Genomic DNA, 45,662 nt, shown 5'->3' on the forward strand with positions numbered 1-45,662 from the left:
GGGCGGCTGCCCGCGCCCCGCGGGCGCGGGGCCTGGGCCGCGCGGCGCAGCTGCGCGAGGCCGGGCTCTCCAAGCTGCGCCACCTCGTCGGCGAGCAGCTTGAAGCCCTCGTCCTGCTGCTGCACGGTCGCCCTGACCGCCAGCAGCGCGCCTTTCTCCACGAGGCTCCGGCTTCGCGCCCACACCTCGGGGAACAGCACAACCTCGGCGCGTTCGATCTGGTCCTCCAGCTCCATAAACGCCATCGGCTTGCCTTTCTTGGTCGTGATCGCTTTCACGGACACAACCATGCCGCCGACCACCGTCCGGCTCTCATCCGGCGCTTCGGACAGGTCCATCAGCTTGTCCACTCCCTCTTCAGCGAGCAGGTCCTCATAATCATCCAGCGGGTGGCCGGACAAATACAGTCCCAGCAGCTCGCGCTCCAGCCCCAGCTGCTCGGCTGCGGTCATGCGAGGCACATCTGGGTAAGGAATCTCCCAGTTAACCGTTTCGACGAAGTCAAAGAACTGGATCTGCAGATCCTCGCGCTCCTTGCGCCATTTGACTGCAGCTTCCACCGCCTCGTCCAGCATCGCGAGCAGCTGCGCCCGGTGTCCGGGCAGACTGTCGAACGCGCCGCCCTGAATCAGCGATTCAATGACGCGCTTGTTGCAGACACGCAGATCAACGCGGCGGCAGAAATCGAGCAGGCTCTCAAACGGCTTCTTCTCCCGTTCGCGGATGATGCTCTCCATCGCCTGTGTTCCGACGTTCTTGATGGCAGCGAGGCCGAACCGGATAACGCCGGGAGCCGGGGCCGGCAATCCTTCCGGAGCCCATGCTCCTGCTTCTGCTTCTGCTTCTGCTTCTGCTCCTTCTCCTTTTGCTCTTTCTCCTCCGGCCGGACCTGCCTCACGCCGCGGCGTAAACAAGATCCCGCTGTCATTGACGTCCGGAGGCAGCACCTTAATTCCCATCCGCCGGCATTCCACTATATATTCCGCAACCTTCCGGTGGCTGCCCATCACCGCTGTCAGCATGGAAGCCATGAATTCTACCGGATAATGGGCTTTCAGGTAAGCTGTCTGGAACGCAAGCACGCCGTAAGCAGCCGCATGCGCCCGCGGGAAGCCATAGTCGGCAAACCTTACGATCATGTCATAAACGGCGTTGGCATCCTGGTCGTTGTAGCCCTGCTTCAGGCTGCCGGCCACAAAATGGCCGCGCTCCTTGTCCAGCACCTCCCGCTTCTTCTTGGAAACGGCTCTGCGGAGAAGATCGGCTTCACCGAGCGAGAACCCCGCCATGCTGGAGGCAATCTTCATAATCTGCTCCTGGTAGACAATGATCCCGTAGGTGTCTTCCAGAATCGGCTTCAGATCCGGATGCGGATATTCCACCGCGAGCTGGCCGTGCTTGCCGCCTATATACTTTGGAATAAAGTCCATTGGACCCGGACGGTAAAGCGCAACAACGGAGATAATATCTTCGAAATGAGAGGGCCTCAGCTCCTTCAGCACCCGGCGGATCCCGGACGATTCCAGCTGGAAGATCCCTGTTGTCTCCCCCTTGGACAGCATGGCATAGGTCAAGGGGTCATCATCCGGAATGATGCGGAAATCCGGCGCTGCGCCTTCAAGGCTTGCAATCCAGTTCATACATCTTTCGATGATGGACAAGGTGCGCAGGCCGAGAAAGTCCATCTTCAGCAGTCCAATTGATTCCAAGTTCTCCATGGAATATTGGGTCAGCGCAGCCACCTCGCTGCCCTCCTGCAGCGGCACCGCATCGGTAAGCGGGTCCCGGGAGATCACAACGCCTGCGGCATGCGTCGAGGCGTGGCGCGGCATGCCTTCAACTTTAACCGCAGTATCCAGCAGCTCGCGGACGCGCGGAGACTCCTCGTACAAGGCTTTAAGTTCCTGGCTTTCCTTCAGCGCCCTTTCCAGCGTGATGCCCAGATGGGAGGGAATCAGCTTGGCGACCTTGTCCACCTCGCCAAACGGCACATTCAATGCCCGCCCCACATCGCGGACAGCCGCTTTGGCCGCCATCGTACCAAACGTAATGATCTGCGCCACATGCTCGGAGCCGTACTTGCCGGCGACATAAGCGATCACCTCGTCCCGGCGCTCATCGCTGAAGTCGATATCGATATCGGGCATGGTAACCCGCTCGGGATTGAGAAACCGTTCAAACAGCAGATGATACTTCATCGGGTCAACATCGGTGATATGCAGCGTATAAGCCACAAGACTGCCCGCAGAGGAGCCCCGCCCCGGGCCTGTCACAATGCCCTGGCTGTGGGCAAAGGCAATAAAGTCCCAGACAATCAGGAAATAATCCGAGAACCCCATGCTCTCAATAACCTTCAGCTCATAAGACAGCCGCTCTTCCAGCTCCGTCCGCCGGGTCTCATCGTGCCAGCGTTCAAGCTGGCTGTAGCGCTCCTCCAGCCCTTTGCGGCACAGCTGCTCCAGATAACCGGCTGCGCTCAGCCTGGCCGGCAGCGGGCGGTATTCCGGCAGGATGGAGCGGCCAAACTCCAGCTCCAGATTGCACTTGCCGGCAATGACCGCCGTATTGGCAGCGGCTTCCGCCCACTGCGGGAACAGAACCGACATTTCCTGCTGGCTCTTGAAGTAAAGCTGATCGGTCGGGATCCGGAACCGCTCCTCGTCGTCGACGGTTTTTCCCGTACCGATACAGATCAGCACGTCCTGCACATCGGCATCCTGCCGCTGAAGATAATGCACATCGTTGGTCGCGACCAGCTGCACGCCAGTCTCTCTGGCGAGCTCAACCAGCAGCGGATTCACCTTCTTCTGTTCGGGAAGCCCGTGATCCTGCAGCTCGATATAGAAATCCTCCCCGAACACTTCCTTATAACGAAGCGCGGCCCGCTTTGCTTCTTCCCTGCGGCCGTGAAGCAGGTGCTGCGGCACCTCTCCGCCTAAGCAGGCGCTGAGCACAACGAGGCCTTCATGATGCTCCCTGAGCACCGCCCAGTCTATCCGCGGCTTATAATGGAAGCCTTCCAAATGACCGATGGAGCACAGCTTCATCAGATTCCGGTAGCCCTGCTCGTTCTTAGCCAGCAGAATCAGATGGTAAATCGGCTGATCCTTGCGGCTGCCTCTCTCTTTGCGGGAACCTGCCGTGAAATAGGCCTCCATCCCGATGATCGGCTTAATGCCTTTCGCTTTGCACAGCTTGTAAAATGGGACCGTTCCGTACATGACGCCATGATCGGTTAAGGCCAAAGCCCCCATGCCGAATTCCGCGGCCTGATTGACCAGATCCTCCAGCCTCGCCGCTCCGTCGAGCAGGCTGTATTCGCTGTGCACATGCAGATGCACAAATCCGCTGTCTGCCATCTATTTTCCCTCCCCGCCGCAGCACGAAGCCGCGGTAATTCTTGAACTTTATTATGAAAAACACGGGCGGACAACGCCCATGCGAATGGTCCCTGCCTGCCGTAAATAAGCACACCCGTTCTTATTAAAGATTTTATCATACATAGGCCGGGTTCGCCCATACAATGATATAAAATCAGCCCCGGACAAGCGGGCAGGAGAGGAGAACCACACCGTGAGCTCTTTTGTGACCAAAGCTATTCTGGACTTCTTTATCGCTTTCGGCATTGTGCTGGGAGGCGCAATGATCGGAGGCATCGGAGCCGTCGTCTCCCTCCAGCCCCCTACCCAGACGATGCTGGATATATCCGACCGGATCAAAATATGGGCGTTAGCCGCCGCCGTAGGCGGAACGATCGACCCGATGCGGGTGATCGAGAGCAATTTTTTTGATGGAAATTTATCGCCTGCCATCAAACAAATCTTATATCTGTTATTCGCCTTTCTGGGCGCGCATATGGGTTCGGAGCTTGTGAAATGGGTGTGCGGAGGGAGCCGGGGATAGCCGATGAGAGTACCTCAGTTTGAACGATTCCGCCCTTTCATGCAGCTGGCTGCCGTGTTTGCGCTCGGCATGCTGGCAGGAAGCGTCGTCTACAATTCCCTGTTCCACGCGGCTTATAACCGGATCTGGACGGAAAAAAAAGACCTGCAGATCGAATTGGAGCAAGCCAAAATCGACCTCCAGGCTATGAAGAAATACAGCAAAAGGCAAACCGCAATCAAGGAGATCAAAATTACGATTGAGGATCACGATCCCCCCTTCGATACCCTTGTTGTCAAGGAAATCACCCAAAAGCTGCAGACCGAGCTGAATGTGCTGAGGGGGCGGAATATGTACGATATAGACGGCGATGCCAAGATGGTGCGGATTCTGCTGAATCAGAAGAAATACGAGGTCCGCGACAAGGAATACAGCATCCAGATCAAAACGATGCTCGTCAGTGAAGGCGTGCTGCAGGTCTGGGTAGAGCTGAAAGTGATCGCGTCTTGATCCGGAAATCAGCCGTGATCAATGGATTGAAGGGTCATCACGGCTTTGGCCACGATGCCTTCCAGATAGCTCATCACGATCTCCAGCTTGCAGGTCCGGCGGCTGACCTCAAGCACCACGGGCGTAATGACAATCTGGTTCTCGATCTGCACCGGCCGGATGAAGTAGGTGGTCATATTATCCACCACATAACCGCTGCCGCTCATATCTTTGGCCGCCGCAAGTCCCGCCTGCGTCATCAGCGAGGATAATACCCCTTCGGAAATCGTTCCCAGGTTCGTCGCCATCTGCGGGGTAATAATGCCATGAAAGAACAGCTGGCCGTCTGCACTCCGCTCCTCGGCAAATCCGTTCCACATCAGCTGCTCGAAGGTTTCCCCCAGCTGAGGCTGATTCTGGGCGTCGCGCATCGCTTGAAGCACTTCCTTCCGGGTGACCGATGCAACCAGCTTCCTGTTGCGGTCCACAACAGGCAGAAAGTCGATGCCTTCCCAGACCATAATCTGCGCCGCCGAGGCCAGCGAGGTCTGCATCCCGGCAGTGACAGGATTGCGGGTCACCACCTTCTCGATCGACTGATCGGCTTCCGCCTCTTCAATATCCTTGCGGCTGACGATGCCGATGACCCTGTTCCAGTCATCTGTAACCGCAAACCGGGACAGGCCGGTTTCGGCGGCTAAACGCTCAAAATCAGCGACAGTGCTGGTTGTCTTCAGAAAGCTGACCTTTCTTTTGCCGGAAGTGACAATATCCTCAATCAGCATAATCTTCTTCTTGATAATCCGGTCGAAAATCGCCCTATTAATCATCGAAGCTACAGTAAAAGTATCATGCCTGGAAGAGATGATCGGCAGGTTCAGCTGATCGGCAAGCATCTTGACCTCCCGGCTGGTGCCAAATCCCCCGGTAATCAGCACGCCCGCCCCCTGCTCCAGGGCCAGAATATGAGCGTCCTCCCGGTTCCCGACGATCAGAAGGCTGCCTGCATCAATGTACCGGACCATGGCGTCAATCTTCATTGCGCCGATGACGTATTTGTGCAGAGCTTTTTCCAATCCTTCGCTGCCTCCGAGCACATGCCCCTCAACGATCTCCACCACATCGCCGAAAGAAAGCTGGTCGCTCAGATTGCGCGGCTTCTTCTCCACACGGACAGTTCCAATCCGCTCTTTCGTAATGACAATGCCCACCATTTCGGCTTCCTTCACCGCCCTGTAGGCTGTGCCCTCGCTGACCCCCAAATTCTTCGCCAGCTTGCGTACTGAAATTTTGGTGCCGATCTTTAAGCTTTCAATATATTGAAGCAGCTGCTCGTGCTTGGTAATAGATTCTTCATGTCCCTCCATCTGTTACCCCTCCGGATGCGAATCTGTACTAATCTGTATCTATTATATCATTATTGCCGATAACCGGAAACTAAACCCTTTCTATACGCAAAAAAACCTGCCTTCCTCCAGCGGATAAGCAGGTTTGTCTATTTGTCTGTCCTTCCGTCTTACATGGACAGCTTTCGTCTTACAATGGACGGCTTTCATCCTGCAACGAACGGCTTGTCTTGCGTTCCTTGGACCATTTCAGCTGCCACTCGCGCAGCTTGGCCTGGCGGATCCATTCCTGCTGCTTCTTGTTCTCCGTGTCTACACCCAGAATGAAGTGCAGATGGGCGCCGATTACCAGAAAAGCAAACAGCGCCCAGGCCGCCCCAAATAAGGATACCCAGCTGCTGCCTGACGAGAACGAAATCATCGGCAGTGCGTACAGCAGCATCCCCAGCGCGAACAGCATGTAAACGGCGTGCTTTAATTTTCCCCATATTGTCAACTCGAACACTCCTTCACCAGAAATCTATATTTCTAGTCTATGAAGCTCGCAGTCAAATATGAGAGATTTCCTGCAGATTTTCAGAAGAACTATTATTAAAGACCGCTGTTCCCATAGAGATGCTGCAGGCTGTCGGAAATAATCTGGTTCACGTCCTGGATAATGACGCTTAAACGGCGCTCCGCATCAAACAGACGGCGGATGTTCAGATTCAGGCTGAGCGTATCAAAGAGCTTCTCCATCTGCTCCATCTCCTCCTGGGAAGGCATGTCGCCGGACATCATGCGCTGCTGCACTTCCATCTGGCGGGTGCGGAAGTTCTCCAGCATCTGCTTGCTGTCGGGATCCGCTTCAACCAGCTTCATGGCAGCGTTAATTTCCTGTACTTCCTGGCTCTCCTTAAGCGCTTTGGCCAGCCCGTGCGCCTGATCATAAATGTTCATAATGTCAGCATCTCCTCTATTCACTTAGTCCATGGAATTATACCTTACCCCTGCCTTTGAAGCAAAAAGCCCCGGCAAATTCATCCCCAAGGCCAATCACCAAGGTAAAAACGTCCTCATATGATGAAATACATGCAACCATGCAGGTCGTGCCGGCAGTATAAAGTGACCAGCCTCAGGTTGGAAGGAGAACGTCAAATGCCCTCCATAAAACTACCTATAAAAATCATGAACCCGGGTACTCTCGGTGACAGCGACATTTTGATCGGGGCAGCAGCGGTAAAAAGGCTGAAGGTCCCCACTAACACCCCTATCCGGCTGCTGTTCGGCTCGTTCGAGCATTACGTCCGAGTAGTTCCGCTAAGCAAAGCAAGCAGTCTCCGCCTAAGCCCGGTTCTGGCCGCAAAGACAGGTGTTACCTCCCAGACAACGCTGCGAATGGGTTACTCGCCGAGCTCCAAAACCCTCCGTTTGGGACCGGTGATCGGGGTTCTTGTCAGCCGGGATTATCCCGGCAATGCTGAACGGCCCTTTGGCCAAATCACAGCTTTCTGCAAGGAGATGACCGATGCAGGCCGCAAGCAGGGAGCCTACGTATACTTCATTACTCCCCAAGGGATCGAGCAGGGCGTCTCCAGCATTCAAGGCTGGGCTTATGACAAAGGCTGGCGGACCTCGGAATTTCCGGTGGCCGATGTGTATTACAACCGTTTGACTTCAAGAAAGCTTGAGAACAGACCAAGCGTCCAGCATTTCATGCAGGAAGTGAAGAACCGCTACCGCAGTCATTTCTTCAATGAAAAATATCTCGATAAAACCGAAGTTTTCGACGCGCTTAAGCAGGATTCCCGCCTGCTCCGCTATCTGCCGGAATCCCACCAGCACCGCGGCCTGGCTACGCTGAAGAGCATGCTTGCCAAATATCCGGTCGTATTTCTGAAGCCGATCAAAGGCAGTCTGGGCAAAGGCATCATCCGGATCACCCGGATGCCTGGAGGCGCGTATTTGTCTCAAACCACCCAGGAATTCGGCATCCGCAAGCAAACCTATGAGAGCCTGAGCGCGCTGCATAATGCATTATCCGGAAAAATGAAGCAGACACGCTTCCAGATTCAGCAGGGTCTGCATTTAATCGAAATCGGCAAGCGCCCGGTCGATTTCCGGGCACTTGTACAGAAGAACCTGCAGGGCCAGTGGGCCGTCACCTCCGTCGTCGCCCGGATCGCCGGTTCCCAGCATTTCGTGTCTAACCTGGCCCGGGGCGGGTCCCTCTCAACAGTGAAAGAAGCGCTTGAGCGGTGCTCGCTGTCGGGAGCAGTCAAGCTGAAGGCCGGAGCAAGGCTGAACAAAGCCGCGCTTGAAATTGCCCAAGGCATGGATGACCGCTCCTCCGCCCATTTCGGCGAATTGGGCATTGATCTTGCGATGGACCAAACCGGCCGCATCTGGCTGCTGGAGGTCAACTCCAAGCCGTCCAAGAATGATAACACCCCGCTCACCGACAACAACAAAATCCGCCCTTCCGTACGGCGGCTTCTCGACTATTCCGCCTACCTGGCGGGCTATTAGTGACCGGATTGCGGCAAGGTCTTCCTGAGCGAAAGGAGTCTCTGTATGGAAATTTACCGCAGTCCTGTCCAAAGCCGGTCTGGAGGGAAAGAGACTTTAGGTACCTTGGGTATTCTGGTCTCCAAATCCGCCACCGGGCACCCCCCTTTCACCGAGGCGGGTTTTGCCAGAAGCCTGTGCCTGGCGGCCGCAGAGAAAGGGCTGACCGCTTTTGCATTCACGCCGGCTGCGGAGACAGATAACGAACAAATATCGGGATACGCCTTCCGGAACGGTGCATGGATCAGGCAGTGGTTCCCGCTGCCTGATCTTATATACGACCGCTGCTTTGCCTCCGGCAAAGCGAAGCTGGAGAAACAAGCGGCACTGGCCCGGCTTGCCGGGCAGCACCGCTTCCGCTGCCTGAGCCGGGGAACCGGAGGCAAATGGCTGGTTTATCAAATATTGAAGCAGCATACAGAAACCGCTGCCTTCCTGCCCGAAACCCGCCGCTACGAAGGCTTCGGCCGTTTGGATCAGCGGCTCAGCCGGTTTCCGGAAGGGATTTTTCTAAAGCCCCAGTTCGGCATGCAGGGCAAGCTTGCGATGCATCTCAAGAAGGATACAGCCGGGGGCAGCCCGGTTTACCATCTCACAGGCAGGGATGGGAGCAACTCGGTGTTTAACCGGAGATTCTCAGACAGCCGTGAGGCCAGAAATTATATTGAATCGCTTCGTCAAGGCCAGCCCTTCCTGGTCCAGCCCTTTCTGCAGCTGTTAACCACAAACGGGGAGCCGTTCGATATCCGTGTATTAGTCCAAAAGGACGGAAGCGGCCAATGGTCGGTGACCGGCATGGCTGCCCGTGTCGGCGCTGCCGGCTCGCTTACCTCCAATCTGCACGGCGGGGGCAGAGCCTTTCAGGCAGAAGCACTGCTGCAGCGCGAGCTGGGCAGCACCGCCGCCCGGACGGCTGCCGCGCTTATCCGCCGGCTATCTGCTGTCATTCCTGCTTGTCTGGAAGAAAGATTCGGAAGGCTGGCAGAGCTTGGCATTGACTTTGGAGTTGATGCTGAAGCGCGCGTCTGGATTCTGGAGGTCAACTCCAAGCCTGGCCGCAGCGCCTTTCGCACCATCGGGGACAGCAGCGGAGCCAGAAGGTCCGTGGAGAACCCCGTTTTATACGCCTGTTATTTACTGAAACAACCGGAAGCTGTCAGAAGCTATCAGAAGCGGCAGTTAGCACGGTCTGACGCATAGTGCTTTAAATGAAGATTATTTGCTGCTGTTCACAGCGATGTGCATGCTGCAGCAAAATTCTTAGGAGGATAACCCATGAGTTTGACTTTCTGCAATGTGCACTTTACCCAGCAGCCCCAAAAAGTCGTGTATGTATCGGGTTCCCTGCTCAAAAAACTTAAGCTGAGCGGTAAAAAGAAGGTAAACCTGCGGCTTGGAGGAGAACGAATCTATGCTTCCGTCAAACCGATCCGGAGAGCCGGCAACCATCTTTATCTGGCCTCCGGCGTGAGACGGGGCATCCGTGTTCCCAAATCCGGCTCCATCTTTCTCCGCAGTCTGCAGCAGAACGACGAAGTGCAGATCGGCCCCCTCATCGGCATTCTCTCCGACGGCCCTACCTCCTCGCTCCAGAATCCTTTTGGGCCCAGAACAGGATTTATTAAGTCCTTGCTGCGTGAAGGCGGAAAAATGAGCTATATTTTCGCATTTACTCCCAGGGATATCAACTGGCAGGAGGAGACGATCAACGCCATATTTCTGAATGAATCGGGAAGCTTCTATCGTCAGCGCGTTCCGCTTCCCGACGTCGTATACAACCGTCTGCCCAGCCGCAAAGCCGAAACCACAGCTTCAATCCAGCTTCTGCGCGAACGTTTCATCCGTAAGAGAATTCCTTTCTTTAATTGGAGCTTCTTCAATAAATCCGATATTTACCGGCTGCTCGAGAATGATACTGCTGTGAATAAGTATGTGCCGGAATCGATCATAGGCCCGACCAGCGAACAGATTAAAGAGATGCTCGAACGCCATTCATTCGTCTATTACAAGCCGAGCGGCGGAAGCCTTGGCAACGGAATCTACCGGATTTCGTATGTGCCGCAGAACGGCTATTTTGTAAGATACCGGATGAAGACGGGCAATGCGCTGCACAAATACACCAACTTCAATTCCCTGGTACGGACGCTGCAGAACCGCCACGGACGCGGCCTTCGCTCTTATGTTGTACAGCAGGGGATACGGCTGATTGAAGTGGACGGCTGTCCGATTGATTTCCGGTTTCACATGCACAAGAACGGCCGCAACCAATGGGTCGTAGTCGGCATCGGCGCCAAGAAGGCCGGCAAGGGCAGTGTGACCACGCATATCAAAAATGGAGGTTCCCTGCTCACTCCGCAGCAGGCATTGAGCAAAGCCTTCGGCACCCGCAGCGAGGAAGTGCTCCGCAAGGCTAAGCAGGTGGCGGTCACCCTGGCTGAAAGCATTGAAACTCACCACCAGCATCTGATCGGCGAGCTCGGCTTCGATCTGGGCATCGACAAAGACGAGAATATCTGGATGTTCGAAGCCAATGCCAAGCCAGGACGTTCGATCTTTAAGCATCCTCAGCTTAAAACGGAAGGCAGGGTCTCCATCCAGCACATTCTGGAACACTGTATGTATCTCAGCAGATTCCGGAGGAGGGAAGAATCATGACCTTCGTCCAGCAGGAAGACCGAAAGCCGGTTATCGCAATCTTGACCGTTGCCGATCCTTACCGGAAATTCTGCGGCAATCATGCTAATTTCCGCGATATTGTCAAAACCGGCAAACAGCTTGGCTACCTGGTTTATGTAGTTACAACGCGCGATCTGAAGCTTAACGAGGATCAGATTCAGGGATATATCTATCAAACTGACACCAAGCAGTGGGTCCAGCAATGGGTCCCGCTGCCGGATGTTATCTATAACCGCATTCCCAACCGCGGCCAGGAGAAAAAGGTGTTCATCCAGAGGAAGATTGATGCCTGCCTCAATCATCCCCGGATTCATTTGTTTAACCCTTTCTTCTTCAATAAATGGAAGCTGTTCAGCTGGCTGAAGAAATCCGGAGCGACAGCAGACTTCGTCCCTGCCACCAAACGTTTCGGCACCCGTTCCGCTCTGGCCGAAATGCTTAACGAACACGCAGAGCTGTACCTCAAGCCGGAAAGCGGGAAAGCCGGCAAAGGGATCATGAAGCTGACATTTGATTCCCAGGACAGTAAGCCCTACAAGCTGATCATTCAGAATCCGGAGAGAAACCTGATCTATAAGACGGCCAAATTTCCGCTGCTGTGGCGGCGGATTCGGGCGGAAATGGATAAGACCCCGTATATTATCCAGCAGGCCATCCGGCTGACCCGCTATCAGTGCAGGCATTTTGACCTGCGCGTGCTGGTGCAGAAGACGAGCCGCGGCTATTGGTCCGTCACTGGCATCGGCGCCAGACTGGCCGGCAAGAAACGGATCACCACCCATGTTCCTCAAGGCGGAACGGTAGAGGATCCGAGAGATATGCTGCTGCCAACCTTCGGTCCGGAAGGCGCGGAGGAGCTGCTGGAGCGCGCCCGTGCTTCGGCGGTAACCATTGCCCGCCAGATTGAACGGGCCTGCGAGCAGACACTCGGCGAAATGTCCATGGACCTCGGTATCGACGAGGACGGGAAGATCTGGTTCTTTGAAGCGAACGCCAAACCGATGAAGTTCGATGAACCGAAGATCCGCCAGAAATCGCTGCAGCGCTTGTTCCACTACAGCAGCTTCTTATCTCGAACCAATAAAGTCTGATTGAGGAGGTGCCGGATGATCATATCCCCTGTCCGTCCGGAAGAGCTTTCTTCCTGGGAGAGCTACCACGGCACCCTGCTTGCCTTTATCCGAAAATACGCCTCCAAACGCATAACGGCCGACGCTTACCGTGCTGTTCTCCGTCTGACCCCGCAGTCCCTCGCCCAGCCCGGCACCGGGATTATGCAGGCTGTCGTTTCGACCGAGGACGGCCTGCGTCTCGCCGGTGTGCTGTGCACGGCCGGCTATGGCCAGGAGCTGAGTGCAGCCGTGGTTCATCCGCTGTACCGGAGCCGCGGCATCGGCACTCTGCTGATGAAGGCACAGCTGGAGCAGCTCGGGCAGATGAACTGCAGGGTAGCCATTGATAACCTGTCGAGCTTGAAAATGTGCTTCAAAGCCGGACTGTCGGCCGGCGGACTCACTACAGGGCCCACCGGCAAGCCAACGCTGCTCTTCTCAGGCAAACCTGCCCCGGCCTGAACAGAACACCGGTAGCCGGTAAGCCTACTTCCGCAAAGAAGGTGACTATTTTGCCGCAGCCTGTACTCGGCATTCTAACGCTTTATCTAAATGACAAGAAGCAATTGGAAGAACGGAATATTTATGAACGCATGATCCGGGAGGGGAACCGAATCGGCCTTACCGTATTTGTATTTACTCCCGCTGACGTCAATGACCAGAAACAAATGATCGACGCGATGATTTATGACCCGGTACACCGGAAGTGGACACGGGCCTCAAGGCCTTTTCCCGATATGATCTTCGACCGCTGCAGGATTCAGCACAGCAAACGGTTCGAACAACTGCGTGCCTTCAGAAAAAAATACGGTCATCTGCATTTTCTCAACAAACCGCTTCGAGACAAGTGGACCATTTACCAGGTGCTGTCCCGGAAGCCGGAGTTTAAGAATTATCTGCCCGAAACAGAGGATTTCAACAGCCTGTCCGATGTGAACGCCATGCTGAAGAAGAACAAGCGGGTCTATGTCAAGCCTGTTCAGGGCACCGGCGGACGCGGCATTCTTTGTGTCGAGAAGCTCGGCTCCAAAATGTACCGCATCCAGGGCAGAAACCAGAACAGAACCATCATCCCGTCCCAGAAGCTCCACCTTTCAAGGCTGGGTCCCTATCTGCTGAACTGGAAGCAAGGCACCCGGTTTCTCGTTCAGGAAGGGATCAACATTACGCTGCCGGACGGCCGCGTCCATGATTACCGCATGCTTGTCCAGAAGAACAGCAGCGGAGTCTGGAGCGTCACCGGCTGTGCCGGAAGAATCGGGCCGGCGCGCAGCATTACCTCCAACCTGCATGGGGGCGGTTCGGCTGCTGAAATGACCACCCTGCTAAAGAAATGGATTCAGTCGGAGGCTAAAGTCTCCGAGGTCCGCCGCGAAGCCGAGAAGCTGAGCCTGGGCATCGCCGCTTTCCTCGAATCGTTTTACGGTCCTTTATGCGAGCTTGCGCTGGACCTGGCCATTGACCGCAGCGGGCATATTTATGTCCTGGAAGTTAATCCGAAGCCGGCCCGCGAGGTATTTAAGAGAAGCGGAGACAAAGAGGCTTACCGCTCCGCCATTATCAAACCGCTGGAATATGCCCTTTGGTATTACAGGCATAAAATTCAAAAACCAGATCCCTTCTTCTAGGAGATCTGGTTTTTATTGAAGTTTCTGATTAATAACCTGCGATTAATAACCTGCCGTTTACGGCGTACCGGCTGCAGCAGAGTCATAAAGCCCGGTCAGCTGCTTGAAATCTGTAATCAGCACATCCGAGCCCTTCAGCTCGTCTTCCTTGCCAAATCCGGCGTACTGGCAGCCGATCACGGTCTGTCCGTTCTCCTTGCCTGCTTCCACATCAGAGGAACGGTCTCCGACCATCCAGATGCGTTCAAGCCGGTTATCCTCCATCAGCCGCCGCACAAGGTCTACCTTCGAGCGGGTTCCATGTTCGCCGGCACTGTATAAACCATCGAACAGCGGGGCAATCCGGTGCGCGGCTGCCACACCTTTTACATAATGCTCAAGCCCGTTGCTGGCTACAAACAGCCGGACACCGCGCTCATGAAGCGCCTGAAGCGTCTCGGGCACAGAAGGATACAGCTCCGAAACAGCCTTCTCCAGCCCCTCAAGCTCCAATTGCAGCAAGAGCTCATCTGCCCGTCTGTGCACATGGGTCTCCGCCTCCGGCATCACATTCTTCCAAATATCCTCGAGCAGCATGCCCAAGCTGCCCAGCATCAGGCTGTCAGGCGGCGTTTCACCTGTAAACAGCCCTTCTTCACGCAATTTGTCAAATACCCCGTGATAGGCAGGAATCAGCAGGGTCTCCGTTTTAAACAGAGTCCCGTCCATATCAAATACCATCGCCTGCGGTTTAATGAGCTGCTGCTCCGTCTTCATGCTTGCGAGTCTCCTCCTTATCGTCCGCATCTCGCAGACGTTCGGTTGGTTTCGTAACTGCCACTCCCTGATCATAAAACAGCGGGTTCACGTTTGTAAACGAAAGGCAGGTTATCTTACGTAATAAACAATATCATTCGTTACATCAAGCGCGTTGAGCTGTCCTCCAAACACTGCCCCGCCGTCAATTCCAATAATCCTATTTGCCCCATAATAAACGTGGTTATTATCCGGATCCTGATGGAGGCCGCTGGTCGGAGTGTGCCCGAACACCACTTTCTTGCTTCCCTTATATTCGTTATGAAAAGGCTGCCTGATCCACATCAGGGTGTGCGGCGGCGTGCTGGCCGGCTCCAGCTCGGGATCTACGCCTCCATGGACAAAGATAAAGTCATCGGTTTCAATGTAATGGTCCAGGCTCTGCACAAATTCAAGATGCTTCCACAGCTCCGGCGCATACAGAATCGGCATGCGGAAGCTGTCCCCTGTTCCTTTTGCAATAAGATCCCGTTCAAACAGGCCGTAGCTCAGCAGGGTCTTGTCGCCGCCGTTACGGACGACCCAGCGGTACCAATGCTGTTCTTCCTTGGTCGTAAGAGCCTGGATCATCAGATCCTCATGATTTCCCTTCAGCACCTGTGCGCCCTGCTTCTTGAGCCCGATGACCTCATCAAGCACCTCTCTGGAGTGAGCACCGCGGTCTATGTAATCGCCCAGCAGTATCAGCTGATCCTTGTCCGCATTATATTCGGCCGCCTTCAGCAGCCTTCTGAGCTTGTCAAGCTCTCCGTGAATATCGCTGATCGCAATTGTCCTGTCCTTCATTCGGCTCACTGTATGTCCCCTTCTCCCTGTCCCCTTATCCGCTTCCAAAGCTGTCCCTTTCTATGATAATGGCTTGGCTGGTGCAAGCGCAAATCCTTGTCCGGCAGCTGGAGCGGTTATTTTTAAGTAAAATTTGTTGGCAGTCAAGAGGGATTAATTTACAATAGATCTGTTGAGTCAGATCTGCCAAGTTAGATCTGCCTAGTTCATTTGCCGGACAAGTTAACGCGCTCTGCTTACTTCCTGAATCGTGTGGTGAAATCCTTGAAATTTAGAGAATTTTTTACACCGTCAAAGCTCTCTTTGCACAGGCAGAATACCTGGATTAGGTGGTTCCTGAAAATATACTGGGCCATCATCGGTCTGCATGATGCGGCTCAGCTGCTTGCTTACTGGTTTATTCCTTCTTATGACGTGACACCGAGACATTTTTACTTTCACACTGTGCTGTATCCGACGCTTCTAATGGGAGCTGCCGTCGTTGCAGCGGAATGGGTTCATCGAAAGGCACCCAAATACACCTTCTTGTCCTTGTTTAGCGCAGGAGCCGTCATTTCAATTGAAATTATTCGTCTGAATATGGATATTCGAATCATTTCAGCGATTCTTCTGCTGCCCATCATTGCATCTGCGATCTTCTTCAGACTGGATTTAACCCTGTTCACGGCAGCATTGCAAACGGCAGCGTTCCTGATCATGTATGACCTGGATTCCTGGTTCCGGACCTTTCTGAGCCCGTTTGATGTCATTGCCATTCCAATCTTCCTGCTGGTCAGCACTCTGGTGTCGGCCATTATCATCATATCCGGCAGAGAGCTGGTGAACGATCTCGAGCAGGCGATTGAGGAGAACCGGACCATTACGAAGCGCTCAAGGAAGGATGCCCAAACCGGCTTATACAACCACAATACGTTTCAGCAGCTTTATGAAGAGGCCCTAGTACAGGGAGCCCAGGGAAAAATATTTCAGCTCGCGCTCTTAGATATCGACAACTTCAAGCAGGTTAACGACCAGTACGGCCACCGGACAGGCGATTTAATCCTCCTCGGTGTATCCCGGATTATCCGCGGGCATATGCACCCGAGAGATATCGCCTCACGTTACGGGGGAGAAGAATTTGCCCTCCTGCTGTTCCGCAAAGATATTCATGAAGCCTATTCCCTGCTGGAGCGCATCCGTGTCCAGATTTCCGAGAAGGTATTTGAGGAGCTGGGAGGCAGATCCGTCACGATCAGTATTGGAGTCACATGCTATACCAGCGGCCTTTCCAAGGAAAATATGTTCGAGGAAACCGATGCCCTCCTCTATAAAGCCAAAAGAACCGGCAAAAATAAAGTCGTATTATAAGAGATAAAAGGCAAGAGACAAGAAACAAGAGACAAGAAACAAGAAACAAGAAACAAGACACAAGAAACAAGACAAACAGCCTTGAACCGGCCAAAGACTGGTTTAAGGCTGTTTGTTTCTTTTTCACTTTCTTTTTCACTCAGAAGAACTTCTTCGTTCCCCGGTCGTCTTTCAGGATTTCCACCGCTTCCCGGAAGCGCAGGGAGTGAACAACCTCCCTCTCGCGAAGGAACTTCAGGCTGTCCTGCAAATCCACATCATCCGTCATGTCGATTAACCATTGATATGTAGCCCGCGCTTTCTCTTCAGCCGCGATATCTTCATAAAGATCGGCAATCGGATCGCCCTTAGCCTGAATGTAGGTTGCCGTCCAGGGATCGCCTGCAGCGTTCTGATAGAACAGGGCTCTGTCATGGTTGACGTAATGCGGATCCAATCCTGCCGCCTTGAGCTGCTCTAGCGTAGCATCCTTGGTTAATTTATATACCATAGTGGCAATCATTTCCAGGTGGGCAAATTCTTCTGTGCCAATATCATTAAGCAGTCCAATTACCTTATCCGGAATCGTATACCGCTGATTCAGATAACGAAGCGCCGCCGCAAGCTCCCCATCCGCTCCCCCGTACTGCTCCAGCAGCAGCTTTGCCATATGGGGATCGCATTTGCTTACCCGTACCGGATACTGCAGTTTCTTCTCATACACCCACATTTTTACGTCTCCTTCCTGATTTAAAAATAACCAGCTAAAGAGGGCAGGTTTACACCTGCCACGGCCAAGGCGTCTGAGACCACTCCCACGGATAACGGCTGTAAGCGCGTCCGAAACCTTGAAGCGGACCATATTTTTCCTGGAAAATGTTCGCCAGTTGAGTACGTTCCTGTGTCAGGACGTTAAACTGCTGGATCGCCTGCAGATCATCCGGATGCGTATCCAGATACAAATTCAGTTCCACCAGCGCAAAATCAAGCGCCTGCAGCTGCTCAAGCATTTCGTAATATTCAGGATCACAAGGTTTTTGCTGCTCCATTCCTTATTGCTCCTTTCCCCATTTGGATTCGTAAGGGCTGTAAAGAGCAGGCCACAATGTTCCTTTAAACAAAGCCTCCTGAGGATTGAATTGCGGAAGATTCGGCGGCTGAAAAGGAATGAACAGCTGTACAGGGGTCTGATAAGTTTTGGTTAAAATCGGAGGGCAAGGATCAAACGGCCCGACGAAGGGATGATAAACTCTTACCTGGGAAAATTCCAATGTTTAAACCTCCTTCGGCTATTTTGCATATTCAGACCAGACATAATAAGCCTAAATTGCAGATCACCTACTCCTAACATATGACAGCCGCCCAGAAAATGAACTTCCTATATGCCGATTTTTTCCGGATGCCTGTCTTATTAACACGTTCCCTGTGACGGACTTGCCGGAGTGTGACGAATCAAATCTCCGCAAAATAAAAAACGGAAAGCAGGCTATTTCCTTAGCCGCTTTCCGCTAATTTATCTCATTATCTATCATTGTTATGAAAAATTCATTGCTATGAAAAATCCTCTTCCTGCTCGCTCAATTCCGGCTCTGAAGATTGGGCGACCCGGTAAATAATTACCCGGGTAATACGCAGCCTTGCAGCCTCGGCCACTTCAAAGACCACGTTGTCCTGCTGAACCTTCTTCCCTTTAAGCGGAGCACCCTCCAGCTCCTTAAAGAGCCAGCCCCCGATCGAGTCCACTTCCTCATCTTCAATCGTCGTACCAGTCAGATCGTTGACTTCTTCAATGAGCAGACGCCCGTCCACTGAAAAAATCCCTTCGCCCAAGATCTCAACCTCCGGACGGTCATCCTCAAATTCATCATGGAGATCTCCGACGATCTCCTCCAAAATTTCTTCTGCCGTCAGCAGGCCTGCTGTTCCGCCGTATTCATCCACAATCAGCGTCATTTGGGAATGGCGCTTCTGCATTAAGCGGAGCACATGGCTGATCTCCATGGATTCCGGAACATTCAGAATCGGGCGGACAATATCCTCCAGGTTCTGGCTGCGTTCAGGATCTGGCAGGAGCATGTCCGTAATATGTACAAAACCGATGATTTGGTCCTTATCTTCACGAGCCACTGGATAGCGGGAGTGCTTCGTTTCCGCAACAATTTTCATATTCTCTTCCCAGGACAAGTTGGTATACAAGCAGTCCATATCGGTGCGGGGAAGCATAATCTCCCGGGCCAGCAGATCCGAAAATTCAAAAATGTTGTCCATCAGCTTCATTTCGTCTTTATCAATAACGCCGCTTTTGGCACTTTGATTCATCAGAATCCGGATTTCCTCTTCAGAGTGCGCCGCATCCATTTCACTGGCCGGCTCAACACCAATCATCCGGAGAATGCCGTTGGCGGCCGTGTTCAGCAGCCAGATGACCGGCATAAAGATTTTGTAGAAATACATAAGCGGAGCAGACAGCCACAGAGTGGTGCCTTCCGTCTTCTGTATGGCCAGCGATTTCGGTGCCAGCTCCCCGAGCACGATGTGCAGGAAGGTAATGACAAAGAAACCAACCGCTACAGAGACCGTTGTAATCAAGGTCCCATCTGTAATGCCAATCTTATGCATCAGCGGTTCAATCAACAGCTCGGACACCGCCGGCTCGCCCACCCAGCCAAGGCCAAGGGATGCAAGCGTGATGCCAAGCTGTGTTGCTGATAAGTAAGCATCCAGCCTTTGATTGACCTTGAGGGCAAAGCCGGCCCGCCGGTTACCCTCGCTGACCAGCTGTGTCAGCCTGGACTGTCTCATTTTGACAAGTGAAAATTCAGCGGCGACAAAAACGCCGTTCAGAAATACTAATACAAATACGAACAGTAAATTCAAGAGCAGTTTACCTACTTCGAATTCCGTGTGACTGGGCAACACCAACGCCTCATTTCTATATAGTCATCGCTTTGCGCGATTTAAAATCGGTATCTTTATAATACATATCAGCAACAAGCAGGTTCGGTCCGCAGCAGTTTGCCGCATCGCAGAAGCAGTTGACGGTTCCTGACAGCGGGTGCTCGGACAGCCAGCGTTCGAAGATCTCGTCGAGCTTCTGGCCGGCAATATTACCGAAGGAAGGAATCGCTGCAAAGTCGGTTACAAATACGTCGCCGGTAAACATATTAACGTTCACCCGGTTGCGTCCATCCGGATCGTTGCGTACGGTCACCTTCTGTTCGCTCCGCAGCCGCGCAACAATCTCCCGGTCCTCCCGGTTACTGCTGCATGCAAAGAACGGCAGCGTTCCAAACAGCATCCACACCTCAGGGTCCCTATGGTCCAGGAGATGATGGATTGCGGTGCGCATGTCATCCAGCGACAATACCGGCAGGCCCTCTGCAAAATCAGCCGCATACATCGGATGAACCTCATGGCGCTTGCAGCCCATATCGAGAATAAGCCGGTGAATCTCCGGCAATTTCTCATGTGTACGATAGTTTATCATGGATTCCGCCGAAATAAACATGCCGTCCTGACTCAGCCTGCAGGCATTGTCAATCATGGCATCATACATTTTTGCTGCTGCTTCAAGACTAACGGGATGACCGCTTCTCGCAAAGCAGACCTCATGAAAGTCATGCACATTTGTATAATTGAATGAGATATGCATGACATCCAAATAAGGCAGCAGCTTCTCATACCGCCCATAATCCAGCGTTAAATTGGAGTTAATTTGGGAACGAATGCCGCGCTCTTTGGCATATTTGAGCAGAGGAACAATTTTCTCCTCAACGGTTTTGAGCCGGAAGGACGGTTCTCCGCCGGTAATGCTGATGGTCTGCAGATGCTCGACCTCGTCCAGCCTCTTAAGCATCAGGTCGAGGGGAATCTGCTCGGGTTCCCGGAGCACCAGACTATCCCCTACCGCGCAGTGCTCGCAGCGCATATTGCATAAATTGGTTACTGTCATCTCTACACTGGTCAGCCGGTGTCTGCCATATTCACGCAGAGACCTGATCGGATCCCAGGGATCATTTTCCGGAGAAATGACAGGCAATCCTTGCGAAATACTGCCTAAGTTCATGATTTACTCACCTTATCCTATTATTAACCTGATCAAAGCCATCCAAAAGCTATTGACCTATGTTTTTATATACGTTCTATCATACCACGAAATTCCTGTTCCACACACCGCCTGATAAACAAACAGACCCGTTCCATAAGCGGACGAGTCTTACAAGCTTTGTGCCTGTTCATGAACAGCGTGCGCCGGTTCCCCATCAACACGGGTAACGATGACACTCAGTTTCTCGGACAGGTCAATTTCATAAGGTTGTGAAAGCTCCTCTTTCTCTGTGCCGTACAGCACCCTGACCACCGGCCTCTGCGGGGCAAAATGATGAATACGCGATACAACGCCAACCTCGCCAGTATTCAAGGTCACCGTCATACCGAGCGGATAAATGGCCACGTGGTCCCGAAAAATCTCCAGCTTCTGCTTCTCATACAGCGTACCGCAGCCTGCATACAACGACTCAACCGCCTGATGCGGCAGCAGAGCCTGCTTGTAGACCCGATGGGATGTCATGGCGTCGTAAGAATCTGCGATGCTGATCCACTGGGCATATTCATGGATTTCATTGCCTTCAATGCCTCTCGGATATCCGCTTCCGTCAATTCGTTCATGATGCTGGAACGCGCAGTGGGCCGCCTGGAGGGGGATTCCGGGCTCATCCTTGAGCATTTTATAACCGATCTCCGCATGCTGCTTCATCGTTTCGAACTCCACATTGCTTAATCCGTCGGGCTTCAGCAGGATGGAAGGAGCAATTTTCGTCTTCCCGATATCGTGGAGAATTGCCCCCAGCCCCAAAACGGAAAGCTCCTCATGCGTATAGCCGTGTGCTTTGCCAAGCATCAGCGAATAAATACAAACGTTCAGCGAATGGCGGAACAGCGTACGGTCTGCTTTATTAATATTAGTCAGCATAATTAAAACGTCTTCCCTGCTGCTCAGATCCTTCATAATATTCTCAACAACATTCAGAAAAGCCTTGCCGAGAAACGGATAGACAAATCCCTTCAAAGAAGCGTTGGAAATTTTAATAAAATTAGAGCGGATCTCCTGAATCGCCCTTCGCTCCGTTTCTTCCGAAATCAGTTCAGGAATCAGGATATCCTCGGTCCTTGGATCCGAGACATAGACAAAATCAATGCCAAGCCCGGCCAGCCTGTTGATCAGGATCTGAGTCAATTCGACATTTTCGGATAGAAGGACCAGCCCTTCATCGTTATATATTTTTTTAGCTAATTTCATCCCTGGCTGCAGAGATTTTATGGGTATCAGCCGCAAGCGTTCCACTCCGTATCTATTCGTATATTAATTCATAATAAAAATCCAGAATACGGCTGCAAGCACAAATCGGTAATATGCAAAATGTCTAAGTTGAATCTTCTGGATCAGTTTCAGGAAAGCCAGTACAACCAAGTAAGCAACGACAAAGGAAACGACAAATCCGATTGCAAAGGCAAGAAGCGTGTCCGAGTTCATATCCTTGTAGGAATCAAGAAGCTCATAGCCCGAAACGGCGATCATGATCGGTACAGCAATCAGGAACGAGAAATCGGCAGAAGCTTTATAACTCGCACCGGCGATCATTCCTCCTGAAATCGTGGAGCCGGAACGCGAGAATCCTGGCCACAGAACGGAAATACACTGGAAAATGCCAATCAGAAAAGCCTGTGTGTAGCTGAGCTGGTCAATATCCTCTGCCGTCACGCGGGCAACCTTCTTATTATACCATTCTGCAAAAATCATAAAAGCGCCGCCGACAACCAGCGCCCACAGGACAGTTGAAGCGCTGAACAAGCTCTTAATATGATCTCTGAATATGTATCCCACTGCCAGTGCAGGCACGATGCCAAGAAGCACATGAATCAGGTTCAGCTTACCGGCAGGCTTGCCGATCGCTCTGGAGGTCTGACTGTCCTTCTGAAGACCAAGCAAATTCAAAATTCTGTATCTGTACACCCAGGCAATCGCCAGGATAGCTCCAAGCTGGATCACAATTTCAAACGAATTCATGAGCGGAGACTGATCATCATACCCCATCAGCCTGGCTGTCAAAATCATGTGCCCTGTAGAAGAGACCGGAATAAATTCAGTAATCCCCTCTACAATGGCTAAAATAATGGCGACAATAATACTCATATTTTCCTCCCAATCGTCAATTTTTAGGTCCTAGTCCTTAAATCATTCGGTTCATCCAAGCAGGCGGCCTTACGAAAGCGGATGTTTATGCCATCTTGATATGAAGCTTTGTTCTACCGCGCCCGGAGTTTGCAGTTCCAGGCGCAGCAGGTCCCGCAGAAATTCCGGCAGCATGTACACTTTATCTGTGCCTAAAGATATAGCCTTGTAGCCGATCCCGAAAGTAAACATATCCAATGTCCCTACATCATACTCGATTTCCGGATCAATCGGAACCCCCCCAATGGTAGCCATCCGTATGCGTCTAAAGGGCTGGTCGGTGAAATCGTATTCGATTTCCAGTCCGTCCGTGGACAGGTTTCCCAGCACTTTCCCGCGGAAGCCAAACCCATAAATCGTTTTGCCGGCGATTTCAGGAATGAGCGACTCTTCCAGACTCTTCAAAATATACTCTCCCTTTAACTTGATCCGGCAAGGATTAATAGGTGACGGACATAGGGCATGCAGCATCCCCTCGCTGATCTCCCCTTCCGGAAGTCCGCCAAGCAGCTGTCCTGAATTCACGATGGCGATCTGGCTGCCTGTAAATCTGCGGACAGACTGAGCAAGCAGATTCGCAAAGGGAGATTCCTCCTCATAACTGACCGGGAGGGCCTGTCTCGTGATGGCTACCGTCCGGTTCAGTCTTTCTACAGCATGCTTGTGATGAATGCCTATAGCTTGAACGACCTGCTGCTGGGCTTCAAATTCAGCCGCCTGGCTGACTTCCGGCTGCCCAGCTACTTCCAGAGCTGCACCTGAGCTTACTGCCACACATCCCCCGCTATCCCGCGTTAACACAATCTTCCCCAGGTAATGGCCGAATTTCTCGGCTGCAGCCAGACATGTCCCCTCTATAAATAAAGGCTCTTGAATCAGATGGTGGGAATGCCCACCCAATATAACATCAATGCCTGGAACGTCTGCAGCCAGCATCTCGTCCATTTTTAATCCCAAATGAGACAGGAGTATAACAACATCGACTTGACTTCGTATTTCGTTCACCTGGCTGCGCACGGCCTCAAGCGGATCCAGCGACTGCCAGCCCAATATATGATAAAACTCAGCATATGCGGCGGTCGCTCCGATCAAACCGATTGTGAAGCCTGCCTTGTGCACAATATGATATTCTTTCATCCAATCCGGAGTCTGTCCTGATTTTGTTTCCCTGATATTACAGCAAACGATGGGGCACTGCAGACCGGCATACGCCTGCTCCAAAAGCTCCGGTGTAAAAGTCAGCCCTTCATTGTTGCCTATTGTAACGGCATCATATCCCGTCAAATTAAGAATATCGACATTGGCTTGGCCCAGGGTGCCTTCCGTCTCCACCGCTGCCCGGTCCATGTGGTCGCCTATATCCAGCAGCAGCAGCCGGTCCTGCCAGGTCTGCCGTTCCGCTTCAATCATGCCTGAAATTGCGGCCATGGCACCGAAATGGCTGTGAAGGTCATTAGTGTGAAGGATTAGAAGCTCATCCGTTTCTGCATTCTGCTGCATCTGCAATTCCTCTCCTTTCGGTCCCGCTTGCCGTTCGTAAGCTGCCAAACTTATGATATATTATATTTATAACATAATTGCAATTTGAGGAGACAAGAATATGAACCTTCGTGTGCAACTTTTTGCAGGGCTTGCCGAAAGTTTGGGGTTAACCCTTATTAACGTAGAACTCGAGGAAAAAGTTACAATTACTGCGCAGGAATTAAAATCCTTGCTTGCTGAGAAATATCCTCAAGCCAGCCAGCAGCTGGTACAGGCTTTTGTTGCTGTAAATCATGAATATGCGCCTGATGAAACCCTCATTACTTCCGATGATGAAATTGCGCTTATTCCCCCGGTCTCTGGCGGGGAGCCCCTGGCAGATTCTTATCAAAGCGAAGACGGATTCTATCAATTGACCTCTCATCCATTAATGATTGAAGAAATTGCAAATAAAGTGATTCATCCCGATCACGGCGCTTCTCTGGTCTTCGTCGGAACAACCCGCGAAATGACTGCAGGCAAACGCACGATTCATCTGGAATATGAAGCCTACCCCCCAATGGCTCTCAAGAAGCTGCAGCTCATCGGTGCAGAAATCGCAGTTCGGTGGCCGGGAAGCCAATGCGCTATCAGTCACCGGACCGGGAAGGTTGAAATCGCCGAAGCCAGTGTTGTCATTGCTGTTTCCGCTCCTCACCGGGACAGCTGCTATGAGGCAAGCCGGTTCGCCATTGAGCGGCTTAAGCAAATCGTCCCAATTTGGAAGAAAGAAATCTGGGAAGATGGCTCTGAATGGAAAGGCTCCCAGCAGGGACCATGGAACCCCCTGTCCCCCTCTAGCTGATTCTGTCGAATCGTGAATAGGATTGTCAATCCATATTTTGCCTGATATATTTAAGTAGATAATACTTTAGTAGAAGGTGGATGGTCCTTGTGCGAAAGCATGTGATGGAACTTCGCCCGGGGGACCGGGTGACCGAGGATATTTTTAATAGCAACGGTGTATTTGTTCTGCAGAGAGATACCATTTTGACGGATGAATCCATTGTGAAGCTTGTACAGCATGGAATTGATTTCATAGATATAGAGAATCACATAGACAATGTATCCGCCTCTTCAAGTCAGCCTCTGTCAGCCTCTCTCCAGAAGTTAAAGCCTAAATTCGATGGTGCACTGGATATTTTTGAAACGCTTTTTCTGGAATCTCTGGCAAATGGAAAATTCAGCAGTGACTACATAGATGAAACACTCCAGCCTTTAATGAATGATCTGATGGACCAGAAAGACGTAGTCTCACTGCTGATGATGTTTAATCACCAGGATGAATATACATACAACCATTCCCTCCAGGTAGGACTGCTTTCTTATTATATCGCCATTTGGATGGGCTATGATGAGAAGGAAGCGTACAGAGTAGGCAAAGCCGGATATTTGCATGATATGGGCAAGTGCATGATTCCGCCGCATATTCTTAATAAGCCTAGCAAACTGACCGAAGAGGAATTCGATTTTATCAAAAAGCATACTCATTACGGCTATGAATTAATCCTTAATTCCACCGGAGATGAAACGGCAGCTTTGGTCGCACGCCAGCACCACGAACGGGATGACGGCAGCGGCTATCCGTATGGATTGAGCAAAGAGGAAATTCACCCCTATGCACGCATCGCCGCCGTTGCGGATACCTACAGCGCCATGACCTCCCAGCGTGTATATCAGTCGCGCAAAGAGCAGCTGACAGTTCTGCAGGAAATGTACAAGCTGAGCTTCGGCAAATTGTCCGGGGAAGCTGTACAGGCTTTGATCCGCCATTTGGTTCCTAATTTTATCGGCAAGAAAGTCCTTCTGACTACCGGAGAAACCGGCCATATCGTAATGACCAACCATTCCGACTTCTTCCGTCCTTTGGTAAGAACGGACTCCCGGTTTGCAGACCTTGCCAAAGAGCCAGAGACGTCGATACAGGAAGTCTTGATGTAATACACTGGCGAAGACGCTGGCGAAAGAGCCGTATTTAGAAGGAGAATCACATTTGGGCGAGCAGCATTCACTCAACCTCTGCCTCACATGCACGCTGCTTGCTTGGGCTACTCCTTCTTCTTTCTTTGTGAATGGATAGCGCCGGTTGCGGATAGGCCAATAACGGAGATCAAGATAAGCTTTTCCTGGATCTTATCGGGAACAAGTACGAATATTGCAGCAATGAGCACCGCAGCTACGTTAATCCATTTCTCTTTAAGGCCAAATGCGCGTGTAACGCTTACATATGCAGCAACCAAAGCGGCAAGATTAAGAATATCGCTTGAAATGTTCATGATTAACCTCCTATTTTCTAAATTTGAGTATTTAAAATACCCTTTCGAAGTCACTTGTCCTTTTGTTCCGAAAAAGGGACTTAAACGCCAACTCCATTAAATTCGAACAAGCCGGTAAGTTTGCGTCCTTCTCCTATTTCGTATTTCGATTATATGTGGTATTATAAATACCGTCAAGTATTTTAAATACTCTTTTAGATTACCCTTATTTATGTTCATTATTGATTTGGAGGCCTTGTCTATGTCCCTTGGTGAAAGAATACGCGAGCGCCGCAAGCAGCTCGGCCTGACTCAGCTGGATATCGCCCAGCAGCTTAACATGGGGAGATCCAATTTTGGCCATATTGAGAATGGCCGTGTGGTTCCCTCCAGCTCCGATCTTGATAAAATTGCTGATATTTTGAGAACCAAAGCCGACTATCTGCTTGGCAAAACGGACGATCCTACCGTTCCGGGCTCTGTGGATGCTTTTGCTTTGACGCCTAAAGAGGAGAAGGATATTGCTGTGCGGCTGCAGAAAATGTTGGATGAACTGGAGAGCGATGTGCCATTAGCATACTTTGGCGAACCGCTTGAAGATGACGAGGATCGTGAAGCCTTGAGAGCTTCCCTGGAGAACACGCTCCGGTTGTCCAAATACATGGCGAAGAAGAAATTTACACCGGACAAATACCGGAAATAATACCGGGGGGACCCTATGGACGAAGAACGTCTCATAACAAAGCTAATTAGGACCTGCGGAACCAACAATCCCTTTGCCATTGCGGAACACCGGAATATATTGGTTCTGTACGAGCAGCTGGGCAAACATATTTGGGGATATTTCAGCAATGCTTACCGGATCCCTATCATTCATATCAATGAAGACCTGAACGAGTTCGAGCGGACCTTCACAGCCGCGCATGAGCTTGGGCACTGTCTGCTGCATGCCAAACTCAACACGCCTTTTCTGCGCAGGAATACGCTGATATCTGTCGATCGGATCGAGCAGGAAGCGAACCGTTTTGCCATCAAACTGCTGATCGGCCAAGCCAAACCGGAGCCTGGTGAAACAGCCAAGTTTTTTCTGCTCCGCTGCGGGATCCCCGAATGGGTGCACCCCTATTTCGCTGGTGAACAGCCGGACGGGAAGAGCAGCTGGTCTGCTTTCTGCATGGATGACCAGTCATTTTGGGGCTGCTGACTTTAGTTCAATGACTAAGGCGCAGCCTTTAACAATAAAACTCCCTGCTGCCAATTGGACAAACAGGGAGCCGCTCTTAAGGAACAAATGATCCATGCCTGGAGCTGCTCCTAATGCATTTGAGATGCCATCGCAAGAACATTGTGCCTAAGATATATACCGGGATTGAATACCACAGCTTCCACTCTTTATAAACCAAATAGCCGGCTAACACAGACAGCCATTCATAGAACATTGCGGCTACGGCAACCCCCAGCAGGTACCAGATGAATCTGGAGCGCTTCTCTGGGATAAAGTTTGCAATAATGATGCCGTAAGATGGCGGGAGCACAGCCTCCAGAGTAAGATCAGCAAAGGTAACTTTAGGATCCACGAAGTCATACATATCCAGTACTAATCCAAATACGAGATCCGTAAGAAGAGTGAGTGTCGACATCCAGCCCCAGGTAATATATATTTCCTTAACCGTTAAATGTTTTGGCATTGCAATAATGAACAGAATAGTAACCATGAAACTTAGATAACCAAACCATATTCCCAACGGCATCCCTCCACAAGAAAGAATGTCCAAAACAGCTGCATTTTATTTACATTTCATATGTTTTTAACGATTTATAGCCACAAAAAAATACGCGTCCGCGCGATAAAAACCCCTGAGGCCTTACTCGCGCAAACACGTATTTTCAGATTAGAGGCAATATGGTGTTTTGCCCTTCTCCCTAAGGAAATAAGGCTTAACCGATACTTCCTTCCATCTCGAACTTGATCAGACGGTTCATCTCAACCGCATATTCCATCGGAAGCTCTTTCGTAAATGGCTCGATAAAGCCCATTACGATCATTTGTGTTGCTTCCGCTTCCGTTAAACCGCGGCTCATCAGGTAGAAGAGCTGGTCTTCGGATACTTTGGATACGGTCGCTTCGTGTTCCAGTGTAACGTTATCGTTCATGATTTCGTTATAAGGAATCGTATCGGAAGTAGACTCGTTATCCAGAATCAGCGTGTCACATTTGATGTTGGATTTTGCACCTTCCGCTTGACGGCCGAAGGAGGCCAGACCGCGGTACGATACTTTACCGCCATGCTTGGAGATCGACTTCGACACGATCGTGGAGGTTGTGTCCGGAGCCAGGTGGATCATTTTCGCACCGGCATCCTGGTGCTGGTTCTTGCCGGCTACAGCAATGGACAATACGCTGCCCTTTGCCCCGCGGCCTTTCAGAATAACTGCTGGATACTTCATGGTCAGCTTGGAGCCGATGTTGCCGTCAACCCACTCCATGTTGGCATTCTCTTCAGCAACCGCACGTTTTGTAACCAGGTTGTAAATGTTTGGCGCCCAGTTCTGGATCGTTGTATAGCGAACGCGGGCATTCTTTTTCACGATAATCTCAACTACCGCACTGTGCAAAGAGTTTGTGCTGTAGATTGGAGCTGTACACCCTTCTACGTAATGCACAAAGCTGTCTTCGTCGGCGATAATCAAGGTACGCTCGAATTGTCCCATGTTCTCGGAATTGATGCGGAAGTAAGCCTGCAGAGGCACTTCGCATTTCACGCCTTTTGGCACATAGATGAAGCTGCCGCCGGACCATACCGCACTGTTCAAAGCAGCAAACTTGTTATCTGCTGGAGGAATAATCGTACCGAAATACTCGCGGAGAATTTCCGGATGCTCACGGAGCGCAGTGTCCGTATCCATGAAGATAACGCCCTGCTTCTCCAGATCCTCCTGCATGTTGTGGTATACAACCTCGGATTCATACTGGGCGGATACACCCGCAAGGAATTTCTGCTCGGCTTCCGGAATTCCCAGCTTATCAAAGGTTTCTTTGATTTCGGCCGGAACCTCTTCCCACGTTTTGCCCTGCTTCTCGGACGGTCTTACATAATACTGGATATCGTTGAAGTCCAGCTCGCTTAAGTCTCCGCCCCAATTTGGCAGCGGCATTTTCTCAAACTGTTTGAGCGCTTTAAGGCGATATTCCAGCATCCATTCTGGTTCGTTCTTGATCCGTGAAATTTCAGTAACGATCTCAGGAGTCAGCCCTTTACCAGTTTGGAAAACCGCTTTATGCTCGTCACGGAAACCATATTTGTACTCTTCCATTTCAGGCGCTTTTTTGGCCATGGGTATTCCCTCCTTATTCGATGCCCTTCTTCAGAGCGTTCCAAGCCAGCGTTGCACATTTGATGCGGGCCGGAAATTTATTAACACCAGACAAGGCTTCAATATCTTCGTAATCATCGAATTCGGCGTCTCCGCCCTTCATCATCTTGGAGAAACGATCGGCCAGATCCAAAGCCTCGCCTACCGTTTTTCCTTTAACAGCATCAGTCATCATGGATGCAGAAGACATGCTGATCGAGCAGCCTTCCCCCGTATAACGGGCATCCTTCACGACACCGTCTTCGATAATGAGCTGGAGCGAAATTCGGTCACCGCAGGTTGGATTGTTCAGGTTCACGGTCACCGCATCGTCTCCGAAGGTTCCGCGGTTGCGCGGATTCTTATAGTGATCCATAATGACGCGACGGTAAAGATCGTCTAATTGCATTATCCAAAATACTCCTTTGTTTGGATTAAGCCATCCACAAGGCGGTCAATATCTTCTTCCGTATTATACAGATAGAAGCTTGCTCTCGCTGTTGCAGTTGCTTTAAGCCAGCGCATCAGCGGCTGACAGCAATGATGGCCTGCACGGACCGCAATACCGTAGGAGTCGAGCACTGTAGCCACATCGTGCGGGTGGACATCCTCAAGATTAAACGTGATCAGTCCAACCTCGCGTTTCTTTGGACCGTACAGCGTCAATCCTTCAATTCCGGCAAGGCGTTCCATCGCGTAGTTCGCAAGCTTGCGTTCATGCTCAGCTACAGCCTCCATACCGATGCCTTCCAGAAAATCTATGGCTGCCCCAAGACCCACAGCCCCCGCAATGATTGGAGTGCCTCCTTCAAACTTCCAAGGGAGTTCCTTCCAGGTGGATTCGTACAAACCGACATCATTGATCATTTCGCCGCCAAACTCAATCGGCTCCATGCCTTCCAAAAGCTCTTTCTTGCCATATAATGCGCCGATTCCGGTAGGAGCACACATCTTGTGTCCGGAAAAAGCATAAAAGTCGCAGTCCAGCTCCTGCACATCAATCTTCATATGTGGCGTGCTTTGCGCGCCGTCTATAACAATTATACCACCATTGCGGTGAGCAATCGCGGCAATTTCCTTAACCGGATTAACGACCCCAAGCACGTTTGATACGTAGTTAATCGCAACGATTTTCGTCTTAGGGGTAATTGTCGCTTCCACATCCGCAAGCTCAATATGACCGTCAGGCTGCATCGGAATATATTTCAGCGTCGCACCGGTCCGGATCGCAAGCTGCTGCCATGGAATCAGATTGCTGTGATGCTCCATCTCCGTGATGACGATTTCGTCGCCAATTCCCACATGAGCCGGGCCGTAGGAAGAAGCTACAAGATTTAAGGCCGTTGTCGTCCCACGGGTAAAAATAATCTGGCTGGCATCCTCCGCATGAAGGAAGCGAGCAACCTTCTCACGGGCACCTTCATAAGCTTCTGTTGCACGGCTGCCAAGCGTATGCACTCCGCGGTGAACATTCGAGTTCTCCCACTCATAATACTGCTTCACCGCATCAATAACGGCTTTAGGTTTCTGTGAAGTTGCCGCATTATCAAGATAAACGAGCGGATGCCCGTTTATCTCTTGGTTCAAAATAGGAAATTGTTCTTTCAGTGCTTTGGAATTCATTGCCCCAGCTTCCTTTCCACAAGAGCCTGCAATTGGTTTTGGAGCTGCTCAAGCGGAATATCGGAAACGACAGGAGCCAGGAAACCGTATATGATCAAACGTTCCGCCTGCTCACGGGAAATCCCTCTGGACATCAGGTAATAAATTTGCTCTAGATTAACCTGGCCGACGGATGCGGCATGACCCGCTTTAACGTCATCTTCATCAATCAGGAGAATCGGGTTCGCGTCACCGCGGGCTTTCGGGCTGAGCATCAGTACTTTCTCTGTTTGCTCACCATTGGCTTTGGTAGCGCCGTGTTCGATTTTGGTAATACCGTTGATGATCGCCGTAGCTTCTTCGCGCATAACTGCACGAGTAATCATCTGGCTCTCGGAACTCTTGCCGAAGTGAGTCGCTCTGGTGGAGAAATTCAGACGCTGAGAGCCGGAGCCAACTGCGATGACTTTCGCATCAGAGAGAGAACCGTTTCCTTTCAGGATACTGTTTGTATCGCTCATCGAATCACCGTTATTCATTTCGCCGACGATCCACTCAATGCTTCCATCGTTATCAACTACAGCACGGCGGTAAGTAAGGTCTGTCACTCGGCCGCTCAGATGATGAACGGTTGCATACTGTACCTTCGCACCTGCTTTGACGACAACCTCAACGATTCCTGTATGAACCAGCTCGCTGTCCAGTTCACCGGAAAGGTAGTTGTCGACGTACGTCACCCGGCTGTTCGTATCTGCTACAACCAGCACGTGCGGTGCAAATGTGGCTTTCGCATCATCAACTAGGAACAGCGCTTGAAGCGGCACTTCAACCTCAACGTTGCGAGGCACGTACAGGAAGACCCCGCCGTTCCACACGGCATTGTGCAGAGCTGTCAATTGGTTCTCTTCAGCCGGCACAACAGTGGAAAGGTATTGCTGCACGAGATCGCCATGTTCTTTAGCCGCTGTCTGCAAATCGGTAAAAATAACGCCCTTTGCTGCAAGCTCAGCAGATAGACGGCTGATTACCGTACCGTTGTTACGCTGAACGACCAGCGATTCGCTTTTGGAAGAATCTACAAGCGCGAGGACGTTCTCAGGCAATTCCCCGCCAGTTTGTCCAGCCGCTGCTGGTGATCCGAAGTTTTGAAGATTCCAGCGTTCAAGCTTCATCTTCTCCAGTCTTGGCAGTTCCAGCTGCCCAGCCAGCTCAAGGGCTTTAAGTCTGCGTTCTGCGAGCCACGCCGGCTCGCTGCTCTGCTCGGAAAATGCGTTCAAAGCCGAAGCCTCCACGGGAAGAACGGTTAGTGTTGTCATACTGTCTCCTCCTCCGTTTCTTAGGCTTCCTGCTCTTGGCCAACAGTTTCATCAACGATGCCAAGCTCTTCTTTGATCCAGTCGTAACCGTCTTTCTCCAGACGCTCAGCCAGCTCAGGTCCGCCGGATTTAACGATGCGGCCCTGCATCATCACATGGACAAAGTCAGGTTTAATGTAATTCAGCAGACGCTGATAGTGAGTAATAACAAGGAAGCCTCTTTCTTCGCTGCGCATGGAATTCACGCCTTCAGCAACGATGCGCAGGGCGTCGATGTCCAAACCGGAGTCAATCTCGTCGAGTACGACAATTTTCGGGTCCAGCACCATCATCTGCAAAATTTCGTTCCGCTTCTTCTCCCCGCCGGAGAAGCCTTCGTTCAGGTAACGATGAGCAAACTCAGGATTCATTTCAAGCTCCTTCATTTTGCTCTCCATCTGGCGGATAAATTTGATCAGGGAAATTTCATTGCCTTCACCGCGGCGGGCATTCATTGCACTGCGCAGGAAGTCGGAGTTGGTAACACCCGCGATTTCACTCGGATACTGCATAGCTAGGAACAAGCCTGCACGGGCACGCTCATCAACAGCCATTTCAAGCAGATCTTCGCCGTCCAGCGTTACGCTTCCGTCAGTCACTTCATATTTCGGATGGCCCATCAGCGCGGATGCGAGCGTACTTTTGCCCGTACCGTTCGGTCCCATAATCGCGTGGATTTCTCCGCCTTTGATTTCGAGATTGATGCCTTTCAGAATTTCCTTACCTTCAATTGCTGCTTTCAACTCTTCGATGACAAACTTCGTGGACATATTAGAGACTCCCTCCATCTATTTACAAACTTTTATGGTTGTACGTTATTTTGACAGGGACGTCTCCCTGTTATGACTTTTATCATACCATAATCAATATCAAATTAGAATCATTCTAAGAAAAATGATTCTCAATTGATTCTCACTACATTTTAACGCAATAGATAGATAGAATCAACGCGGCTTAGGCGGTGACCGTAAGCAGCAAACAAGGCTTGGCCGATAACATGGCCAAGCCTTAGCTTATTAGCGGAGCGCCCTGTGCAGCACACGCGCCTTTTGAGCAAATTCCGAAGCGGAAAGTACCGGTGTCAGGTCCCTGGAATCCGGAGGAGCAAGACTTTGCAGTTCAATCCAGGATTTGCAGCCGCCGTATTCAGGCAGCGAAGGTACAAGAATTGGATTGTTCAAGCGGTAAACCCGAAGCAGGAGTACATGCAGGGGGTCGCTCTTTTTCCAGCGGAGCCGCTCTTCTGCAAAGTATTCCGTCCACATGTGAAAACCATACAGCCGGGACAATTGTTCTTCGGAGTGCACCAGCAGGTCATCTGCCACCTCGGCCCACGCCTTGATTGCAGTCTGCCCGGCGCCGGCAGCCGGAGACTCCGCTTCCTGCAAAGATTCATCCAAATAATGTCTCACTTCCGGTTTAAGAAGCTCTCTGCGCTGATGCTCATAAGTGGGATAAAGGTAGAAGGAATCGCTTTTCGTCTCGAAATGACGGGTTTCCTCGCGAATTCCTCCTTTCCGGAGAAGAATGATCTGATTCCCCTCCAGCAGAGCCCTTATCGCAGAAGCCCATTCTTTTAAAGCGACAGCCTTCTCTTCCACCCCGACCAACTCCTTCTATATTTAACCCAGATAAGAACGAAGCATCCACATATGTTTCTCGATTTCCCCTTTAAAGCCTGTGAGGAGATCCGCTGTGGCCACATCCTCGGCTTCTTCAGCCAAATCAATGCCTTCCTGGAAGGACTCAGTCAATGTGGCAAAATCTTCGATCAGCGTCTGCACCATAGCGCGCTGGTCTTCCTTGCCGGTGGCTTCCTGAATCGTTGCGATTTCAAGGTACTCGCGCATGGTTGCGGAAGGGGAGCCCTTTAATGTCAGCAGACGCTCCGCGATCTCGTCCATCTTCAAAGTCATCTCATTATAGAGCTCTTCAAATTTTACATGCAGAGTAAAAAAGTTCTCGCCCTTCACATACCAGTGGAAATTATGGATCTTCACATACAATACATTCAGGTTCGCGACCTGCTCGTTCAAAACCTGATGAAGCGCCTTGCTCTTTGTGGATTCCTTCGATTTGGAGTCTGCTTTTGCCATTATTAATCCCTGCCCTTCCCTATAATTAGTTGTAAGAAACAAGCTTAGTTTCAGCTGAAATTGATGTTTCCATCCTGCCTATCATTTACCCTAAGCCGCTTACTGCGAAACAAAGCAACCCGGCCGGCTTATCCCTTGCTGTCCACAAATTGGAGTTCCTATTCAGGGGTGTTTTTGATCCTATTTTCCCTGAAAATTATCTCAAAATTTACAGTACTTTTGTACTAGGTTTATGAATGGTTTGATGGTATCATTAGTCTACCGTCAGTTTTCTGATGCGGAATAACGTAATTTTAGGCAATGCGGAGGACAGCACCCATGAGAGAAAAGGAAGAGAACGGTTTTTTGTTTAATGTGGATATTCTTGTGAAGAGCCCTACTAACGGGCATGCACTTCAGCTTCTCCTCCAAATGCTGAACAGTCACCAGGCCGAAGTAGCCGATTACCGGGTAAAGTCAGGCATTGAGCTTGGTCATATTATCGACGCTGCGCTTGCTGCCAAACGGCAAGCTATGGCCTCATCAGTCGGCAAACAGCCATCCGGCGGTTCTGTAACCAAGAAGATTGAGAAAAGTGAACACTTGACCGATTCCAAGGGCAACCCGGTCAGTGAATGGATTCAAAGCCTGATTACCAGCAACCGTTTGGTACGAGTTATGATTGAGACTCCAAAAGGGAGACACAGCATTCCTTGCCGGATATTAAACTATCTGCCGAAGGAAGAGCTGATTAACGTGTACCATGTAGACGAGAAGCAGGTTTACACCTACAAACTGAGCGAGATTATCGACATTCTTGATGCGTAGTTTACCGCTCAGCTGCAGCAAAGACGGACATCCCTTCACGCAAAGGGGTGTCCGTTTTTTAATTTTTTCCGCGCCGCAGTGCAGTTACGGCAATTAAGATCCAAGCAGACAGGAAAGCTGCTCCGCCAAGCGGGGTAATCGCCCCAAGTACGCTGACTCCAGTAATGCTGAGGACGTACAAGCTCCCGGAAAAGAGAATGATGCCGGCAAGAAACAGCCGGGCGGCCCAGCGCAGGCGGCCTGATTCCCCCCACAGATGAGACAGTATCCCGACAAGCAGCAAAGCCAAAGAATGATACATCTGGTATTGTACGCCTGTTTCATAGACGCTCCGGGCATCATCGTCCAATACGCTCTTTAAAGCATGGGCCCCGAACGCCCCGATCGCTACGGACAGCAAACCGCAAATGGCGCCGATCGCCACATATTTTCGAGACATCTTGTCACCCCTTCATTTTAATTTCTGTTTTTATCTCTTCAACTAGTTCATTTTACATGATCATTCGAGGACTTACTATGCTGTTCAACGGATTGCCTTAAAAGCGGCTTGCTTTTTCCCCCATAATATTGAAAAATGAACAAGAAAAAGACTTTATGACCAAAGGAGACTGCCCTATGGATTTTGAAGCAAACCAGGAGAGAGAAAATGTTTCTTCATCTTTCCCCCTCCATCCAGAAGAGCACCAGAATCAACGGCCGAAAGTCAAACATTCCGGACCCGGCATCGCCTCTTTTGTTCTGGCTGTCGCGGCAATAATCGGTTACATCGTTTGTATGTCCTTAATCGTTGCCACATTTTGGCGGATCGGAACAGAAACCATTGATGAAGAGATACTTATGCAGCAGCAGCTTTTTGTCTTAGGCGTCTACGGTTTTATGATTGCTGGTCTTATCAATTTGGCTGGAGTGATTACTGCAATTATAGGCCTGGCGATCAAGAACCGCAAAAAAGTATTTGCCATTCTCGGATTGGTGTTCAGCCTGCTGCCGTTTCTGCTGCTCATCGTATTGGCAATTATCGGCATTGCTGCGCAGGGCACACTTTAGCCTTGAGATAAATCAGCAAGAATTTGAATTTACACCCGAAAGGTGAGTTACATGACATCTATCAAAATTTTCGCGGACAGTACCTGCGATCTGTCGGCAGACTTAATTAAGCAATACGAGATCGGCATCGTTCCTTTATATGTTACTTTCGAGCCGGATACTTACCGGGACGGCATTGATCTTACCCCTGCCACGCTATACGCAAAGGTAGCGGAAACAGGCAAGCTTCCTCTGACCTCAGCTCCATCACCGAATGATTTTATCAAGGCTTTTACGCCGTTTGTAGAGAAAGGCGATCAGATCATCTACATCAGCTTATCCTCCGAGCTTTCGTCCACTTATCAGAATGCGCTGCTTGCCGCAGAAGAGTTTGAATCTGGTATAGTGAACGTCTTTGATTCACTCAACCTGACAACGGGTATCGGCATTCAGGTGCTTAAAGCAGCCCGTGCAGCACAAGCCGGCCAAAGCGTAGAGCAGATTCTGAAGATGCTTGCCGAAATCCGGCCGAAGGTGGATACGGAGTTCGTGATCGATTCCCTTGATTATCTGCATAAGGGCGGACGCTGCTCCGGCATGCAAAATATTATGGCCAGTCTGCTCAAGATCCGCCCGGTCATTAAGGTGATTGACGGCAAAATGACTCCGGCTTACAAAGTCCGCGGCAGCCGTGAGAAGGCGTTTGAGCAGATGGTTTCAAACGCGCTTGCAAACAAAGACAACATGGATCATGGAACAATCTTTATTACCGAAACCATGGCCAAAGAGGATGCTTTGAAGCTCAGGGATACCATTAAAGAGAAGGTTAACCCTGATGAGATCCTGCTTACCGAAGCCGGGTGCGTAATTTCCAGCCACTGCGGACCCAAGACGATTGGAATTATTTATTTGAAGAAATAAGGAGGACATACAGATGACATTAATGAAGAAAAAAGCCATTGTCACCGGAGCCAGCAAAGGAATCGGCCGGGCAATCGCATTTGCCCTGGCAGCCGAAGGAGTCCATCTGGGACTCATCTCCCGCAGTGCTGATGATCTCAATAAGCTCCAGAAAGAGCTCCTCTCTACATACGACATTCAAGTGGTCTGCAGTGCTGCAGATATTTCCGAGCGCCACCAGGCAGAAGCCGCAGTCGCTGCAATTGAGCTGGAGCTTGGCTCGATCGATATTCTGATTAATAATGCCGGAATTGCCAAATTCGGCACTTTGCTGGATATGGAGCCCGCCGAGTGGGAACGGATGATTCAGGTTAATCTGATGGGAACCTATTATATGACCCGCGCCGTTCTTCCTTCACTGCTGAAACAGAAGAGCGGCGACATCCTGAATATCGCCTCAACGGCCGGCGAACGCGGATTTGCAACCGGCTCCGCCTACTGCGCTTCCAAGTTTGCGCTGCTGGGCATGACCGAAGCCTTGATGCATGAGGTGCGCAAATCAAATATCCGGGTGACGGCACTGAATCCAAGCACAGTGAATACTGAGCTTGCAGTGAATGCCGGACTGCCGATCGGCGACGAAGACCGCATGATGCAGCCGGAAGATGTCGCGCAGGTTGTCGTAAGCGCACTAAGGCTGCCGGCCAGAGTGACTTTAAAAACAGCTGGACTTCTGACGACAAATCCGCAGTAAGGCTGCAGATCAGAATGAAAAGCAAAAGCAGCAGAAGCTCTTCCCGATGGAAGGAGCTCTGCTGCTTCTTTCTTTTTGCGCTCAATAATACGGAGCCATCATCAAATAGACAATGACGCCGGTCAAGCTCACATACAGCCAGATCGGCATCGTCCAGCGGACGATTTTCTTATGTTTGGTCACCTGCATCGTCCAGCCCCATACCAGCGCAAACAATGCCAGAGGCACCACGATGGCTGCAAGGAAGCTGTGCGTGATCAGAATGAAGAAATAGATCGGGCGGATAATGCCTTGTCCGCCATATTTGGCTGTATCCGGTGAAATATAGTGAAACGTCAGATACGAGAAGAGAAACAGCAGTGTTGTCGTGAAAGCGAGCAGAATAAACACTTTATGCACGCGGATGTTCTTTTTCATAATTGCAACCAAAGCCGCAAGCAGAAAAATAAACGTGAAGCTGTTAAAAATTGCGTTCAGCCGGGGAAAGATCGTAATATCAAAATTGACGGCCCCTTCATAGCCCAGAGGCGAGAAGAACAACAGCAAAATAATAATGTTGGCTACAATCGATACGGTGATGATCAGCCCGGTGAAATTCTTGGAGCTTTTCGGCGAATAACTGGAAGAATCGGGTTTACTGTTCATGTTCGATTTACTCCTATTCAGGTTCTTGTTTCTGTCAATTATATATCTCTACCAATTATCTTGTTAAGTGACAAAACAGCGACTTTTCAAATAAAAGGCTTGACCAGCCGCTTTTATTTCTAGGCCCTATAACTTATTATAGGACTTCTAATCAGCAGCTAAACGCCGGTTTGTTCAATTTGACCTTTATTTGACCAACATCTCCCTAAATTTGAGAAAAATCACATGAAAACGATTCTGTCTTACCTAATATTGACCAGCGTTTGTTATAATAAGAGCTACATTTGAATAGAAAGGGTGTTGTTGGATTTATGTTAAAATTTAGCGAGTACCGTTATGAACGTCCTGACGCCGATCAGCTCAAGCAGCAGTTGTCCACCCTCGTTCAGCAGTTAACCACCGCTTCCACACTCGACGAAGAACGTGCAGCCGTTTCAGCCATTAACAAACTGCGCAGCGAATTCGAAACGATGCAGCAGCTGGTAAGCGTGCGGCACTCCATCGACACTACCGATGCCTACTACAAAGCGGAACAGGACTACATGGATGAAATCGGACCTGTCATTCAGGAATACATAACCGACTACTACCGGGCGATTGTTGGCTCCAAGAACCGGACGGCTCTTGAAGAGGAATGGGGCTCGCAGCTGTTCAAGCTGGCTGAGGTCTCCCTCCGCACCTTCAATCCTGAGATTATCGGGGATTTGCAGCAGGAGAATAAACTAACGACCGAATACGCACAGCTGATCGCCTCTGCCAAAATCCCCTTCGAAGGCGAAGAACGAACCCTGCCTCAGCTGACTCCTTTCGAGCTGTCTACTGACCGGGATGTTCGCAAACGCGCCTCCGATGCCCGCTACGGCTTCATGGCCGAGCATGGCGCCGAGCTTGACCGCATTTATGACGATCTGGTCAAGGTTCGTACACGTATGGCCAAGAAGCTTGGCTACGACAACTTTGTCGGACTGGGCTATGACCGCATGATGCGTACCGACTACAACGCGGACATGGTGGCAAACTTCAGGAAACAAGTATTGGAATCTATCGTCCCTGCAGCACAAAAGCTGAAGAAGCGCCAGACAGCTCGACTTGGGATCGAACAGCTGAAATTCTATGACGAAGGCTTCAGCTTTAAATCCGGCAACGCTAAGCCGAAGGGCGATCCCGATTGGATCGTGGCCAATGGAGCGAAAATGTATAAAGAGCTCTCTCCTGAGATCGATGAGTTCTTTACCTTTATGCTCGAGAGCGAGCTGATGGACCTTGTGAGCAAAAAAGGCAAACAGGGCGGCGGCTATTGCACCTATTTCAGTGAATACAAAGCGCCGTTCATTTTCTCCAACTTTAACGGCACTTCCGGGGATATCGATGTATTGACGCATGAGGTAGGCCACGCGTTCCAGGCGTATGAAAGCCGCAGCCTGACTGTGCCTGAATATGCCTTCCCGACTTACGAAGCTGCTGAAATCCATTCGATGAGTATGGAATTCTTCACCTGGCCGTGGATGGATCTGTTTTTTGAAGAAGAGGCAGACAAATACCGCTTTAATCACCTGGCCGAATGCCTGCAGTTTATTCCTTACGGCGTTTCAGTAGATGAATTCCAGCATTTTGTCTACAGCAATCCGGAAGCGACTCCTGCAGAACGCAAACAGGCATGGCGGGACATTGAGAAGAAATACCTGCCGCACCGCGATTATGACGGGAACGCGTATCTCGAGCAGGGCGGCTTCTGGCAGAAACAAGGCCACATCTACAGTACGCCGTTCTATTATATCGACTATACGCTTGCCCAGCTTTGCGCCTTCCAGTTCTGGAAGCGTTCAAGAGAGGATTTTGCATCCGCCTGGAAAGACTATTTGACGCTTTGCCAGGCAGGCGGCAGCCAATCCTTCCTGAAGCTGGTCGAGCTGGCCGGACTGAAGTCTCCATTTGAGGACGGCTCCATCCAGTCCGTAATCGGTGAGATTGAAGGCTGGCTGGACAGCATTGACGACAAAGCGCTGTAAAAGGTTATCTGCAGCACGCACGAGCGTATTGCTGCTGAACATTTTAACCAACAAGAAGAGGCTTCTGCCGCGGCAGGAGCCTCTTCTTTGTCTGGCTATTTTTAACACCAGCTCATTCATGAATACTGTTTAAGAACCTGCTTCACCTGTTCTAGTGCTTCATCCACATGCTCTGCATGAATGACAATCCGATCCTTCTCCGCAATTTCTCTGGCGGTATGTTCATAACGAGGGTCGTAATAATGCACCAGCAGCTGCTCCACGGCCTCTTCAAAACGTCCGGCCAGCAAATCCGCTTCGATTTGTTTGGCGATCGGCGTGTGTATCCGTTCTTTAATTCTCCGGAAGGCCGCAAGACAAGTTTCCTGATGTTTATCCGGTTCGTAGTCATTAATAATTTGCCGGACCCGTTCCTGCATCGGCAGATCGATCCACAGCTGGATCCCCTGCTCCTTGCTTGCAACCAGAAATTCCGGCATGACCACTTTGCCAATCCGTTTGCTCTCCGCTTCCATCAGCATATAAGGACGATCCTGCACCTCAAGCAATGCCTTTAATAACAGAGAATCAAAGATTTTCTGGTTGTGTGCCGTGAGTCCCACCTGGCCGAAGACAGAGCCCCTGTGTCCTGCCATCCGTTCCAAATCCAACACCGGATACTGCTCGGCTTGAAGTGCACGGAGCATGTACGTTTTTCCTGTTCCGGTATAGCCGTTTAAGACGACAGCTTTGGGCTTCACTTCAAACCGGCTTAGCTCGTCTACCACCCATTTCCGGTAAGAACGAAAGCCGCCGCTCAAGCGCTGAACGTGAACATCCATCAAGGACAGCAGCGTTGCAGTTGTACGGCTTCGCATTCCTCCGCGCCAGCAAAAGACCGCCTTATCCCCCTGCACCTCCTGAAACTGTTCAATAAAAGAAGGCAGTTTGGCGGAGATAATCGCAAGGCCCCGCTTTTTGGCCGTATCCACACTTACCTGCTTGTACAGCGTCCCGATCTCTGCCCGTTCTTCATCGTTAAAGAAAGGGATATTGAGGCTTCCGGGAATCGTTGCTTCCTCATATTCCGACGGAGACCTTACATCGATTATGGTGATTCCGTTCTGTTTTTGCTTCGCAAGAAGCTCTTCGACCGTTATATCTGTAAACACTGTTATCCGCTCCCTGCTTGCTATGTTACTTTACGACAATATGACCCGGATGCTCTGAAATCACTTCACCAATCAAGGCCGCTTCTACCCCAGCTGCTACGAGCTTGTCCAGCAATTGAGGGGCCTCTGCGCCATCTACCGAGATGAGCAGCCCGCCGGAGGTTACGGCGTCACACAGCATCCACTGACCGATTTGGTCCAGCTCCTGCGGGAATGTGACAGAGCCTTCCAAATGGCCATAATTATTTTTGGTGCCTCCAGGAACAAAACCGGCCTCAGCCAGCTCGCGCACACGCGGCAGAAACGGTACTTTATCCTTGTAGATCACGATTCCCGTCTGACTTCCTTTTGCCATTTCAGAGGCATGTCCCAGCAGTCCAAAGCCGGTTACATCCGTGCAGGCATGCACGTCGTAGCTTTCCATAACTTCAGCCGCTGTTTTGTTCAGCGTAGTCATAACAGAAGTTACCCGGGACACTTCCTCCGGACTGAGCTGATCCTTCTTAATGGAAGTCGTCAGAATGCCCACACCAATCGGTTTGGTTAGAATCAGCTGGTCACCCGGCTTTGCCCCTGCGTTCGTCCGCACGCGTGATGGATGGACAAGTCCAGTAACAGCTAAGCCAAACTTGGGCTCTTTATCGTCAATGGAATGACCGCCGACCAGCGTTACGCCCGCTTCCTTCAGCTTGTCCCCGGCCCCCTTCAGGATTTCCGTCAATACCGACTTATCGAGCGTGTGAATCGGGAAAGCTACAATATTAAGGGCAGTCAGCGGTTTGCCGCCCATGGCATAAATATCACTAATGGCATTGGCCGCTGCTACCTGCCCAAAATCGTATGGATCATCCACAATCGGTGTGAAAAAATCAACGGTCTGCACTAACGCCAATTCATCCGTCAGCTTGTATACACCGGCATCATCACTTGTGTCCAGCCCGACAAGCAGATCAGGATTAGGGGCCGCAGGCGGCAGGTTGCGCAGCACTTGGGCCAAATCTGCCGGACCTATTTTACAGCCGCAGCCTCCCTTTGAGGATAAAGAGGTTAATTTTATTGGTTGTTGCTCGGACATTTCAATCATCCGCCTTTCAGCTTCTTAGGTTGGTTTTATTTACTCCGTAAGGATTACTTCTCAAACAGTATACCACTAATAATTTCAAGGTAAAAATATTGCTAAATATGCTATACTATTATATTGACGCTATTTCATCATGATAATCGGAGGTAACAACATTTATGCCGCATTTAACTGGTTCTTCACCCGCTCCTCAGCGGAATTATAAAGCTGTTATATTCGTCGTCCTGTTTATTCTGATTGCTGCAGCTGGGCTTAGTTATGTCAAATGGTGGCCCTATTACGAAAAAGCATTTAAAGCCGCCACCGAGCATTCCATCGGCTCCTCGATCCTAAGCGGCAATGCCGATACAGCGCCGGACCCTTCCTGGTCAGCAGCTGTTGACTATGCCAAAGCGTATTTCAAATCCGTCTGGAAAGCCGCTGTCCTGGGCATCCTGCTCGGTTCGCTCGTACAAGTGCTGATTCCTGCTCAGTGGCTGCTTAAGGTTTTGGGGAAAGCCAGCTTTAAAAGCACCGCACTCGGCGGGATCGCTTCCCTTCCGGCTATGATGTGCACCTGCTGTGCGGCCCCGATTGCAGTCGGCCTGCGCAAGAAGAACGTATCCGTTGGCTCCAGCCTTGCCTTTTGGCTCGGCAATCCGACACTTAATCCGGCAACGCTTATCTTCATGACTTTCGTATTGTCCTGGAAATTTACGCTTCTGCGATTAGTCTTCGGTATCGTGCTTACTTTTGGAGTCAGCTATTTTGCAAACCGCTTTGCCGGTACAAGCAATATCCCGGAAGAAGTGCTGGAAACGACCGAGGAAGCCGTTAAGCAGGAGGAAGGCCCTTTTCTGGTCCGCTGGTTAAAAAGTGTCGGCAGCATGCTGCTGAGCATCGTGCCCGCTTATCTGCTGTTTGTGTTTATTCTGGGCGCCGCCCGGGCGTGGCTGTTCCCGCATATTGGCTTGAGTGAAGGCAATCATTTGCTGGCGGTCATCGGATTCGCTATTGCCGGTATGCTGTTTGTCATTCCAACGGCTGCAGAAATCCCGATCATTCAGTCGTTTATGTCGTTTGGCCTTGGTGCCGGCCCGGCCGGTGCACTGCTGCTGACCTTACCGGCAGTAAGCCTGCCGTCCCTGCTTATGATCTCTCGTTCCTATCCGAAAAAAGTGCTCGCCTTCGTCGCCTCGGCCGTTGTCGTGCTTGGCATCCTTTGCGGATTGAGTGCTATGCTGATTATTTAATCTAATCAGATTACTTGCAGGCCATTAACCCCCTCTACTTCAATAATGAGCAGAGGGGGTTAATTTATTACCGGATAGCTGCTGATTAATCCGTCAGCTATAAATAAAAAAAAACGCCGCGAAATCCGCAAGCGCTTGTAATCTTTAATTGGAGCGGACGACGGGAATCGAACCCGCGACCCTCGCCTTGGCAAGGCGATGCTCTACCGCTGAGCCACGTCCGCATTATGTATAAAGATGAGCCATGAAGGACTCGAACCTTCGACACCCTGATTAAAAGTCAGGTGCTCTACCAACTGAGCTAATGGCTCACATAGATGGGGTCCCCGGAAAGTACTCGGAGTTCTCATCAAAGCTCAACTTCACTTTTTAAGTAAAGTTGGCTGGGGATATAGGATTCGAACCTATGCGTGACGGAGTCAAAGTCCGTTGCCTTACCGCTTGGCTAATCCCCATTAGTGAAAATATGGGGCGATCGATGGGACTTGAACCCACGAATGCCGGAGCCACAATCCGGTGCGTTAACCCCTTCGCCACGACCGCCATAGTAATCAATTGCGGGGGCAGGATTTGAACCTGCGGCCTTCGGGTTATGAGCCCGACGAGCTACCGGGCTGCTCCACCCCGCGTCAGTGTTAAAATATGGTGGAGCCAAGCGGGATCGAACCGCTGACCTCCTGCTTGCAAGGCAGGCGCTCTCCCAGCTGAGCTATGGCCCCATAATGTACCCCAAAAAGTGAAGTGCTGCTCCGAGGTCAATTCCGATTAATTCTCGGATACCCATGCATACAAACTCAACTTATGAGTGTTAGGAATGGTGGGCCCTAGTGGACTCGAACCACCGACCTCACCCTTATCAGGGGTGCGCTCTAACCAGCTGAGCTAAGGGCCCGAATTTCAGTTCTCATTAAATATCCCCAAAAGGGTCTGCTTGGCGGCGTCCTACTCTCCCAGGACCCTGCGGTCCAAGTACCATCGGCGCTGGAGGGCTTAACGGTCGTGTTCGGGATGGGTACGTGTGGAACCCCTCCGCCATCGCCACCAAACATGATTTT

The 45,662-nt window shown here is 51.0% G+C and carries 46 protein-coding genes, 7 tRNA genes and 1 rRNA gene; 19 read left to right on the top strand and 35 right to left on the bottom strand.

Annotated features, from left to right (window positions below):
- Window positions 1–3,359: DNA polymerase III subunit alpha (locus FCN15_RS17450; RefSeq protein ID WP_138496263.1), on the bottom strand; the 3,359-nt coding region annotated here is incomplete at its 3' end.
- A 214-nt stretch (window positions 3,360–3,573) separates the two neighbouring features.
- Between FCN15_RS17450 and FCN15_RS17455 the strand changes: the two genes are divergently transcribed.
- Window positions 3,574–3,903, top strand: coding sequence for a YtrH family sporulation protein (locus tag FCN15_RS17455; protein ID WP_138496264.1), 330 nt, complete (start codon window positions 3,574–3,576; stop codon window positions 3,901–3,903).
- A 3-nt stretch (window positions 3,904–3,906) separates the two neighbouring features.
- Entirely contained in the window at window positions 3,907–4,392 is a 486-nt protein-coding gene (locus FCN15_RS17460; protein WP_138496265.1) for a sporulation membrane protein YtrI, read from the top strand.
- An 8-nt stretch (window positions 4,393–4,400) separates the two neighbouring features.
- Here FCN15_RS17460 and FCN15_RS17465 read toward each other — a convergent pair whose 3' ends face one another.
- The 3 genes from FCN15_RS17465 to FCN15_RS17475 all read right to left on the bottom strand — a co-directional run bounded on the left by FCN15_RS17465 (window position 4,401) and on the right by FCN15_RS17475 (window position 6,656).
- A complete protein-coding gene (locus FCN15_RS17465; RefSeq protein ID WP_138496266.1) occupies window positions 4,401–5,738 on the bottom strand; it encodes a DRTGG domain-containing protein in 1,338 nt (445 codons plus the stop codon).
- Between the two features lie 169 nt (window positions 5,739–5,907).
- Window positions 5,908–6,213 (bottom strand): hypothetical protein, encoded by a 306-nt coding sequence (locus FCN15_RS17470; protein WP_238996735.1) that lies wholly within the window; start codon window positions 6,211–6,213, stop codon window positions 5,908–5,910.
- A 95-nt stretch (window positions 6,214–6,308) separates the two neighbouring features.
- A complete protein-coding gene (locus FCN15_RS17475) occupies window positions 6,309–6,656 on the bottom strand; it encodes a YlbF/YmcA family competence regulator (RefSeq protein ID WP_138496267.1) in 348 nt (115 codons plus the stop codon).
- 228 nt (window positions 6,657–6,884) lie between these two features.
- On the opposite strand from FCN15_RS17475, the gene FCN15_RS17480 reads away from it, so the two are divergent.
- The 6 genes from FCN15_RS17480 to FCN15_RS17505 all read left to right on the top strand — a co-directional run bounded on the left by FCN15_RS17480 (window position 6,885) and on the right by FCN15_RS17505 (window position 13,680).
- A complete protein-coding gene (locus tag FCN15_RS17480) occupies window positions 6,885–8,225 on the top strand; it encodes a YheC/YheD family endospore coat-associated protein (RefSeq protein ID WP_338044385.1) in 1,341 nt (446 codons plus the stop codon).
- Between the two features lie 45 nt (window positions 8,226–8,270).
- On the top strand, window positions 8,271–9,464 hold the full coding sequence (locus FCN15_RS17485; protein ID WP_138496269.1) for a YheC/YheD family endospore coat-associated protein: 1,194 nt from the start codon (window positions 8,271–8,273) through the stop codon (window positions 9,462–9,464).
- 75 nt (window positions 9,465–9,539) lie between these two features.
- Complete coding sequence (locus FCN15_RS17490) at window positions 9,540–10,919, top strand: YheC/YheD family endospore coat-associated protein (RefSeq protein ID WP_138496270.1); 1,380 nt, start codon at window positions 9,540–9,542, stop codon at window positions 10,917–10,919.
- Window positions 10,916–12,031, top strand: coding sequence for a YheC/YheD family endospore coat-associated protein (locus FCN15_RS17495; protein WP_138496271.1), 1,116 nt, complete (start codon window positions 10,916–10,918; stop codon window positions 12,029–12,031). The genes FCN15_RS17490 and FCN15_RS17495 overlap by 4 nt, the downstream gene beginning before the upstream one ends.
- 15 nt (window positions 12,032–12,046) lie before the next feature.
- Window positions 12,047–12,514, top strand: a complete 468-nt coding sequence (locus tag FCN15_RS17500) for a GNAT family N-acetyltransferase (protein WP_138496272.1) — start codon at window positions 12,047–12,049, stop codon at window positions 12,512–12,514.
- Window positions 12,515–12,564: 50 nt separating this feature from the next.
- Window positions 12,565–13,680, top strand: coding sequence for a YheC/YheD family endospore coat-associated protein (locus tag FCN15_RS17505; RefSeq protein WP_138496273.1), 1,116 nt, complete (start codon window positions 12,565–12,567; stop codon window positions 13,678–13,680).
- A 57-nt stretch (window positions 13,681–13,737) separates the two neighbouring features.
- Here the strand turns inward: FCN15_RS17505 and FCN15_RS17510 are convergent, their stop codons facing one another.
- Together FCN15_RS17510 and FCN15_RS17515 are read right to left on the bottom strand one after the other, a co-directional pair.
- Window positions 13,738–14,436, bottom strand: a complete 699-nt coding sequence (locus FCN15_RS17510) for an HAD family hydrolase (RefSeq protein ID WP_138496274.1) — start codon at window positions 14,434–14,436, stop codon at window positions 13,738–13,740.
- A 111-nt stretch (window positions 14,437–14,547) separates the two neighbouring features.
- Window positions 14,548–15,261: a metallophosphoesterase family protein gene (locus tag FCN15_RS17515; protein WP_138496306.1), complete on the bottom strand. Its 714-nt coding sequence runs from the start codon at window positions 15,259–15,261 to the stop codon at window positions 14,548–14,550.
- A 303-nt stretch (window positions 15,262–15,564) separates the two neighbouring features.
- Between FCN15_RS17515 and FCN15_RS17520 the strand changes: the two genes are divergently transcribed.
- Window positions 15,565–16,608: a GGDEF domain-containing protein gene (locus tag FCN15_RS17520; RefSeq protein WP_238996736.1), complete on the top strand. Its 1,044-nt coding sequence runs from the start codon at window positions 15,565–15,567 to the stop codon at window positions 16,606–16,608.
- Window positions 16,609–16,747: 139 nt separating this feature from the next.
- On the opposite strand, the gene FCN15_RS17525 is transcribed toward FCN15_RS17520, so the two are convergent.
- The 8 genes from FCN15_RS17525 to FCN15_RS17560 form a co-directional block, all read right to left on the bottom strand.
- Complete coding sequence (locus FCN15_RS17525; protein WP_138496275.1) at window positions 16,748–17,317, bottom strand: manganese catalase family protein; 570 nt, start codon at window positions 17,315–17,317, stop codon at window positions 16,748–16,750.
- 49 nt (window positions 17,318–17,366) lie between these two features.
- Window positions 17,367–17,636: a spore coat protein CotJB gene (locus FCN15_RS17530; RefSeq protein ID WP_138496276.1), complete on the bottom strand. Its 270-nt coding sequence runs from the start codon at window positions 17,634–17,636 to the stop codon at window positions 17,367–17,369.
- A gap of 3 nt (window positions 17,637–17,639) precedes the next feature.
- On the bottom strand, window positions 17,640–17,858 hold the full coding sequence (locus FCN15_RS17535) for a spore coat associated protein CotJA (protein WP_138496277.1): 219 nt from the start codon (window positions 17,856–17,858) through the stop codon (window positions 17,640–17,642).
- A 280-nt stretch (window positions 17,859–18,138) separates the two neighbouring features.
- The gene (locus FCN15_RS17540) at window positions 18,139–19,503 is read right to left on the bottom strand and encodes a hemolysin family protein (protein ID WP_138496278.1); all 1,365 of its coding nucleotides are present in this window, start codon (window positions 19,501–19,503) and stop codon (window positions 18,139–18,141) included.
- Between the two features lie 16 nt (window positions 19,504–19,519).
- The gene (yfkAB, locus tag FCN15_RS17545) at window positions 19,520–20,653 is read right to left on the bottom strand and encodes a radical SAM/CxCxxxxC motif protein YfkAB (protein WP_138496279.1); all 1,134 of its coding nucleotides are present in this window, start codon (window positions 20,651–20,653) and stop codon (window positions 19,520–19,522) included.
- Between the two features lie 150 nt (window positions 20,654–20,803).
- Window positions 20,804–21,922 (bottom strand): HD-GYP domain-containing protein, encoded by a 1,119-nt coding sequence (locus FCN15_RS17550; RefSeq protein WP_203232175.1) that lies wholly within the window; start codon window positions 21,920–21,922, stop codon window positions 20,804–20,806.
- Between the two features lie 27 nt (window positions 21,923–21,949).
- Entirely contained in the window at window positions 21,950–22,780 is an 831-nt protein-coding gene (locus FCN15_RS17555; RefSeq protein ID WP_138496281.1) for an undecaprenyl-diphosphate phosphatase, read from the bottom strand.
- A 69-nt stretch (window positions 22,781–22,849) separates the two neighbouring features.
- Entirely contained in the window at window positions 22,850–24,319 is a 1,470-nt protein-coding gene (locus tag FCN15_RS17560) for a bifunctional metallophosphatase/5'-nucleotidase (protein WP_138496282.1), read from the bottom strand.
- A 100-nt stretch (window positions 24,320–24,419) separates the two neighbouring features.
- On the opposite strand from FCN15_RS17560, the gene FCN15_RS17565 reads away from it, so the two are divergent.
- Together FCN15_RS17565 and FCN15_RS17570 are read left to right on the top strand one after the other, a co-directional pair.
- The gene (locus FCN15_RS17565) at window positions 24,420–25,145 is read left to right on the top strand and encodes a molybdenum cofactor biosynthesis protein (RefSeq protein ID WP_138496283.1); all 726 of its coding nucleotides are present in this window, start codon (window positions 24,420–24,422) and stop codon (window positions 25,143–25,145) included.
- An 89-nt stretch (window positions 25,146–25,234) separates the two neighbouring features.
- Window positions 25,235–26,281, top strand: a complete 1,047-nt coding sequence (locus FCN15_RS17570) for an HD-GYP domain-containing protein (protein ID WP_138496284.1) — start codon at window positions 25,235–25,237, stop codon at window positions 26,279–26,281.
- A 107-nt stretch (window positions 26,282–26,388) separates the two neighbouring features.
- Here the strand turns inward: FCN15_RS17570 and FCN15_RS17575 are convergent, their stop codons facing one another.
- Window positions 26,389–26,616, bottom strand: a complete 228-nt coding sequence (locus FCN15_RS17575) for a hypothetical protein (protein WP_238996737.1) — start codon at window positions 26,614–26,616, stop codon at window positions 26,389–26,391.
- A 241-nt stretch (window positions 26,617–26,857) separates the two neighbouring features.
- On the opposite strand from FCN15_RS17575, the gene FCN15_RS17580 reads away from it, so the two are divergent.
- Both FCN15_RS17580 and FCN15_RS17585 read left to right on the top strand, forming a co-directional pair.
- Window positions 26,858–27,298 (top strand): helix-turn-helix domain-containing protein, encoded by a 441-nt coding sequence (locus tag FCN15_RS17580; protein WP_138496285.1) that lies wholly within the window; start codon window positions 26,858–26,860, stop codon window positions 27,296–27,298.
- Window positions 27,299–27,313: 15 nt separating this feature from the next.
- On the top strand, window positions 27,314–27,799 hold the full coding sequence (locus FCN15_RS17585; RefSeq protein ID WP_138496286.1) for an ImmA/IrrE family metallo-endopeptidase: 486 nt from the start codon (window positions 27,314–27,316) through the stop codon (window positions 27,797–27,799).
- 76 nt (window positions 27,800–27,875) lie between these two features.
- Here FCN15_RS17585 and FCN15_RS17590 read toward each other — a convergent pair whose 3' ends face one another.
- From FCN15_RS17590 to FCN15_RS17625, 8 genes are all read right to left on the bottom strand, one after another.
- Window positions 27,876–28,310 carry a hypothetical protein gene (locus FCN15_RS17590; protein ID WP_162515396.1) on the bottom strand — a complete coding sequence of 145 codons (435 nt, stop codon included), beginning with the start codon at window positions 28,308–28,310 and terminating at the stop codon, window positions 27,876–27,878.
- A 223-nt stretch (window positions 28,311–28,533) separates the two neighbouring features.
- On the bottom strand, window positions 28,534–29,931 hold the full coding sequence (gene sufB / locus FCN15_RS17595; RefSeq protein ID WP_138496288.1) for a Fe-S cluster assembly protein SufB: 1,398 nt from the start codon (window positions 29,929–29,931) through the stop codon (window positions 28,534–28,536).
- A gap of 13 nt (window positions 29,932–29,944) precedes the next feature.
- Entirely contained in the window at window positions 29,945–30,358 is a 414-nt protein-coding gene (gene sufU, locus FCN15_RS17600) for a Fe-S cluster assembly sulfur transfer protein SufU (RefSeq protein WP_138496289.1), read from the bottom strand.
- Window positions 30,358–31,572 carry a cysteine desulfurase gene (locus FCN15_RS17605; RefSeq protein WP_138496290.1) on the bottom strand — a complete coding sequence of 405 codons (1,215 nt, stop codon included), beginning with the start codon at window positions 31,570–31,572 and terminating at the stop codon, window positions 30,358–30,360. The genes sufU and FCN15_RS17605 overlap by 1 nt, the downstream gene beginning before the upstream one ends.
- Complete coding sequence (sufD, locus tag FCN15_RS17610) at window positions 31,569–32,867, bottom strand: Fe-S cluster assembly protein SufD (RefSeq protein ID WP_138496291.1); 1,299 nt, start codon at window positions 32,865–32,867, stop codon at window positions 31,569–31,571. Before sufD ends, FCN15_RS17605 begins: the two co-directional genes overlap by 4 nt.
- A 20-nt stretch (window positions 32,868–32,887) precedes the next feature.
- Window positions 32,888–33,676, bottom strand: a complete 789-nt coding sequence (sufC, locus tag FCN15_RS17615; RefSeq protein WP_138496292.1) for a Fe-S cluster assembly ATPase SufC — start codon at window positions 33,674–33,676, stop codon at window positions 32,888–32,890.
- Window positions 33,677–33,922: 246 nt separating this feature from the next.
- Complete coding sequence (locus FCN15_RS17620; protein ID WP_138496293.1) at window positions 33,923–34,507, bottom strand: DUF1802 family protein; 585 nt, start codon at window positions 34,505–34,507, stop codon at window positions 33,923–33,925.
- A gap of 21 nt (window positions 34,508–34,528) precedes the next feature.
- A complete protein-coding gene (locus FCN15_RS17625) occupies window positions 34,529–35,002 on the bottom strand; it encodes a Dps family protein (protein ID WP_138496294.1) in 474 nt (157 codons plus the stop codon).
- 318 nt (window positions 35,003–35,320) lie between these two features.
- Between FCN15_RS17625 and FCN15_RS17630 the strand changes: the two genes are divergently transcribed.
- Window positions 35,321–35,809, top strand: coding sequence for a hypothetical protein (locus FCN15_RS17630; RefSeq protein ID WP_238996738.1), 489 nt, complete (start codon window positions 35,321–35,323; stop codon window positions 35,807–35,809).
- A 58-nt stretch (window positions 35,810–35,867) separates the two neighbouring features.
- Here FCN15_RS17630 and FCN15_RS17635 read toward each other — a convergent pair whose 3' ends face one another.
- Complete coding sequence (locus FCN15_RS17635) at window positions 35,868–36,248, bottom strand: DUF423 domain-containing protein (RefSeq protein WP_138496296.1); 381 nt, start codon at window positions 36,246–36,248, stop codon at window positions 35,868–35,870.
- Between the two features lie 176 nt (window positions 36,249–36,424).
- Here FCN15_RS17635 and FCN15_RS17640 point away from each other — a divergent pair, with 176 nt between their 5' ends.
- From FCN15_RS17640 to FCN15_RS17650, 3 genes are read left to right on the top strand one after another with little or no spacing between them, the layout of a single operon-like run.
- Complete coding sequence (locus tag FCN15_RS17640; RefSeq protein ID WP_138496297.1) at window positions 36,425–36,856, top strand: hypothetical protein; 432 nt, start codon at window positions 36,425–36,427, stop codon at window positions 36,854–36,856.
- Window positions 36,857–36,907: 51 nt separating this feature from the next.
- The gene (locus FCN15_RS17645; RefSeq protein ID WP_138496298.1) at window positions 36,908–37,756 is read left to right on the top strand and encodes a DegV family protein; all 849 of its coding nucleotides are present in this window, start codon (window positions 36,908–36,910) and stop codon (window positions 37,754–37,756) included.
- 13 nt (window positions 37,757–37,769) lie between these two features.
- The gene (locus FCN15_RS17650) at window positions 37,770–38,489 is read left to right on the top strand and encodes a 3-ketoacyl-ACP reductase (RefSeq protein ID WP_138496299.1); all 720 of its coding nucleotides are present in this window, start codon (window positions 37,770–37,772) and stop codon (window positions 38,487–38,489) included.
- A gap of 81 nt (window positions 38,490–38,570) precedes the next feature.
- Here FCN15_RS17650 and FCN15_RS17655 read toward each other — a convergent pair whose 3' ends face one another.
- On the bottom strand, window positions 38,571–39,134 hold the full coding sequence (locus FCN15_RS17655; protein WP_138496300.1) for a DUF420 domain-containing protein: 564 nt from the start codon (window positions 39,132–39,134) through the stop codon (window positions 38,571–38,573).
- Between the two features lie 311 nt (window positions 39,135–39,445).
- Here FCN15_RS17655 and FCN15_RS17660 point away from each other — a divergent pair, with 311 nt between their 5' ends.
- Window positions 39,446–41,143 carry a M3 family oligoendopeptidase gene (locus FCN15_RS17660; RefSeq protein WP_138496301.1) on the top strand — a complete coding sequence of 566 codons (1,698 nt, stop codon included), beginning with the start codon at window positions 39,446–39,448 and terminating at the stop codon, window positions 41,141–41,143.
- Between the two features lie 116 nt (window positions 41,144–41,259).
- Here FCN15_RS17660 and mnmH read toward each other — a convergent pair whose 3' ends face one another.
- A complete protein-coding gene (gene mnmH, locus FCN15_RS17665) occupies window positions 41,260–42,294 on the bottom strand; it encodes a tRNA 2-selenouridine(34) synthase MnmH (RefSeq protein WP_138496302.1) in 1,035 nt (344 codons plus the stop codon).
- A 25-nt stretch (window positions 42,295–42,319) separates the two neighbouring features.
- The gene (gene selD, locus FCN15_RS17670; RefSeq protein ID WP_138496303.1) at window positions 42,320–43,369 is read right to left on the bottom strand and encodes a selenide, water dikinase SelD; all 1,050 of its coding nucleotides are present in this window, start codon (window positions 43,367–43,369) and stop codon (window positions 42,320–42,322) included.
- A 164-nt stretch (window positions 43,370–43,533) separates the two neighbouring features.
- On the opposite strand from selD, the gene FCN15_RS17675 reads away from it, so the two are divergent.
- Window positions 43,534–44,607 (top strand): permease, encoded by a 1,074-nt coding sequence (locus tag FCN15_RS17675; protein WP_138496304.1) that lies wholly within the window; start codon window positions 43,534–43,536, stop codon window positions 44,605–44,607.
- A gap of 149 nt (window positions 44,608–44,756) precedes the next feature.
- On the opposite strand, the gene FCN15_RS17680 is transcribed toward FCN15_RS17675, so the two are convergent.
- The 8 genes from FCN15_RS17680 to rrf all read right to left on the bottom strand — a co-directional run bounded on the left by FCN15_RS17680 (window position 44,757) and on the right by rrf (window position 45,653).
- A tRNA-Gly gene (locus FCN15_RS17680) sits at window positions 44,757–44,831 on the bottom strand.
- A gap of 14 nt (window positions 44,832–44,845) precedes the next feature.
- Window positions 44,846–44,918, bottom strand: a tRNA-Lys gene (locus tag FCN15_RS17685).
- Between the two features lie 69 nt (window positions 44,919–44,987).
- Window positions 44,988–45,062, bottom strand: a tRNA-Gln gene (locus FCN15_RS17690).
- Window positions 45,063–45,074: 12 nt separating this feature from the next.
- A tRNA-His gene (locus tag FCN15_RS17695) sits at window positions 45,075–45,150 on the bottom strand.
- Window positions 45,151–45,162: 12 nt separating this feature from the next.
- Window positions 45,163–45,236: transfer RNA gene (locus tag FCN15_RS17700), tRNA-Met, on the bottom strand.
- 14 nt (window positions 45,237–45,250) lie between these two features.
- Window positions 45,251–45,326, bottom strand: a tRNA-Ala gene (locus tag FCN15_RS17705).
- Between the two features lie 96 nt (window positions 45,327–45,422).
- Window positions 45,423–45,499, bottom strand: a tRNA-Ile gene (locus tag FCN15_RS17710).
- A 37-nt stretch (window positions 45,500–45,536) separates the two neighbouring features.
- Window positions 45,537–45,653, bottom strand: a 5S ribosomal RNA gene (gene rrf, locus FCN15_RS17715).
- Between the last annotated feature and the right edge of the window lie 9 nt (window positions 45,654–45,662).

The sequence above is a fragment of the Paenibacillus pinistramenti genome, assembly GCF_005869875.1.
GTDB lineage: Bacteria > Bacillota > Bacilli > Paenibacillales > Paenibacillaceae > Fontibacillus > Fontibacillus pinistramenti.

Coding starts and splice junctions, on each gene's coding strand:
- FCN15_RS17675 (WP_138496304.1), top strand. CDS start 43,534: ATGCCGCATTTAACTGGTTCTTCACCCGCTCCTCAGCGGAATTATAAA.
- sufU (WP_138496289.1), bottom strand. CDS start 30,358: ATGCAATTAGACGATCTTTACCGTCGCGTCATTATGGATCACTATAAG.
- FCN15_RS17475 (WP_138496267.1), bottom strand. CDS start 6,656: ATGAACATTTATGATCAGGCGCACGGGCTGGCCAAAGCGCTTAAGGAG.
- FCN15_RS17490 (WP_138496270.1), top strand. CDS start 9,540: ATGAGTTTGACTTTCTGCAATGTGCACTTTACCCAGCAGCCCCAAAAA.
- FCN15_RS17480 (WP_338044385.1), top strand. CDS start 6,885: ATGAACCCGGGTACTCTCGGTGACAGCGACATTTTGATCGGGGCAGCA.
- FCN15_RS17650 (WP_138496299.1), top strand. CDS start 37,770: ATGACATTAATGAAGAAAAAAGCCATTGTCACCGGAGCCAGCAAAGGA.
- FCN15_RS17625 (WP_138496294.1), bottom strand. CDS start 35,002: ATGGCAAAAGCAGACTCCAAATCGAAGGAATCCACAAAGAGCAAGGCG.
- FCN15_RS17525 (WP_138496275.1), bottom strand. CDS start 17,317: ATGTGGGTGTATGAGAAGAAACTGCAGTATCCGGTACGGGTAAGCAAA.
- FCN15_RS17565 (WP_138496283.1), top strand. CDS start 24,420: ATGAACCTTCGTGTGCAACTTTTTGCAGGGCTTGCCGAAAGTTTGGGG.
- FCN15_RS17660 (WP_138496301.1), top strand. CDS start 39,446: ATGTTAAAATTTAGCGAGTACCGTTATGAACGTCCTGACGCCGATCAG.
- FCN15_RS17485 (WP_138496269.1), top strand. CDS start 8,271: ATGGAAATTTACCGCAGTCCTGTCCAAAGCCGGTCTGGAGGGAAAGAG.
- yfkAB (WP_138496279.1), bottom strand. CDS start 20,653: ATGAACTTAGGCAGTATTTCGCAAGGATTGCCTGTCATTTCTCCGGAA.
- FCN15_RS17630 (WP_238996738.1), top strand. CDS start 35,321: ATGAGAGAAAAGGAAGAGAACGGTTTTTTGTTTAATGTGGATATTCTT.
- FCN15_RS17460 (WP_138496265.1), top strand. CDS start 3,907: ATGAGAGTACCTCAGTTTGAACGATTCCGCCCTTTCATGCAGCTGGCT.
- FCN15_RS17645 (WP_138496298.1), top strand. CDS start 36,908: ATGACATCTATCAAAATTTTCGCGGACAGTACCTGCGATCTGTCGGCA.
- sufC (WP_138496292.1), bottom strand. CDS start 33,676: ATGTCCACGAAGTTTGTCATCGAAGAGTTGAAAGCAGCAATTGAAGGT.
- FCN15_RS17465 (WP_138496266.1), bottom strand. CDS start 5,738: ATGGAGGGACATGAAGAATCTATTACCAAGCACGAGCAGCTGCTTCAA.
- FCN15_RS17640 (WP_138496297.1), top strand. CDS start 36,425: ATGGATTTTGAAGCAAACCAGGAGAGAGAAAATGTTTCTTCATCTTTC.
- sufB (WP_138496288.1), bottom strand. CDS start 29,931: ATGGCCAAAAAAGCGCCTGAAATGGAAGAGTACAAATATGGTTTCCGT.
- sufD (WP_138496291.1), bottom strand. CDS start 32,867: ATGACAACACTAACCGTTCTTCCCGTGGAGGCTTCGGCTTTGAACGCA.
- FCN15_RS17530 (WP_138496276.1), bottom strand. CDS start 17,636: ATGGAGCAGCAAAAACCTTGTGATCCTGAATATTACGAAATGCTTGAG.
- FCN15_RS17585 (WP_138496286.1), top strand. CDS start 27,314: ATGGACGAAGAACGTCTCATAACAAAGCTAATTAGGACCTGCGGAACC.
- FCN15_RS17590 (WP_162515396.1), bottom strand. CDS start 28,310: ATGGTTACTATTCTGTTCATTATTGCAATGCCAAAACATTTAACGGTT.
- FCN15_RS17580 (WP_138496285.1), top strand. CDS start 26,858: ATGTCCCTTGGTGAAAGAATACGCGAGCGCCGCAAGCAGCTCGGCCTG.
- FCN15_RS17605 (WP_138496290.1), bottom strand. CDS start 31,572: ATGAATTCCAAAGCACTGAAAGAACAATTTCCTATTTTGAACCAAGAG.
- selD (WP_138496303.1), bottom strand. CDS start 43,369: ATGTCCGAGCAACAACCAATAAAATTAACCTCTTTATCCTCAAAGGGA.
- FCN15_RS17555 (WP_138496281.1), bottom strand. CDS start 22,780: ATGAGTATTATTGTCGCCATTATTTTAGCCATTGTAGAGGGGATTACT.
- FCN15_RS17500 (WP_138496272.1), top strand. CDS start 12,047: ATGATCATATCCCCTGTCCGTCCGGAAGAGCTTTCTTCCTGGGAGAGC.
- FCN15_RS17635 (WP_138496296.1), bottom strand. CDS start 36,248: ATGTCTCGAAAATATGTGGCGATCGGCGCCATTTGCGGTTTGCTGTCC.
- FCN15_RS17515 (WP_138496306.1), bottom strand. CDS start 15,261: ATGAAGGACAGGACAATTGCGATCAGCGATATTCACGGAGAGCTTGAC.
- FCN15_RS17655 (WP_138496300.1), bottom strand. CDS start 39,134: ATGAACAGTAAACCCGATTCTTCCAGTTATTCGCCGAAAAGCTCCAAG.
- FCN15_RS17510 (WP_138496274.1), bottom strand. CDS start 14,436: ATGAAGACGGAGCAGCAGCTCATTAAACCGCAGGCGATGGTATTTGAT.
- FCN15_RS17575 (WP_238996737.1), bottom strand. CDS start 26,616: ATGAACATTTCAAGCGATATTCTTAATCTTGCCGCTTTGGTTGCTGCA.
- FCN15_RS17560 (WP_138496282.1), bottom strand. CDS start 24,319: ATGCAGCAGAATGCAGAAACGGATGAGCTTCTAATCCTTCACACTAAT.
- FCN15_RS17495 (WP_138496271.1), top strand. CDS start 10,916: ATGACCTTCGTCCAGCAGGAAGACCGAAAGCCGGTTATCGCAATCTTG.